The organism is Photobacterium sp. GB-210, assembly GCF_003026075.1.
Taxonomy (GTDB): domain Bacteria; phylum Pseudomonadota; class Gammaproteobacteria; order Enterobacterales; family Vibrionaceae; genus Photobacterium.
Genome location: NZ_PYNU01000019.1, coordinates 1 through 57,671, shown reverse-complemented (window position 1 = coordinate 57,671; position 57,671 = coordinate 1). Strand labels below are relative to the sequence as shown.

The 57,671-nt window shown below is 38.4% G+C and carries 50 protein-coding genes and 1 pseudogene (1 of these 51 running past the window's edge); 20 read left to right on the top strand and 31 right to left on the bottom strand.

Annotated elements, in window-relative coordinates; all coding sequences use genetic code 11:
- From C9J38_RS17160 to pepN, 9 genes are all read right to left on the bottom strand, one after another.
- Positions 1-1,620, bottom strand: partial view of a DUF3466 family protein gene (locus tag C9J38_RS17160; RefSeq protein WP_107208150.1) — the 5' portion only. It extends 375 nt beyond the left edge of the window; 1,620 of the gene's 1,995 nt are visible here — the first part of the coding sequence; the start codon lies at positions 1,618-1,620; the stop codon falls past the left edge of the window.
- Complete coding sequence (locus C9J38_RS17155) at positions 1,620-3,554, bottom strand: ABC transporter ATP-binding protein (protein WP_107208149.1); 1,935 nt, start codon at positions 3,552-3,554, stop codon at positions 1,620-1,622. The genes C9J38_RS17160 and C9J38_RS17155 overlap by 1 nt, the downstream gene beginning before the upstream one ends.
- A 5-nt stretch (positions 3,555-3,559) precedes the next feature.
- Positions 3,560-3,811, bottom strand: a complete 252-nt coding sequence (locus tag C9J38_RS17150) for a glutaredoxin family protein (protein ID WP_006645632.1) — start codon at positions 3,809-3,811, stop codon at positions 3,560-3,562.
- Entirely contained in the window at positions 3,805-5,949 is a 2,145-nt protein-coding gene (gene rlmKL, locus C9J38_RS17145; protein WP_107208148.1) for a bifunctional 23S rRNA (guanine(2069)-N(7))-methyltransferase RlmK/23S rRNA (guanine(2445)-N(2))-methyltransferase RlmL, read from the bottom strand. The genes C9J38_RS17150 and rlmKL overlap by 7 nt, the downstream gene beginning before the upstream one ends.
- Positions 5,950-6,935: 986 nt before the next feature.
- Entirely contained in the window at positions 6,936-7,475 is a 540-nt protein-coding gene (locus C9J38_RS17140) for a cell division protein ZapC (RefSeq protein ID WP_107208147.1), read from the bottom strand.
- A gap of 254 nt (positions 7,476-7,729) precedes the next feature.
- Positions 7,730-8,740: a quinone-dependent dihydroorotate dehydrogenase gene (pyrD, locus tag C9J38_RS17135; protein ID WP_107208146.1), complete on the bottom strand. Its 1,011-nt coding sequence runs from the start codon at positions 8,738-8,740 to the stop codon at positions 7,730-7,732.
- Between the two features lie 347 nt (positions 8,741-9,087).
- On the bottom strand, positions 9,088-13,911 hold the full coding sequence (locus C9J38_RS17130) for an NAD-glutamate dehydrogenase (RefSeq protein ID WP_107208145.1): 4,824 nt from the start codon (positions 13,909-13,911) through the stop codon (positions 9,088-9,090).
- 112 nt (positions 13,912-14,023) lie between these two features.
- Positions 14,024-14,248 (bottom strand): DUF2835 domain-containing protein, encoded by a 225-nt coding sequence (locus C9J38_RS17125; RefSeq protein WP_006645627.1) that lies wholly within the window; start codon positions 14,246-14,248, stop codon positions 14,024-14,026.
- A 126-nt stretch (positions 14,249-14,374) separates the two neighbouring features.
- On the bottom strand, positions 14,375-16,999 hold the full coding sequence (gene pepN / locus C9J38_RS17120) for an aminopeptidase N (RefSeq protein ID WP_107208144.1): 2,625 nt from the start codon (positions 16,997-16,999) through the stop codon (positions 14,375-14,377).
- 673 nt (positions 17,000-17,672) lie between these two features.
- Here pepN and pncB point away from each other — a divergent pair.
- Positions 17,673-18,872, top strand: a complete 1,200-nt coding sequence (gene pncB, locus C9J38_RS17115) for a nicotinate phosphoribosyltransferase (RefSeq protein WP_107208143.1) — start codon at positions 17,673-17,675, stop codon at positions 18,870-18,872.
- Between the two features lie 153 nt (positions 18,873-19,025).
- On the opposite strand, the gene C9J38_RS17110 is transcribed toward pncB, so the two are convergent.
- The 4 genes from C9J38_RS17110 to C9J38_RS17095 form a co-directional block, all read right to left on the bottom strand.
- Positions 19,026-19,691: a lipocalin family protein gene (locus C9J38_RS17110; protein ID WP_107208142.1), complete on the bottom strand. Its 666-nt coding sequence runs from the start codon at positions 19,689-19,691 to the stop codon at positions 19,026-19,028.
- A 200-nt stretch (positions 19,692-19,891) separates the two neighbouring features.
- Complete coding sequence (prc, locus tag C9J38_RS17105) at positions 19,892-21,895, bottom strand: carboxy terminal-processing peptidase (protein WP_107208141.1); 2,004 nt, start codon at positions 21,893-21,895, stop codon at positions 19,892-19,894.
- Between the two features lie 18 nt (positions 21,896-21,913).
- The gene (gene proQ, locus C9J38_RS17100) at positions 21,914-22,546 is read right to left on the bottom strand and encodes an RNA chaperone ProQ (RefSeq protein ID WP_107208140.1); all 633 of its coding nucleotides are present in this window, start codon (positions 22,544-22,546) and stop codon (positions 21,914-21,916) included.
- Positions 22,547-22,655: 109 nt separating this feature from the next.
- Complete coding sequence (locus tag C9J38_RS17095) at positions 22,656-23,114, bottom strand: GAF domain-containing protein (RefSeq protein ID WP_107208139.1); 459 nt, start codon at positions 23,112-23,114, stop codon at positions 22,656-22,658.
- Between the two features lie 84 nt (positions 23,115-23,198).
- On the opposite strand from C9J38_RS17095, the gene C9J38_RS17090 reads away from it, so the two are divergent.
- The 4 genes from C9J38_RS17090 to rsmF all read left to right on the top strand — a co-directional run bounded on the left by C9J38_RS17090 (position 23,199) and on the right by rsmF (position 30,532).
- Positions 23,199-25,031 (top strand): ABC transporter ATP-binding protein, encoded by a 1,833-nt coding sequence (locus C9J38_RS17090; RefSeq protein ID WP_107208138.1) that lies wholly within the window; start codon positions 23,199-23,201, stop codon positions 25,029-25,031.
- Between the two features lie 117 nt (positions 25,032-25,148).
- Entirely contained in the window at positions 25,149-26,345 is a 1,197-nt protein-coding gene (locus C9J38_RS17085) for a paraquat-inducible protein A (RefSeq protein WP_107208137.1), read from the top strand.
- Entirely contained in the window at positions 26,326-28,953 is a 2,628-nt protein-coding gene (locus tag C9J38_RS17080) for an MlaD family protein (protein WP_107208136.1), read from the top strand. Before C9J38_RS17085 ends, C9J38_RS17080 begins: the two co-directional genes overlap by 20 nt.
- Positions 28,954-29,101: 148 nt before the next feature.
- A complete protein-coding gene (gene rsmF / locus C9J38_RS17075; protein WP_107208135.1) occupies positions 29,102-30,532 on the top strand; it encodes a 16S rRNA (cytosine(1407)-C(5))-methyltransferase RsmF in 1,431 nt (476 codons plus the stop codon).
- 357 nt (positions 30,533-30,889) lie between these two features.
- Here the strand turns inward: rsmF and C9J38_RS17070 are convergent, their stop codons facing one another.
- On the bottom strand, positions 30,890-31,198 hold the full coding sequence (locus tag C9J38_RS17070) for a DUF496 family protein (RefSeq protein ID WP_105060198.1): 309 nt from the start codon (positions 31,196-31,198) through the stop codon (positions 30,890-30,892).
- Between the two features lie 518 nt (positions 31,199-31,716).
- On the opposite strand from C9J38_RS17070, the gene C9J38_RS17065 reads away from it, so the two are divergent.
- Positions 31,717-31,926, top strand: coding sequence for a cold-shock protein (locus tag C9J38_RS17065; protein ID WP_005367915.1), 210 nt, complete (start codon positions 31,717-31,719; stop codon positions 31,924-31,926).
- 481 nt (positions 31,927-32,407) lie between these two features.
- Positions 32,408-32,617, top strand: coding sequence for a cold-shock protein (locus C9J38_RS17060; RefSeq protein WP_005367917.1), 210 nt, complete (start codon positions 32,408-32,410; stop codon positions 32,615-32,617).
- A gap of 93 nt (positions 32,618-32,710) precedes the next feature.
- Here the strand turns inward: C9J38_RS17060 and C9J38_RS17055 are convergent, their stop codons facing one another.
- From C9J38_RS17055 to hflX, 3 genes are all read right to left on the bottom strand, one after another.
- Positions 32,711-33,172 carry a GNAT family N-acetyltransferase gene (locus C9J38_RS17055; RefSeq protein WP_107208134.1) on the bottom strand — a complete coding sequence of 154 codons (462 nt, stop codon included), beginning with the start codon at positions 33,170-33,172 and terminating at the stop codon, positions 32,711-32,713.
- 111 nt (positions 33,173-33,283) lie between these two features.
- Positions 33,284-33,856, bottom strand: a complete 573-nt coding sequence (gene yeiP, locus C9J38_RS17050; protein WP_107208133.1) for an elongation factor P-like protein YeiP — start codon at positions 33,854-33,856, stop codon at positions 33,284-33,286.
- A gap of 311 nt (positions 33,857-34,167) precedes the next feature.
- Entirely contained in the window at positions 34,168-35,511 is a 1,344-nt protein-coding gene (gene hflX, locus C9J38_RS17045) for a GTPase HflX (protein ID WP_107208167.1), read from the bottom strand.
- Between the two features lie 478 nt (positions 35,512-35,989).
- Between hflX and C9J38_RS17040 the strand changes: the two genes are divergently transcribed.
- Both C9J38_RS17040 and C9J38_RS17035 read left to right on the top strand, forming a co-directional pair.
- Complete coding sequence (locus C9J38_RS17040) at positions 35,990-37,321, top strand: hypothetical protein (RefSeq protein WP_107208132.1); 1,332 nt, start codon at positions 35,990-35,992, stop codon at positions 37,319-37,321.
- Positions 37,314-37,649: a multidrug efflux SMR transporter gene (locus C9J38_RS17035; RefSeq protein ID WP_107208131.1), complete on the top strand. Its 336-nt coding sequence runs from the start codon at positions 37,314-37,316 to the stop codon at positions 37,647-37,649. The genes C9J38_RS17040 and C9J38_RS17035 overlap by 8 nt, the downstream gene beginning before the upstream one ends.
- A 117-nt stretch (positions 37,650-37,766) precedes the next feature.
- Here C9J38_RS17035 and C9J38_RS17030 read toward each other — a convergent pair whose 3' ends face one another.
- A complete protein-coding gene (locus tag C9J38_RS17030) occupies positions 37,767-38,369 on the bottom strand; it encodes a LysE/ArgO family amino acid transporter (protein ID WP_107208130.1) in 603 nt (200 codons plus the stop codon).
- Between the two features lie 393 nt (positions 38,370-38,762).
- Between C9J38_RS17030 and C9J38_RS17025 the strand changes: the two genes are divergently transcribed.
- Positions 38,763-39,053, top strand: coding sequence for a hypothetical protein (locus C9J38_RS17025; protein ID WP_107208129.1), 291 nt, complete (start codon positions 38,763-38,765; stop codon positions 39,051-39,053).
- A 94-nt stretch (positions 39,054-39,147) separates the two neighbouring features.
- On the opposite strand, the gene C9J38_RS17020 is transcribed toward C9J38_RS17025, so the two are convergent.
- Together C9J38_RS17020 and C9J38_RS17015 are read right to left on the bottom strand one after the other, a co-directional pair.
- Positions 39,148-39,465 (bottom strand): antibiotic biosynthesis monooxygenase, encoded by a 318-nt coding sequence (locus C9J38_RS17020; RefSeq protein ID WP_107208128.1) that lies wholly within the window; start codon positions 39,463-39,465, stop codon positions 39,148-39,150.
- 186 nt (positions 39,466-39,651) lie between these two features.
- The gene (locus tag C9J38_RS17015) at positions 39,652-39,951 is read right to left on the bottom strand and encodes a DUF3088 family protein (protein WP_107208127.1); all 300 of its coding nucleotides are present in this window, start codon (positions 39,949-39,951) and stop codon (positions 39,652-39,654) included.
- 15 nt (positions 39,952-39,966) lie between these two features.
- Between C9J38_RS17015 and C9J38_RS22080 the strand changes: the two are divergent.
- A pseudogene (locus tag C9J38_RS22080) lies at positions 39,967-40,109 on the top strand (phage integrase N-terminal SAM-like domain-containing protein); the annotation flags it as partial.
- Between the two features lie 189 nt (positions 40,110-40,298).
- On the opposite strand, the gene C9J38_RS17010 reads toward C9J38_RS22080, so the two are convergent.
- From C9J38_RS17010 to C9J38_RS16995, 4 genes are all read right to left on the bottom strand, one after another.
- Positions 40,299-40,682 carry a VOC family protein gene (locus C9J38_RS17010; RefSeq protein ID WP_107208126.1) on the bottom strand — a complete coding sequence of 128 codons (384 nt, stop codon included), beginning with the start codon at positions 40,680-40,682 and terminating at the stop codon, positions 40,299-40,301.
- A 52-nt stretch (positions 40,683-40,734) separates the two neighbouring features.
- Positions 40,735-41,541, bottom strand: a complete 807-nt coding sequence (locus C9J38_RS17005; protein ID WP_107208125.1) for a DUF6597 domain-containing transcriptional factor — start codon at positions 41,539-41,541, stop codon at positions 40,735-40,737.
- 504 nt (positions 41,542-42,045) lie between these two features.
- Positions 42,046-43,533, bottom strand: coding sequence for a hypothetical protein (locus C9J38_RS17000; protein ID WP_107208124.1), 1,488 nt, complete (start codon positions 43,531-43,533; stop codon positions 42,046-42,048).
- A 16-nt stretch (positions 43,534-43,549) separates the two neighbouring features.
- The gene (locus tag C9J38_RS16995; protein ID WP_107208123.1) at positions 43,550-44,161 is read right to left on the bottom strand and encodes a hypothetical protein; all 612 of its coding nucleotides are present in this window, start codon (positions 44,159-44,161) and stop codon (positions 43,550-43,552) included.
- Between the two features lie 375 nt (positions 44,162-44,536).
- On the opposite strand from C9J38_RS16995, the gene C9J38_RS16990 reads away from it, so the two are divergent.
- Positions 44,537-45,013, top strand: coding sequence for a peroxiredoxin (locus tag C9J38_RS16990; protein WP_107208122.1), 477 nt, complete (start codon positions 44,537-44,539; stop codon positions 45,011-45,013).
- Positions 45,014-45,190: 177 nt separating this feature from the next.
- Here the strand turns inward: C9J38_RS16990 and C9J38_RS16985 are convergent, their stop codons facing one another.
- Positions 45,191-46,081: a LysR family transcriptional regulator gene (locus tag C9J38_RS16985; RefSeq protein WP_107208121.1), complete on the bottom strand. Its 891-nt coding sequence runs from the start codon at positions 46,079-46,081 to the stop codon at positions 45,191-45,193.
- Between the two features lie 202 nt (positions 46,082-46,283).
- On the opposite strand from C9J38_RS16985, the gene C9J38_RS16980 reads away from it, so the two are divergent.
- Positions 46,284-46,853: a DUF2938 family protein gene (locus C9J38_RS16980; RefSeq protein ID WP_107208120.1), complete on the top strand. Its 570-nt coding sequence runs from the start codon at positions 46,284-46,286 to the stop codon at positions 46,851-46,853.
- Between the two features lie 285 nt (positions 46,854-47,138).
- On the opposite strand, the gene C9J38_RS16975 is transcribed toward C9J38_RS16980, so the two are convergent.
- Entirely contained in the window at positions 47,139-47,570 is a 432-nt protein-coding gene (locus C9J38_RS16975) for a DUF2000 domain-containing protein (protein WP_107208119.1), read from the bottom strand.
- Between the two features lie 59 nt (positions 47,571-47,629).
- Positions 47,630-48,037 carry a GNAT family N-acetyltransferase gene (locus C9J38_RS16970; RefSeq protein WP_107208118.1) on the bottom strand — a complete coding sequence of 136 codons (408 nt, stop codon included), beginning with the start codon at positions 48,035-48,037 and terminating at the stop codon, positions 47,630-47,632.
- A 205-nt stretch (positions 48,038-48,242) separates the two neighbouring features.
- Between C9J38_RS16970 and C9J38_RS16965 the strand changes: the two genes are divergently transcribed.
- The 3 genes from C9J38_RS16965 to C9J38_RS16955 all read left to right on the top strand — a co-directional run bounded on the left by C9J38_RS16965 (position 48,243) and on the right by C9J38_RS16955 (position 50,491).
- Positions 48,243-49,052, top strand: a complete 810-nt coding sequence (locus tag C9J38_RS16965; RefSeq protein ID WP_107208117.1) for a peptidyl-prolyl cis-trans isomerase — start codon at positions 48,243-48,245, stop codon at positions 49,050-49,052.
- On the top strand, positions 49,045-50,079 hold the full coding sequence (locus C9J38_RS16960; RefSeq protein ID WP_107208116.1) for a HupE/UreJ family protein: 1,035 nt from the start codon (positions 49,045-49,047) through the stop codon (positions 50,077-50,079). The genes C9J38_RS16965 and C9J38_RS16960 overlap by 8 nt, the downstream gene beginning before the upstream one ends.
- A 109-nt stretch (positions 50,080-50,188) precedes the next feature.
- Positions 50,189-50,491, top strand: a complete 303-nt coding sequence (locus tag C9J38_RS16955; RefSeq protein WP_008987102.1) for an antibiotic biosynthesis monooxygenase — start codon at positions 50,189-50,191, stop codon at positions 50,489-50,491.
- Between the two features lie 129 nt (positions 50,492-50,620).
- Here C9J38_RS16955 and C9J38_RS16950 read toward each other — a convergent pair whose 3' ends face one another.
- On the bottom strand, positions 50,621-51,373 hold the full coding sequence (locus tag C9J38_RS16950) for an SDR family oxidoreductase (RefSeq protein ID WP_045185155.1): 753 nt from the start codon (positions 51,371-51,373) through the stop codon (positions 50,621-50,623).
- 483 nt (positions 51,374-51,856) lie between these two features.
- The gene (locus tag C9J38_RS16945; protein ID WP_233218520.1) at positions 51,857-52,159 is read right to left on the bottom strand and encodes a hypothetical protein; all 303 of its coding nucleotides are present in this window, start codon (positions 52,157-52,159) and stop codon (positions 51,857-51,859) included.
- Positions 52,160-52,480: 321 nt separating this feature from the next.
- On the opposite strand from C9J38_RS16945, the gene C9J38_RS16940 reads away from it, so the two are divergent.
- Both C9J38_RS16940 and C9J38_RS16935 read left to right on the top strand, forming a co-directional pair.
- Positions 52,481-53,554 carry a sensor domain-containing diguanylate cyclase gene (locus C9J38_RS16940; protein ID WP_158259519.1) on the top strand — a complete coding sequence of 358 codons (1,074 nt, stop codon included), beginning with the start codon at positions 52,481-52,483 and terminating at the stop codon, positions 53,552-53,554.
- A 215-nt stretch (positions 53,555-53,769) separates the two neighbouring features.
- Complete coding sequence (locus C9J38_RS16935; RefSeq protein ID WP_107208113.1) at positions 53,770-54,945, top strand: serine hydrolase; 1,176 nt, start codon at positions 53,770-53,772, stop codon at positions 54,943-54,945.
- A 233-nt stretch (positions 54,946-55,178) separates the two neighbouring features.
- On the opposite strand, the gene C9J38_RS16930 is transcribed toward C9J38_RS16935, so the two are convergent.
- Entirely contained in the window at positions 55,179-56,156 is a 978-nt protein-coding gene (locus tag C9J38_RS16930; protein WP_107208112.1) for a hypothetical protein, read from the bottom strand.
- Positions 56,157-56,477: 321 nt separating this feature from the next.
- Here C9J38_RS16930 and C9J38_RS21800 point away from each other — a divergent pair, with 321 nt between their 5' ends.
- Complete coding sequence (locus C9J38_RS21800; RefSeq protein WP_158259518.1) at positions 56,478-56,645, top strand: hypothetical protein; 168 nt, start codon at positions 56,478-56,480, stop codon at positions 56,643-56,645.
- 23 nt (positions 56,646-56,668) lie between these two features.
- Positions 56,669-56,818, top strand: a complete 150-nt coding sequence (locus C9J38_RS21795) for an AlpA family transcriptional regulator (RefSeq protein WP_158259517.1) — start codon at positions 56,669-56,671, stop codon at positions 56,816-56,818.
- Positions 56,819-56,951: 133 nt separating this feature from the next.
- On the opposite strand, the gene C9J38_RS16920 is transcribed toward C9J38_RS21795, so the two are convergent.
- A complete protein-coding gene (locus C9J38_RS16920; RefSeq protein WP_233218519.1) occupies positions 56,952-57,560 on the bottom strand; it encodes a HEPN domain-containing protein in 609 nt (202 codons plus the stop codon).
- Positions 57,561-57,671 lie beyond the last annotated feature (111 nt).

The following is a 57,671-nucleotide window of genomic DNA, read 5'->3' as shown; positions in this document are numbered from 1 at the left end:
AATGTAGGTAAATGCACGATGACGACGCTCAGAGCCATCAATTTGGTTCTTCGTTTCTGAATCAACCCAACCTACAACCTGATCATTATCATTAATTGCTGTTGCATCACCATTTGAACCACGGAAGAATAATGGGCTTATAGATGTATCAAGGAACTTAGTCTGGTTCGTTGCTTTATCAAAGATAAACATTTTTTGTGGAATCGAACGGTTTTCAGCATTATGACTCTTTGCAATACCAACAACTTTAAAGCTCGAGTTGATGTCGTTAGCCATTGTGTATTGATAATTACGATCATCGCCAGTTGAAATATTTAACCCAGGAACAAAAGTTTGTGTCCATTTCGTTAAATCAGCACTAGGTTCAAAGTATGCGGCTTGCATAACATAAGAATCATTACTATTGGTATCGCGAGATGCATAGCCTACAGCAACAGGAGCGTTATTGACCATAGCAACCGCATTAGCAGATGCTTGTGAAGAAACATCATCATGATCAGGGTCAACAGCTGCTAAATTTGAACTAATAACACCTGATTTAACAAGATTACCTGTATTATCAACAACCCAGAAAGCAGCTGCATTAGCAAAAGTACTAAACTGGCACTCAAACGTACTGTACAGATTGTCAGGGTTAGTTGAACAATCCTTAAATACTTTGTAATCATCATTATCGTTAAAATTTAAACCGATATTGATGTTATCTGTATTAGGTACACGAGAGCCTGGATTTTTTAAAAATGATGGGGAAAAAGAAGAAGAACCTACAACTAGTAAGTTACCATCCGTGATTTCTACTGCTCCATTTGCAGTAGTTTGTCCCATATTTTGAACAAATTTATCAGTAACAGACTCTGGAGGTGAAAGTAATGTACCAGCCTCATCACCAACATTCACAAAACCACGTTTAGCAAAAGCACGAGGATTTACCGAACCATTCTTAAATACGGCTGAAGTTGACGTACCAAAACTGTAATTACCCACGATACCTTCAAGAACGGCATCAGTTGTATTTTCTTGAATACTTCCTAAGCCAGTTTCAGAGTATGCGCTAGCATCATCGGCTTTAGTTGTTACAGCTGCCCCATTTTTAAGTGCAAGAGCATTTGAATGGTAACCATTTAACCATGTCTGTTGAATATGTTGTAGACCACCTAAACCTTGACCGTCTTGAACATCATCAATATTGTAGTCATAACCGTAATACTCATTATCAGCCCAAACATTACAGATGTTGTAGCCTAAGTTATCACGACAGTAACTATATAACCCATTCCAATCATCGATGAACTGACGATTCTCATTATATGCTGTGGTATCAGATAACGGCGTACCTTGAGTACCACGTCGAACGGTTCCCGCAACATCATATGAATCAGCATTACAGTTGTTACCTGTAAAGCAATTGTCGCCTTCAGCAGATGGTTTAATACCCGTAGTAAAAGCTGAAACAGGTGTACTATCTGCATTTGCCTGTGCACTCGGGAAATATGCTTGAGCTGCAAGTTGATCTGATCCTGCAGTTGAAACAGGGACAATATCATAAACAGCAGCGCTAGCTTGAGAGGCACCTGCAACGAGGATTGCAAGTGTTGATAGTTTTAACATCTTATGTGGCATTAGGATTCCTTTTGCATCGCTTCCAATTCTTCCCATCGTTCAAAGGCAACTTCAAACTCTTCTTCAAGCTTAGCTAAACCTGTAAGGATGGCTTGTGTGTCATTTTTCGGATCGGAGAAAAATGCAGGATCATTAATTTGTTCCTGAATTTTCGCGATTTCATTTTCCAAGTCTTCAATTTTTTGCGGCAAGCCAGCTAACTCATGTTGAAGAGTAAAAGATAGCTTCTTACCTGCGCGTTTAGGTGTAACATCTTTTTGCTTTTGTTCTTGAGCAGCTTTCTTGCTCTTCTCTAATTCGATTTTTGCAGCCTGCTCTTTTGCTTGATTGGCATAAGAATTCGCACGCTGAGATTGTGCATCATGGTAACCGCCAACGTATTCGTTAACAACGCCCTCACCTTCAAAAATCCAGCTTGTAGTCACAGTATTATCAACGAATTGACGATCGTGACTCACTAAAAGTAACGTACCTTGATAATTGGCAAGTATATCTTCTAAAAGTTCCAATGTTTCGATATCTAAATCGTTCGTTGGTTCATCAAGAACCAGCAAATTATTTGGTTTTAGGAACAATTTCGCCAACAATAGTCGGTTCTTCTCACCACCAGACAGCGCTTTAACTGGCGTACGAGCACGACGAGGGTGAAATAGGAAATCTTGTAAATAACCTAGCGCATGACGAGTTTTACCGTTAATTGTTACTTCTTGCTTACCATCAGCAAGGTTATCCATTACGGTTTTCTCTGGATCGAGAATTTCACGGTACTGGTCAAAATAAGCCACTTCTAGCTTAGTACCACAGTGGAAGTCACCCTCAGTTGCTTGAAGTTTATCCAGCATCAGTTTAATTAAGGTACTCTTACCACAACCATTAGGACCAATTAAGGCAATACGATCGCCACGCATAACATTAAAGCTAAAATCTTTAACGATTTGCTTATCGCCATAGCTATAACCGATATTCTTCGCTTCAAAGACAATCTTACCTGAACGGTTCGCGTCTTGTAGCTGCATATCCGCTTTACCTACAACATCACGACGCTCTGCACGTTCATTACGCAATGCTTTAAGTGCACGAACGCGACCTTCGTTACGAGTACGACGCGCTTTAATACCTTGCCTTATCCACACTTCTTCTTGTGCTAGTTTTTTGTCAAATAATGCGTTTTGTTCTTCTTCTACACGCAATAACTCAACTTTTGCCTCTAGGTAACCTTCATAGTCACCAGGGAAAGACACTAATTGGCCACGATCTAAATCAACGATACGAGTCGCCATAGAACGAATAAATGCACGGTCGTGCGAAATAAAGATAATTGAACCACGGAAGTCTTTTAGAAAACCTTCTAACCATTCAATCGTTGTTACATCAAGGTGGTTTGTTGGCTCATCAAGTAACAAAATATCAGGATCACACACTAGCGCACGAGCAAGTGCTGCTTTACGTTGCCAACCACCAGACAAATCAGTAAGAAGTGTATTCGGTTCAAGCTTCAAGCTTTCAAGTACTGCTGCAATACGCGTATCTAACTGCCAACCGTTATGGTGATCAACTTGCTCCTGAATACGCGATAGTTTATTAATGTTTGCTTCACTAGGATCGGCGGTGACAAGGTCCAATTGGTGATGGTACTCACGCAGAACACGACCTGCATCAGCAAGACCTTCCGCTACATAATCAAATACAGACCCTTCCGCATTACGCGGTGGATCTTGCTCTAAACGAGAAACCACCAGCTCATTTTGACGTTGAATACTACCGTCATCGAGTAATACGTCACCAGCAATCACTTTCATTAATGTTGATTTACCAGCGCCGTTACGGCCAACAAGACAAACACGCTCATGTGGCTGAAGAAGAAATTCTGCTTTATCGAGTAAAGCATGATCGCCATACGCTAGTTGAGCGTTACTAATTTTTATAAGTGCCATCGTAATTAACCAAGCTTATTTGTTATTAACCATGTTTTTAATGAATCTGTATCAAAGGGCCAGCCCAATTCAGGAACATTGCGATCATGATTTTGAATAGAGAGTACAGGTATAGTTACACCGTAACGAGAAAACAGTGCATCATCAAATGCGATATCAACAATATCTACTTTGTCTTTAAATCCAGCCTCTACGAGCAGACGATATGCCTGCTCGCAAAGGTGGCAGCCTTCCGTGCTATAAAGTGTGATTAACACTCGTCTTCCTTGTGAGTAATAATCCAACAGTTATGGATTTGCTTATTCTTAGCAAAGTCCATTGGCAATGTTTTATTTGAGATATTCTTCGCCTGTAAGCCAAGTTCATTAATCTTATCTAAATCCATCTTGAACTGACGTTTATTGTTTGAGAAAACAATTTGACCATCAGGACGTAGCATGCGCTTTAGGTTTTCCATTAACATGATGTGATCACGTTGAATATCAAACGTCTGCTTCATACGCTTAGAGTTAGAGAACGTTGGTGGATCGATAAAAATTAGATCAAACGTATCATCAACTTCTTGTAGCCACTGTAAACAGTCAGCCTGAACATATTCATGTTGTGGGCCTACCTGATTATTAAGCTCCATATTCTCTTGAGCCCAACGAAGGTAAGTATTCGACATATCAACGGTAGTTGTTGTCTTTGCACCACCGACAGCAGCATGAACAGTTGCAGATCCTGTATAAGAGAACAAGTTAAGGAAATCCTTACCTGTTGCCATTTGGCCAAGCATACGACGCGTAATACGGTGGTCAAGGAACAAACCTGTATCTAAGTAATCATAAAGATTCACTTTAAGTTCAACACCGTACTCTTCAACAATCATGTGGCGCTCTGCACTTGATAGCTTCTGGTATTGGTTCTTACCTTTTTGACGCTCACGGACTTTAAGAATAACTTTATTGCTTTCTACACCCGTTACTTCAATTGTCGCACGCAACACATCCATAATACGACGACGTGCTGTTTCTTCAGAAACAGATTTAGGCGCTGCATATTCTTGGATAATTAAGTAATCTTTGTACTTATCAATCGCGGCATTGTAGTTAGGTAAATCAGCATCGTAGATACGGTAACATTCGATACCTTCACGTTTTGCCCATTTATCTAACTTAGTAATGTTCTTTTTAAGACGGTTCGCGAAATCAGGCGCGACCTCTTCTTGAACGATGACACCCTCAGATTGCCCTTCTTCTTTCTGAACACTACCTGCAGTGATCAAATAAGTTTTAAGTACACAATCTAATGCGCCGTTACGAAGCTTAAATTGCTTGTCTGCACGCATACGCATACAACTTAACAATTCGTTCGAACCTGAATAAATGGCAGCAACAGAACCCGCAAAAGCGAGTTTTAAACGGTTACCAAATTCTTTGTACAATGCAATAAGTTCAGGGGTTGTACCTAAACGTTCACCATATGGAGGGTTACAAAGAATAATGCCTGTTTCGAACCCTTCAGGGCGAACAAGCTGTGTGGCATCGCCATATTCAAAATCAATCAGATCTTTAACACCAGCACGACCCGCATTATCACGAGCAATCGCTAATACACGACGATCCATTTCACGACCAAAGAACTTGGTCGTGACTTTTGCAGGACCACGACGAGATTTAACCGTTGCTTCTGCATGGATCTCTAACCAAGCTTCTTGGTCAAAGTCTTTGATTGATTCAAAGCCCCAACGCTTACGTTTAAGACCTGGTGCAATTTCAGCGGCTATCATCGCAGCTTCAATCACTAAAGTACCTGAACCACACATTGGATCTAACAATGCTTGTTCTGGTGTCCAGCCACTTTTCATAACAAGTGCAGCAGCATGGGTTTCACGCAGTGGTGCTTTACCCGCTTCACTACGGTAACCACGTTGGTGTAAACCGCTACCTGCCATATCAAGACCAAGAATACCTTTCTCACCAGATAGACGCATATGAATACGTAGATCAGGACGCTCACGGTCGATATTAGGACGACGTAAATCCGCTTTTGTAAATCGGTCTACAATCGCATCTTTAATTTTCATTGCACCGTATTGGCTATTACGGATTTCGCGGTTAGTACCATTAAAATCGACCACAATACGTGTATTGCTATCAAAATAGTTCATCCAGTTGATAGCTGTTGCACCTAAGTACAAGTCCATATCATCACGAACGTTAAATTCACTCAGTACTTGAATGATACGTGATGAGATTCGTGTCCATAGACAACAACGGTAAGCTGTTGCTTGTTCTGCTTTGAAACGGACACCGGCATGCACAACTTGAATGTTCTGTGCACCTAATTGTTCTAATTCATCCGCAAGCAAATTTTCAAGGCCGCGGGAAGTAATCGCTAGATATTGATTCATGGAGTTCTTTTCACACTAATATTGCGAGGAATTATAACTGAAATCACAAAAAATGCCTCGTCAAAACCATAATGAAATGGCTCATTTAGGAAAAAAAATTCATTCTTCAATCAGTACGTTCTCAATCAAAGAGGATGTAACAACAAACATCTTCACTTACCTGCAAAACTTGCGACCAATACAACGCTAAAAGTCATATTTAACGATTCTCATCAAACAAAGAACAAATCATTAATCTGGAATAATGAAAACCACCCTCAAAGCAATTTCTCACCCTGAGTGACATTTGATTTATCTTTAACATTCAAGAAATTAAAAGTTTTTTTACGCTAAATACCCCTATTCAATATTATCACCCGCCCCTTGGTGGAATAAATTATTCCAACACTATTACACAACCACTACTTCACTATTAACGCAGGAAAAAGAGGAAGGGATTGTCAATCAAACGTAATGTAACAAAGAAATTAACGTCATAAACCATCAGGTTTTACTTAAATAAAGCAGTAAGAATTGTCTGGCTATATATAAGAATTTTGAGATCTATGACATATTTTTAGTGTAATTTTTAACCAGAAAAATGGTGGATATACCTTGCTGAGTAGCAATGAAGTCAGTTAACGAATACAAATATACGCTCTAACCTATCTTGAATACCTACAAGGAAGCGTAACTATCACGAATTACAGAAACTGATGATGCGGTATGTAGATAACAGTAGTTATGTTGTTATCGTTAGTTACAAAGAAAATGGATATAAAAATGAGAGATTTGGACGATAACTATCTCAATAAAAGGTGATATCTTTCTCACCATCTAATAGAGAAAAGCATGCAAATATACTAAGGGAGGCCGTACTGGACAGCATAAGAAAGATAGCAAATTAGCCTAAATTTAATGGGCTTTTACTACAAAAGATAACAAATACTGCTATCTACCGGGAGACTGATAAGGATATACGACAAAAATATGAGATGAAGAAACGACTAACCGACAAGCGCAAAATGTCGCTGTTCAGTTTCTACAAAACAGGGAGCCATTCGATCATTCATAACTTTAATGGTTTCGCAGAACTCCATGCTTTTAAGGCCATCTAAATCAACAGTAGCAACATCAGCAAGCATACAGAGACTCGCGACCCCACTGTTTTCAATCACAACGTAATGGGCAGTACAAGAAGCCGTCATTAAAGTAATAACTTGTCCCTGTAACGGCTCTACACCTTGTTGAGGTGCGAAATACCAACTTTTTGGCATCATAGGCTTATGGAAACGTCGTGCGGCTGTAGCATTTAATGCTAATTCACATTTTCTAGCTGCAGAAATTGGCAGATGAGCAATCTGCTCTTGGAAGTTTTGATAGGCTTCAATATCATCAACATTAAAAATATCACTTATTTTAGCTTCTGGGGTAAGCAGCTTACTTGGTAACGATACACGGAAAAGCATATCGTCATTCAACTCAAGCATGAGTGAATTCATTTCAGCGTCAAAATACCATTTCCATGAATTATCTGGCTTTAACACGTTCTTACTCCTGAAAGACAGTGATTTATTTTGTATCTGTGATCATATGTTTAAATTTTAGCTTAATTCTACTCGCGTATTCATAAAATAAAAGGGGAAAATAGCGGTTCTATCACGAGTAAATCAGATGTATATTTGATACAAATAGACTAAGTACATAATTAAAAACCCAGCCTAGTATTCACTAAGCTGGGTTTTCGTATGTCAGAAGATATTTAAATTTAATACTTCAGTACGAGAGCGATAGCCAACAGTTAAAGACCGTTTACAATATCTTTAACTAAACGTGGGCCATGATAAATAAAGCCAGAATAAACCTGTACTAGGCTTGCACCAACCATCATCTTCTCGCGAGCAGCCATTGCAGAATCAATACCACCGACACCAATGATTGGTACTGCGCCATTTAATGCTTCTGACATTTTTCGAATAACTTCAGTACTCTTGTTTTGCAAAGGACGACCGCTTAAGCCCCCCGCTTCATCACAATGTTCCATCCCTTGAACCAAAGAGCGATCCAATGTGGTATTTGTTCCAATCACACCATCTATATTATTACGGATCAAAGAATCACATACCTGTTGAATCTCATGATCATCAAGATCGGGAGCGATCTTAAGTGCTAGAGGAACATACTTATCATGTTGTTTCGCTAATTCAGCTTGTTTAGCTTTAAGCTGGGAAAGCAGATCATCTAAAGCTTCACCATATTGTAAGCTACGTAATCCCGGTGTATTCGGTGACGAAATATTTACAGCAATATAACCAGCATATTGATAAACTTTTTCCATACAAATAATGTAATCTTCAACACCCTTTTCTATCGGTGTATCTTTATTTTTACCGATATTAATACCAATGATGCCGTCAAATTTTGCTTTCTTTACATTCTCAACAAGATTATCAACACCAAGGTTATTAAAACCAAAACGGTTGATAATGCCTTCTGCTGGGATCAAACGGAAAAGACGAGGTTTATCATTACCAGGCTGTGGACGAGGTGTCACGGTCCCTACTTCAACAAAGCCGAAACCCATTTCACCAAATGCATCAATACATTCGCCGTTTTTATCAAGGCCAGCCGCTAAGCCAACAGGGTTTTTGAATGTAAGCCCCATAACTTCGACAGGACGTGCCGGAAGATTTTGTCGGTAGAAAAGTTCTAATGGAGTGCCAGTAAAGCGAGAAAAGTTCTCAATAGCGAGGTCGTGTGCTTTTTCAGCATCCAACTGAAAAATAGCAGAACGTGCGATGCGGTATAACATTGTAACTCCAAAATAAGTCCCGAATAAACGGGATGGTATTATTCACAGTTATTCTGTTAACTTCAATCGTTATTTTTTTGATTATTGTCAATAAAACAGTAACTTAGAAATTAAACCTTTGTTTAACAATAAGTTATAGTTTCGTGGTTTCACAATTTATTACACATAAAAGCAATCGTTTTCTTTTTAGCTCTGAAAAAAGTAACGTATTATTTTTATAACCTTATTGTTAACACTTAAATAGTGACAATGTAACATAACAGACATTGGGAAAAGTTACATTGTCACTATATATGTTACACCGTAGCTTATACCATCTTATTAGGCGGTGACTATAAGTACACAGACTACTGTATCGGCCTTGAGTTGAGATTTAAAATGGTTAATTCACGTAAAGCGACAGAGAACTTTGCAAACTCATGCGCATTACCGACTTTAAATTCAGCCAGTACACTCTCCCATCGATCAACCGCTTTTTTATGTTGTTCCATCCATAGTGATATACTTTCTTCTGGCTTAGCAGTACTTGTCATTATAACCGCTGTTGTTAATTGTCTTTGTTGCCAATCTAGATCTTCACGAAATGAAGCTCTTGCTAATGCTTGCCAATTATTCTCAACAGCTTGGTTTTGAATTTGCTTTAAGAACCAATGAAGTGATAGTTGCGCTCCTAGTACAAAGTACACTCTTGCAATATGCGATATGTTAACGTCCATTTCTTTTGCAATTTGCGCTATATCCATGGCTGAATATAAACTGGTTAAGCGTGAAATGTTTTTGGCCAACCGCTCAGGTACCCCTTTGCGGATCATTTCATTCGCTTGCTCTTCATGCTCTACCACTTCTTCAGTTACAAGGTAACTATCTAATTCATTTCGTAACTGCTCAACAAAAGGTTGATAGAACACTATTTGTTGTTCTATACCTAACTTGTGCTCTCTATTGCGTAGGAACCATCGTGTGACCCGACGCAACATACGCCTTGAACGATAAAGCATGTCATATTGCGTTTGTGCTGAAACTTGATTATCTAATGCTCTAATTTCACTAAAAATCTGGTCAAACTTAAAGATCTCACGCCCTATTGAGTAAGAGGCTGAAATTTCATTTATCGTTGCCCCCGTTTCTTCTTGCAGCCGAGTAACAAAATTGCATCCCATTTCATTCGACATCAAATTAGCTAATGATGTTGCGATTAATTCACGTCGTAATGGATGGTTTTCCATTTGTGATCTGTAGTTATCTTGTAAAAATTGAGGGAAGTAAGCAGGTAAAAGACGGGAATGATAAGGATCACTGGCTATATCGTGATTAACGAGTTTTTCTTTTAACACCATTTTACCGTAAGCCACCAGCACAGCAATTTCTGGTCGTGTTAAGCCAATCCCTGCCTTTTCACGCTCTACTAATGTTTCATCATCAGGTAAACATTCCAGGCTTCGATCCAATTTGCCCTGTCGTTCCAGTAAATGAATAAACCGCGTTTGTTCCTTTAATAGTTGTACTTGCTGTTGCTCTGTTACTGAAATAGATTCACTTTGGCGATAGGCATCATCTAATACAATGTCAGCAACCTCATCTTCCATCTTTTCTAAAATACTATTACGCTGTTTAAATGTCAGCTCATCAGCGGTCACTAGGCTATTGAGTAAAATTTTGATGTTCACTTCATTATCTGAGCAATCAACCCCACCAACATTATCGATAAAATCGGTATTCACTCGACCACCAGCTTTCGCAAATTCAACTCGACCTAACTGGGTTAAGCCTAAGTTTCCCCCTTCACCTACAATTTTTGCTGCAAGTTGAGAACCATTAACCCTAACAGCATCATTGGTGCGATCACCAACATCGGTGTGAGTCTCTTTAGTCGATTTTATGTATGTTCCTATACCACCATTCCACAATAAATCGACCTGCATTTGTAATATAAGATGTATCAACTCATTAGGTGTGCAACTTTGCTTACGCGTTTGCAGTAAAGTTTGCACAATAGGTACAAGCTTAATCGCTTTACTTTTACGTGAAAATATCGCCCCACCTTCAGATAAAACTTCACGATCATAATCTTCCCAACTCGATCGTTTAAGTTCAAAAAGACGTTTGCGTTCTAACCAACTTGCGGCAGGATCCGGATCTGGATCAATAAAGATATGCTGATGATTAAAGGCCGCTAATAAACGAATATGTTTTGATAACAACATCCCGTTACCAAACACATCACCCGCCATATCACCAATGCCGACACAGCTAAAATCTGTTGTTTGGCAATCTATACCTATCTCTCTAAAATGCCGCTTAACTGACTCCCAAGCTCCTTTCGCTGTTATTCCCATTTGTTTATGGTCATAACCATTAGATCCGCCAGAAGCAAAGGCATCACCTAGCCAAAAATCATAATCAGCAGCCAATGAATTGGCGATATCTGAAAATGTTGCCGTGCCTTTATCCGCCGCAACCACTAAATAAGGATCATCTTCATCATGACAAACGACATTTGCTGGTGGATACCGTTTACCCTCTAAGATATTGTCTGTTACATCAAGCAGCCCACAGATAAAACGTTGATAACAATGTAATCCCTCTGCAGCTATCTCTTCACGTGTTGTTAATTGAGGCTGCCGTTTGCAAATAAAGCCACCTTTCGCACCAACAGGCACAATTACCGTATTTTTAACCTGTTGTGCTTTGACTAGTCCTAATATTTCTGTGCGGTAATCTTCTTGCCTATCTGACCAACGTAAGCCGCCACGCGCAACTTTTCCCCCACGCAAATGGACACCTTCCACATCGGGGGCATAAACAAAGATTTCGTAACGAGGAATTGGAGCTGGAATTTCAGGGATAGATGATGGATTGAGTTTGAGTGATAGCCATGATTTTGGCTTACCGGTATCTGTTTTTTGATAAAAGTTCGTTCTGAGGGTTGCTAAGATCATATCCATATAACGACGAATGATCCTGTCGTCATCTAAACTCTCGACATTCTCTAATCGCTCTACGATCTTTTTGATCAATAACTGCTCTGCTTTCTCACTATATTTCGCTTTGGGATCAAAGCGTAATTTAAACAACGACACCAAATAACAAGCCAGCTGACAATGATTAGACAGTGTCTCTTCTATATACTGCTGGCTAAATGGAAAGCCAACTTGCCGCATATAGCGAGCATAACTGCGTAATATGGTAATTTCTCTACCAGACAAACCAGAACGCAGCACTAAACGGTTAAAACCATCACTTTCAAGTTCTCCATGCCAAATATCAGAAAAGGCATTTTGAAAACGATCTCTTGCTTCTGATAGGTCAAATCCATTTCTAACATGATGTAACATCGCAAAATCTAAGATCCAATTAACGACACCATCCGCAGTGATCACTTGATATGGTGATTCACCAATGACCCGCAAACCTAGATTTTCAAGCATTGGCATAACATCAGATAAATGAATCGGTTCATTACGGTGAAAAAGCTTCAATTTTACAATCGATGAGTCTGCTGATTCCTCTTGTGGTCGATAAAATAACATGCCTAATTTATTATCTTCATTCAGCCCTTCTAGCTGTAAAACATCTGCTACTGCAGAGCCAGGTAGCATTTGCTCTTTATAAGATCGAGGAAAAGCACGCGCATAATTTTTGGCAATTGGGATCCCTTTGCTTTCGCCAAAGTTAGCCACTAACGACTGGGTTAAACGATCTTCCCACGAGGCAACAGCGACAACTAAATTATGCTCTATCGATTTAACATCCACATCGAAATTATTGTTCTTTACCCTAACGATGTAGTGCGTACGAGCTAATGGACTCACAGAAAAAAAGGTTGTGAACTCAACAGTTTGTGATGAACCAAGATAGTCTTTTAAAACACTTTGGATCTTACGCCTAAGCTCCGTGTCATAACGCTCTTTGGCAACATAGACCATGCAGGAAAAAAAACGCCCAAAAGGATCCCGTCTTACAAACAATCGCAGCATGTCACGATCTTGCATTCGTACTACGCCTACTCCCACCTCAAGCATTTCCTCTTCTTTTGCTTGAATAAGTTCATCTCTGGGATAAGTTTCTAATACATTATTGAGCGCTTTCCAAGAATGCGAGCCTTCCGAATACCCACTGGCGTTGAGTATTCGTTTTACCCGATTACGGATCAATGGAATGTTCATTGCTGTTTGATGGTAAGCCGTCGACGCATATAGACCAATAAAGCGATGTTCACCAATGACATTACCTTTACTGTCAAATCGTTTAATACCGATATAATCAATGTAAGCGGGACGATGAATACGAGATTTAGCATTACTTTTGGTGAGAATAAGCAGATCGGGCTTTTGCGCTTCAATACGCGCTGATTCAGGTAAACTGGATAAATTAAGTGGCCGTGCATGGCGCGGCTTTTTAAGTAGACCAAGCCCGGCCTCTTGCGTTGGTCTCAATTGATAATCACCTTTTATCGGCTTTAGGTCGTAACAGTGATAACCCATAAAGGTAAAATTATGATTGGCAACCCAATCAAGAAATTCAATCGCTTCCTCGCAGTATTGATTTTCAACAGGTAATTTTTCTGTTCTTAGACCTTTGATAATTTGATGCATTTTATCTTGCATCCATTGCCAATCATTCACCACTAATTCAATGTCTTTAAGCACCGCTTCAAGTTCATCTCGCAATATCGCCATTTGATCATTTTTTGTAAGACGATCTACTTCAATATGAAAAAGTGTCTGTAGATCCCCCTTATCACCGCACGCCTTAACGATGTTATTTTTTTTGTCGCGCTCAAAATAATAAGGACCATTCAGCATTAAATGGCTAGTAATATCTAATCGATTTAACGTCATACGTACAGAATCAACCAAAAAGGGTTTATCTGGCATAACAATCTCAACCACGGTGTGGGTAGATTTCCAGCCATGGCGACTTAATGTGGGGTTATACACACGAACGGATATTTGTTGCGGATTATTTTTAACCAGATGATGCCATAGGCTCAGCACAGCACCATATAAATCAGATTCGTTACGTTGTAATAAATCATCTTCAGCCAATTGATTTAATAGGCTTTTAGCAAACACATCAACTAAAGGTTGCTGGGTGTTATCAACTTTGGATTTTATTAAGCCATATACTTTTTCAAGTAATACAGGAACCACATTGTCTGGTGCATTCATAAGAAAATCCCATAACTTTTACTACCTTAGGTAAGTATAGGTATGCAATTTTCTGTCCGAGTTTCAAATAAAATACATGATAACAATTTAGCTATGATAAGAGATGTAAACACTAATCAGACAATTTAGTTAATGTAGTCAGTTTATTATTATCATCGACAGCAACTTGAAAACGCCCTCGTACACCCATTTGCGTTAAATACGGACGTAAACGCACAGCGGGCAATTGAAGTTTTAATCCATTCTCTGTCACCACAACAGCACTACTTGCTGCACCAGAATAGTGTTGTAAGAAAACTTGATAACTAATATTTACTCGAAAAGTAAAGCTTCGCATAATCCCTTTTATCTCGTTATTCGTTCAATAGCCCAATATAGAAAAAGCCAAGTCCCCATTACACACTCCCTCATAGAAAGTGTTTAGTAATAAGGTACTTGGCTCTATTATTTAGCGAATTATGATTTATTGTTCAAGCGCTTTATGCACTTTCTCAAACAGATCTTTTGCTAAGTTATCTAATGCCGCTAACTTCTCAAGCTCGCTACGCATTAATTGCTGACGTGTTTCATCGTATTGGCGATACTTTAAGAACGGTTCAATTAATCGTGAAGCTACTTGTGGATTACTGGTATTTAATGCCGTTAGAATTTCAGTTAAGAACGCATAACCAGAACCATCTTTCGCATGGAAATGCACTGGGTTATTGGCACAGAAACTCGCCACTAAACTGCGCGTGCGGTTAGGGTTTTTCAAGCTAAACGCTGCGTGACTCATAGTATTACGCACATTTTCTAACGCATTATCAGCAGGATTAGTGCCTTGTAGCATGAACCACTTATCCATAACCAAGCCATCGTGAGTCCACTTATCACTAAAGTCTGACATTTGTACTGCGCGACAAGCTAATTGCGCATTATTTGCAGCAGACATAGCAGCCATCGTATCAGTCATGTTGTCAGCAGCTGCATATTGTGCAATCACTAAATCATTACCTAGCGCTGTATGTGCTAGATAAGATAAACACTTGTTACGCAATGCGCGTTTAGCCATAGCATCATGATCAAGACTGTATTCGCCTTGCGCTAAGCTACGATAAATCGCGAGTAATTCATCTTCCATTTCTGTCGCTAAAATTTGAGTTAACGCACCAACAACCTTATTGATTGCATCAACATCAACTTGCTTGTACCAGCCTGCGATTTCATTCTCGCTTGGCAGTGTTAGCATTTCAGCAATAAATGCAGGATCAAGATTTTCATCCAATAATGCGCCACGGAAAGCATCAATAACCGCTTCAGGTAATTGAACTGACTCACCAGCTTGAACAGCTGCCACATTGTTACGAATGTATTTCGCCAATAGCATTTGGCCAGAATCCCAGCGTGCAAACTCGTTACGCGCGTGGATCATCAAGAAGATCAACTCTTGATCTGAGTAATCATATTTTAAGATCACAGGTGCAGAGAATTCACGCAGCATCGACATCACAGGCTGTTCCGCAACATTCTCAAATACGAAAGTTTGCTCTGCTTCTTTTACATCTAACACGTTGTGAACAGGCATACCATTTGATTGAAGTGCAATAACCTCACCTTTGCTATCATATAGTTCGATATCAAACGGAATGTGAAGTGGTAGCTTTTCTTCTTGCCCTGCTGTTGGAGCTGTGTGCTGCTTTATAGTGACGTTGTAACACTTAGTATCTGCATCATATGACGTATCAACTGTAACAACTGGCGTTCCTGCTTGGCTATACCAACGACGGAAGCGAGACAGATCAATACCTGATGCATCTTCCATTGCTTGAACAAAATCATCACAAGTTGCAGCAGTACCATCATGGCGATCAAAGTACAGCTTCATACCTGCTTGGAAATTTGCTTCACCTAGCAAGGTATGCATCATACGGATCACTTCGCTACCCTTTTCATACACTGTTAATGTATAGAAGTTATTCATCTCAATCACTTTTTCAGGACGAATTGGGTGCGACATTGGACCACGATCTTCAGCAAACTGTGGACCACGTACAATACGAACATTGGCAATGCGATTTACTGGACGAGAGCCAAGATCTGATGAGAATTCTTGATCACGGAATACAGTTAAACCTTCTTTTAAGCTTAATTGGAACCAATCACGACAAGTAACACGGTTACCTGTCCAGTTATGGAAGTATTCATGACCGATCACAGCTTCAATACCTTGGTAATCAGTATCCGTTGCTGTTTTAGGGTTTGCGAGAACGAATTTAGAGTTAAAGACATTCAAGCCTTTGTTTTCCATGGCGCCCATGTTGAAGAAATCAACCGCCACAATCATGTAGATATCTAAATCATATTCAAGACCAAAACGCTCTTCATCCCACTTCATTGAGTTTTTCAATGAAGTCATGGCGTAATCTGCGCGATCAAGATTGCCTTTATCAACGAAGATTTCGAGCTCTACGTTACGACCACTCATTGTGGTGTAGTTATCACGTAAAACGTCAAAGTCACCTGCCACTAAAGCAAAGAGGTATGAAGGTTTTGGGAATGGGTCTTGCCATTGTACCCAGTGACGACCATTGTCTAAGTCACCTTCAGCAATACGGTTACCATTACTAAGTAAATAAGGGAATGCTGCTTTATCCGCAATGATCTTAGTTGTGAAACGAGCCAGTACATCTGGACGATCAAGATAATAAGTAATCCGACGGAAACCTTCTGCTTCACATTGAGTACAGAAACCGCCCCCCGACTTATACAGCCCTTCTAATGCAGTATTTGCTTCTGGATTAACGGTTGTAACGATCGTTAAATCAAATTGAGCAGGCAGATCTGATAAAGTTAAGTGGCTGCCTTCTTGAATATATGACGTCCATGTTTTGCCATTGACAGAAATACTCACAATGGCAAGTTCATCACCATCAAGTACAAGTTGGGCATCATCGTTATCACTAATACGAATAACCTTGCTTTGCGCTATCACCGTTGTATTGGTGTCATAAAGGTCAAACGTTAAATCGATATCTGTAATAGTGTAATCCGGTTGACGATAATCGGAACGATATTTAGCAGTAGGTTGTAAAAATGCCTGCTCTGTCATTATTATATTTCCTTTTATAAAGGCTCTACCAAACCTTGCATCAATAGACAGGTGTTAATAGAACGACAAACAATTTTCATAGTTTGATACTATAACGTTCAAACAAGAATTAATATCAAATATATCCGATAGTTTTATCTTTAACGGTCAATTTCTTAGTTTTCGCAATTAAACGATTAAAAATAAATCAAATTTCAATCGACATATCTAACCTCAGCCTTTTCTGGATATAAATTAATCAATTGTTCTATGTAAAGTACAATTTTTAAATAAAGAAATACTGTTTTACTCACTATTAATAATTATTATTTATCCCGGAAAAGTATGAGTAGTTAACTGCCAAACACTAGAAAACTTTTAAAACACTCAGTATTAATGAATAAACTCCCCGTCAAGCTATAGTTTATATATTGCTCGTAACGATAAGAGAATTAAAAACTCATAAATAATGCGTAAGCTATATATTTAGTAAGTAAACTTCATGAGTCTATAAAGCCTAATGAGAATGGTTATACTTGACGAACATCACATCTTAGTTCACAATCAGTCGTAACCTAAGGCATTAATAAATTCTATTTTTTATTTATCTTCAATAATATAACCCATTGAATAATAATAAAATCACGTTACAGATAGATTTATTATCACTTCTAATAAGTATCTACAGCCAGATATGAATAATAACCAACACAATATTGGGGTTATCAACTCCCTGCTTGATACTGATGCGTATAAATTGCATATGCAACAGGCAATTTTTCATCAATACCCAGACGTTGAAGCAGTGGCTGAATTCCACTGCCGAAGCGACGAAGATCTGCGCCCGTACTCTCAAGAGATCAAAGATCAAATCGCAAACATCGCAGCGCTCTCTTTTGCTGACGATGAAATCAATTATCTATCAACATTAACTTTTTTCAGTGCTGACTATCTTAAGTATTTACGAAATTTTCAACTAAATGCAGATGATGTTTGTGTTGATGATTCTGGTGAACAGCTATCTATTATCATTCGTGGTAAATGGTTGGATGTGATCTTATGGGAAGTTCCTCTTCTCGCAATTATTTGTGAAGTGCGCTGTGCACACTTATATCCAAATGCTACGCCCGAAGATGCCATTAAACAATTACAAGAAAAAATTTCACGCTTCTACCACAATGCACAAGATACAGATTTAAGTGAATTTTCGCTGGTAGATTTTGGCACTCGCCGCCGTTTTTCTAAAGCCGTTCATCATAAAGTTGTTGATTACTTAAAAGAAAACATGCCAGAGTTCAAAGGTACTTCGAACTACTATCTTGCATATACTCGTAATTTAACACCGGTTGGAACTCAAGCTCACGAATGGTTCCAAGGCCATCAGCAATTAGCCGGTGAGCTTGCTGATTCTCAACAATTAGCATTAAATCGTTGGCTACAAGAATACCCTAACGATTTAGGTATTGCGCTCACCGACTGTATCAATATGGATGCTTTCTTACGTGACTTTGATAAACGTTTATCTGAACGTTTCATTGGTTTACGCCATGATAGTGGTGATCCTATTTCTTGGGGTGAAAAAGCCATTGCACATTACAAATCATTAGGCATTGACCCAAAAACAAAATCACTGGTTTTTTCTGATAGCCTTACACTTGATAAAGCACTGAACATCTTTAAGCATTTCAACCACCAAATAAACGTAAGTTTTGGCATTGGCACACAGCTAACCTGTGATTTACCAAATGTAAAAACATTGAATGTTGTGTTGAAACTAACTGAATGCGAAGGTCGCCCTGTAGCAAAAATTTCAGACGAACCCGGTAAGAGCATCTGTCGGGATGAAGACTATTTAGATCAGCTTCGTACTGCATTTAATCTCGCTAACGAATAAAACTTCATCTATTTTCAAATTAGAAAGGCGAACAAGTTATCTTGTTCGCCTTTTTGTCTGCACATCATAACCAATGCTATATTTGTTAATATTATAAAAGTTATGGAATGACCTTCCCTTTCACCACTAGCATTGTCGCTACATTAATAAAAATTATTCTCGTTGTAATATCGCTTCCATTCCAAAATGAGTATTCGTTAACGTTAGCGTGTCATTGCTACTTAATTCAAATTCAGAATCGTGTTGCCCATCTTCATATAATAAAACCAGTTGGTTATCTTCAATATAATAAATACCACGATGCTCTTTTGATTTTCCTTGATCATTTGAGACTTCAGCAGAGAATAAAAAATCAGGGCGTAACGTGAGTGAAAGTTCAGAAATACTGTGGTCAACATCAGAACCTGATATCATTGAAGTTTTCCAATTACCTGGTAGATTTTCAGGGGCTAACTTAGTAAATCTTGCACCATCTAACACGAACTGATTATAACTAAGCATATAAGTATGCATTTGATCTTCTTCGCCTTCGGTGACAAAAGTAATATTGGTTTCGTCAATATCATACTCACCTGACCATTGTTCTATTTTTCCATCAATACGAAGTAAACGCATTGCAAATACATAGTCAGATTTAAACATCACATGCATTGCACGATAACTTTCACCCTCACTTTCTACACCGGCTTCTGTTGAGCTAAACCAATACCAATTACCTAATAAAAATGGATAGTCAAACTCCGTAATATCGTCGGCAATGATTGGGCGGCTAAATGCGCTAAAGAAGAATAACACGGTAATAAAGAATAGTTTTTTCATAGGCTTCCCCTGTTACTAGAACAAAGTGCATGTACTTTAAAACTAGTTGGTAAAGCTATTTTGCGATGAAAAATATGCGACAGATCACATTTAAATATGCGACAAGTCTTATTTATGAGATTATTACAGTAACAAAGAGAAATAAAAAAGCGCCCCATGAAGGAGCGCTTATTTATGTGTTGCTGGATACTATCAGAAAACTACGATGATTTTATCTTGGTTAAGTCAGCGGTAATACCAATGGCTTCATCCAAATATGCATCAGGTGCTTCATAATCTTTTGGTACTGCATCTAAATCAGCAAACGGTTTTTTACCGAGTACTTTTTGACGCTTATTTAAACGTACCAATCGATCAGCATCTTGTTTATCTTGCTCAGCTAAACGCATTTTTTCATTTAATGAAATTCTATTGATATCTTTTTCCTTTTTATAGGTTTTGATATCTTCATTAATGAAACCAAACTCCATATCATTCTTAATTCGTGCAAGGTGTTCTTCATTTAACTTAGGAAGAATTGACGAATAATTATGAAGTTGTTGATATTTAGCCGGTTTAATACTATCCCACGGTAATGCATTATCTTCTACACTTTCACCGGTTTCAGACGGATCAATTGCTGTTGGGAAAGAGATATCAGGCACAACACCTAAATTCTGAGTACTACCACCATTAATACGGTAGAACTTTTGAATTGTATATTGTACATGACCCAGCGGCTTATCGAATAAATCATATAAATGGTTTAAAGAACGGTGCTGCTGCACAGTACCTTTACCAAATGATTGTTCACCAAGAACCACTGCTCGACCATAATCTTGCATTGCCGCAGCAAATATTTCAGATGCCGATGCACTATAACGGTTAATTAGAACAGTTAACGGCCCATTAAAGAAAACTTGATTATCTGAATCACTGTTTACTTTTACGCGACCATAACTATCACGAACTTGAACAACAGGCCCGCTTGAAATAAATAAACCACTTAATGCTGTCGCTTCAGTTAATGCACCACCGCCATTGTTACGAAGATCAATAACGACACCATCAACTTTCTGCTCGTTAAGCTTAACCAATTCTTTCTTGGTATCTTCAGATAAACCGACATAGAAACTTGGTACTTCAATCACACCAATTTTCTTGCCTTCAACAGTTTTCACTTCCGATTTAACGGCACGATCTTCTAGACGAATTTTGTCTCGAACAATAGTGACAGTGTAACTCTTGCTGTTCTTACCTTCTGGTAAAACATCAAGAATCACTTTACTGCCTTTCGGACCTTTGATTAATTGGACAACATCATCTAAACGCCAGCCAATAATATCTACAATTTTTTCGCCATCTTGACCAACACCAATGATACGGTCACCCGCAGCCAGCTTTTTAGAGCTCGCAGCAGGTCCACCAGCAACAAGGGATTGAATCGTCGTATAATCATCTTTCACTTGCAGCACTGCTCCAATCCCTTCCAAAGAAAGGTTCATTTCTGATTGGAACTGCTCAGCATTTCGAGGAGATAGATAACTAGTGTGAGGATCAACTTCACGCGAGAAAGCATTCATGTATAACTGGAATACATCTTCACTATGGGTTTGAGTTAAACGTTTAACGGTGTTGTTATAACGTTTACCTAGTGTTTCTTGTATTTCTTTCCAGTTTTTACCTGCCAGCTTTAAATTCAACGCATCGTATTTCACACGCTTACGCCAAATTTCATTTAACTCAGCTTGATTTTCTGGCCACTCAAGTTCAGAGCGATCAATAACAAAGTCTTCATCTTTATCGAATTTAATCTCTGTATCTAATTGCGAGATCGCAAACTGATAACGGTCAAAACGACGTTGAAGGACTTTATTAAAAATATCAAATGCACCCGATGTATCACCAGATTTCAATTGATCATCAAACTGATTTCGCCAGCGTTCAAATTGCTTTACATCAGAAGCAGTTAGAAAGCTTTTATTATAGTCGAGCATTTCGATATAACGATCGAATACCTGACTAGAGAATTTATCATCAAGTGAAAAATGCTTGTAATGAGAGCGGGTAAAGCGTGACGCTACCCTCTTACTCGCAGTTGCGTGCTGCTGCTCTGGTGCAAGTTGCGGCAAATCACTTAATGAATACTTAGCCTCTAAGGCTTGCGCTGAAGCTGCCAGCATCATGCCGGCAGCAATCAGTGAGAAACGGAATCGACAATTCATGCGTCGCGCATTCTCCCTTTATGAACGCAGGTGCTCCGCTTTAACAGCCATTACTAAGCCGTTATTTAAGCGAACACGCACATCGTCCTTGTTAATTTCGACAATAGTTGCCGGCATGTTACCTGAGCCCATATTCACTTGTACGTTCTTACCAACAATAACTTCGTCAGCTTTTAATACAGGTGTAGTCTCAACTGGCTTCTTATTAACTTTAGCCGTTTTTGGCTTAATGTTCTTAGGTTTAGCAGTTTTTGCGCGAGTTTTTTTCGCATCGCCTTCTTTAGCTGCTTTAGCGATAGCCTGCTCTTTACGACGAGTACGTACTTTTGCTTTGCTTTCTTCTAAGGCTTTAAGTGCGTGATCAACGTGTTCTTGCTCAAGTACATCACACTCATTTCCATCAAGATCAACACGACTTACACCTGCTTTAACGCCGTGAAGGTAACGCCAGGAAGATGTGTATTGACGTAATGCTGTACGTAGTTGAGTCTTACTGATTTTTGGATCATCACTTAAGCGCTCAGCAAGATCTTGAAAAATACCGATCTTAAGTGGTTTAGCTTCACCCTCAATAGTAAAACATTTTGGGAAACGCTCAGCAATATATGCAATAACTTCTTTACTGTTCGTTAACTTTTCAGAGTTTTCCATGGACTTTCCTGACATAAACGAGATTTGCTCGTTATTAGTGCTTTGTTCAAAAAGAAATAGTGGGGCTATTATAATTACCTAATAAGGAAAAACCACCGAAAGCATGAAATTAGAGTACTTTTTGTAGCTCTGTAACCAAAGAAACTAGACCTTGTTCATCATTTTGGTCAAATCTTGACAAATCTGGACTATCAATATCCAGTACACCTATACATTTTTCCCCTATATTTAATGGGATAACGATTTCAGATTGACTAACTGCGTCACAAGCAATGTGCCCAGGAAAGGCATGAACATCATCAACACGGATGACTCTGTTATCTTTTACTGCCGTACCGCATACCCCGTTACCAACAGGAATACGAACACAAGCAGGTTTTCCTTGAAATGGACCAAGTACGAGCTCATCATTTTTTAATAAATAAAAGCCAACCCAATTTATGTTCTCTAACTCCATATTCAACAACGCACTAATATTAGAGAGATTGGCAATGAGATCTGATTCACCTTCAACTATCGCTAAAGCTTGAAGTGTCAGACGGTTATAAAAAGAACCTGTATTTTCCATAGCATACGCCTTACATAATCGTTAAAATGGAAACACTTAACAATAATAGGAATCATTATCACTGTGAAGCATTCATTCCCCACTATGATTAATTGGTCTTGGCTTTTTATTCAAGCTAAAAAACATCGTCCCCGCCTTATCACCGCGAATATTATTGCTGTTATTGCCACCTTGATTAGCGTACCAATTCCATTACTTATGCCATTAATGGTCGATGAAGTATTACTCCATAAGCCAGCTGAAGGGATCCAATATTTAAACCACCTTCTTCCCGAACAATGGCAATCACCTACTGGCTATATCTTATTAGTGTTATTTTTAGTTGTCTTAATGCGTACCGTAAGCCAAGCATTGAACATTTTACAAAGCCGCCAATTCACACTGGTATCAAAAGAGATCACCTTTAATTTACGTCAGCATTTATTGGATAAATTAGGGCGTATTAGCATGCGCCAATATGAAGAAAAAGGCAGTGGCGGCATTACTTCGCATCTTGTCACTGATGTTGAGACTATCGATAAGTTTGTCGGAGATACGTTAAGTCGTTTTATTATCGGCTTGCTCACCGTTGTTGGTACTGCTGGCGTTTTATTATGGTTAGATTGGCGACTCGGGCTATTTATTCTCATCATTAACCCTATTGTTGTTTACGCTTCAAAAATGATGGGTAACCGCGTTAAAAACCTCAAGCGTCAAGAAAATCAATCTTATGAAAAATTCCAACAACGTTTAGTCGAAGTATTAGATGGCATATACCAATTGCGCGCATCTAATCGTGAGCGTGAATTTTTAGCTCAACTAAAATCGCACGCAAATGATATACGCCACAGTGCTGATAAGTTTGCATGGCAATCAGAAGCGGCAGGACGCATCTCTTTCTTATTATTCTTGGCGGGTTTTGAAGTATTTCGCGCCGCTGCAATGTTAATGGTGCTTTTCAGTGGCTTATCTATCGGTGAAATGCTGGCTGTCTTTAGTTACTTATGGTTCATGCTTGGGCCTGTACAAGAGTTATTGGGGATTCAATTTTCTTGGTACAGTGCATCTGCGGCCATGCAGCGTTTAAATACGCTGTTAGATTTAGAAGAAGAAGTTCGCCCTACCGCTACCGTTTATCCCTTTAATCACAATGAAGCACTGGATATTAAAGTAAGAAATGTCCGTTTTTCTTATGACAACGATAAACAAGTGCTGCGAGGTTTAAATATTGATATCCCTGCAGGAAAACGTGTTGCTCTTGTAGGTGCATCAGGCGGCGGTAAATCAACCTTAATTCAATTACTGCTTGGCATTTACCAAAAGCAATCAGGTGATATTTTTATTAATGGTCACCCGATTGAGGCGGTCAGTTATGAATCTCTTCGCGAACGTATGGCTGTTGTGCTCCAGCAGCCCGTCTTATTCAACGATACATTACGTCATAACTTAACATTAGGTGGTGAATATACTGATGATGAACTCTGGAATGCATTAGACATTGCTCAACTTACAGACATGACAGAGCGGTTAACGCATGGCCTAGACACTGAAATTGGTCGGCAAGGTATTCGTTTATCCGGTGGTCAGCGTCAACGTTTAGCGATTGCCCGTATGATCTTATCTAACCCTGACTTTGTTATTTTAGATGAAGCAACATCAGCGTTAGATACTTCAACAGAAGCTGCACTTCATAAAGCGCTGAATGGTTTTTTAAAAGATAAAACCACCTTAATTGTTGCCCACCGTTTATCTGCCGTTAAACAAGCTGATTTAATCTATGTCTTAGAAGATGGATTAGTCAGTCAATCAGGTACACATACTGAGTTAGTGAGTCAACATGGGTTATATCGAACACTTTACGGTTCAATTCAATCACCTAATAATGATGTTGAACAAACAGATCAACAACTTCCAGTAGCAAGAATCGGTACAAAATAATATAGTACCCATCCTTGACGCTCATGGGCTATCATTCACTATGTTTTTACAAACGTGTGAATTTTTATTTCGTGAGCGTTTTTATATCTCGCTCTTTTGCAAAGGAAACAACGTACTATGTCAACGGCCAGACGCTGCCCCGGTTGCAATTTACTCGTGCTCCCTGAGGTGGCTCAACAAGGACACAGTGCTTACTGTCCCCGTTGCCAAACACGTTTATATCGTGGGGGAACAGCAAGATTTAATGCAGAACTGGCGATTGCCGCAGCGGGTTTAATCCTTTTTATTCCAACCATTACTTTACCGTTAATCACAATACGATTATTCGGACAGATGATCCCTGCGACACTTCCATCTGGCGCCATCACACTTTCAGAAAATTTTCCTGGCGTTGCCGCATTAATCTTATTTTGTAGCGTTATTGCCCCGCTATTAGTCATAGGGGCGGTTTTTAGCGCCCAATTTTCCCTTAAATTTCGTCACTTTACTCTATTTAAAGCATCAACATGGGTTCTTCACCATTTAAAGCAATGGGTGATGCTCGATGTTTTTTTAGTTAGTCTCGCCATTGCTTGTTTTAAAGTCCAAGAAGTCGCAGAGATTAATATCGGTCTTGGGCTGTACTGTCTCATTACCTTACAGATATTATTTCTCGTGTTACTGACTCGTATCAGTGTTCGTCGTTATTGGGATGCGTGGCAACCTGAAAATGAACATATTAGTGATGACTTAGACACACTTTGTACGACCTGTCATTTAACGCAAGAACACCTGACCCATTGCCGCCGCTGTAATAGTCCATTACACGATCGCATTCCACATTCTATTCAAAAAACATGGGCATATTTAATTTCAGCAAGTATTTTTATCTTGCCTGCTAACCTTTATCCCATTTCAATTTTCATGAATAACGGTAAGCGTATTGAAGATACTATCTTTTCAGGTGTTGCTGAACTCGTCAGAACGGGAATGACAGGTATCGCAGCAATCATCTTTATTGCCAGTATTGTTGTCCCTGTCGCGAAAATTCTAAGTTTGGCTTATATCCTTTTAGCCGTACAGTTCAAACGAAAAACACACCACCTATTACGTATGCGACTATTTCGTGCCGTACACTGGATAGGTAAATGGTCGGTAATGGATCTTTTTGTTATCGCCATCATGGTCACATTAATCGACCGTGGGCAAGTTCTTGATTTCACGCCGGGACCTGGGGCAATTGCCTTTGCCGTCGTGGTAGTATTAACAATGTTAGCAGCAGAAAGTTTAGATTCTCGCCTGATATGGGACAATTATGAACAACGATCCAAATAACGAACAACCCAAAAAGGTGAAAATTCGCCGTGATCGGGGGTTATCACCGCTGTGGCTGTTGCCGCTATTAGCATTAATACTTGCTGGTTGGTTACTGTATAAATCAGTTAACGAAGCCGGTGAACGTATTCAAATCCACTTTAACGATGCCGTGGGTTTAGTCGCTGGAAGAACGACTATTCGTTATCAAGGCCTTGAAGTGGGTATTGTACGTGATATCAGCCTATCAAAAGATCTTAAGAGTATTTACGTTACTGCCGACATTTATCCTGAAGCGGTAAACATTCTTCGTAAAAATACCCGATTCTGGCTAGTCAAACCTAAGGCATCTATAACGGGTATATCAGGCTTAGATACTCTTGTTTCTGGTAACTACATTGCGTTATTACCCGGTGATGGTCCTGAAGCAACAAAATTTACAGCATTAGAAAACCAACCTGCAGATACTCCATTAGAAGATGGCTTAAAGCTGCAATTAAAAGCACCGAATCTTGGATCAATCAGTATTGGTTCGCAAATTTTCTATAAGAAGATCCCTGTCGGTGAGGTGTTCAATTACACCCTTAGTGATAACAAAAAAGAAGTGATTATTGATGCACTAATCAAACCTAAGTATGCCAACCTTGTTACTGATAAAAGCCGTTTCTGGAATGTCAGTGGCATGCGTGCTGATATCGGTTTCAACGGTGTTGATGTGCAGTTTGAAAGCCTGTCAGCACTAATTGCGGGTGCTATCGCATTTGATTCGCCAGATAAAGGTAAAGCCATTGAAGCAAATCACCAGTTTAAACTCTACCCCGATATCAATACAGCGGGTCGTGGTATTGCTATCACAATAACCTTGCCAGATAACAATGATATTAGCGATTCAGGTTCACCTATTATGTACCGGGGTTTGCAGATCGGTAAAATCACCGATGTAAGCCTTGATGAAAAAACCAATAAAATTATCGCACATGCTGCGATTGAACCTAGCATGCGTGAATACTTAAATAGCGGCTCTCGTTTATTACTCGAAGAAGCTGAAGTATCACTAAACGGTGTTAAAAATATCGGCAATCTGGTACGAGGCAATTTCTTACGTTTAATACCGGGTAAAGGCGAAACTTCACGTCAATTTACAGCTATTACCCGTGACACATTAGAAGAGCAACAACCCGGTGTAGCAACCTTCAAGCTGTATGCTGATAAAAGCTTTGGTATTAAACGTGGCACCAAATTACGCTTTAAGGGATTAGATGTCGGGCGAATCACTAACGTTGAATTAACCGGTGAGCGTGTAAGCTTTGATGTCTTAGTTCAACCTGAGTACACCCATTTGATCAGAAGTGGTAGTCGATTCTTCGTTGATGGTGGTGTCGATGCCAGCATTTCGAGCAAAGGTATTGATGTTTCTATTCCGCCAGCCGATCAATTAATCAGCAGTGCGATTAGCTTCACTTCTATCGGTAGCAAAAAAATAAACAAAAGCTACACCCTATTTAAAAACCGAAGTCTTGCCAATCTTGCGGATGAAAAACTGAAAGGCTATAGCAGCATTAGTTTATTTGCTGAAAAGTTACCCCCCGTATCTGAAGGTAGTCCAGTACTTTACCGTAACTTACAAGTAGGTGAAGTGAGTGACTTTGCTTTGAAAGATAACGGTGTGAGCATTAAATTAAATATCGAGAAAAAATACCGTCATTTGATCACTAACCACACCGTATTCTGGAACCGTTCAGGTATCGAAGTAGAAGCAGGATTAAATGGTATTAAATTAGTGACCGATCCCCTATCCACGCTTATCAAAGGTGGGATTGCTTTTGATAACATGAAGCAAGTGACTAACCGTATCGGTTCTAAATACAAGCTTTACCCAAGCTTAAGTTCAGCGCAACATTTTGGACAGCTGATAACTTTAACAGCCGATGATGCACGATCTGTCTCTAACAATACTGAGATCAAGTTCCAAGGCGTAACCATTGGTAAAATCATTAACATCGAACCCGATTTTCATACAAACAACGTGAAAATACAGGCTCGTTTATATCCGAAATACGCTCAAAAAATCGCAAAGTCAGATAGCTACTTTTGGGTGGTTAAACCAAAGATCAGCTTAAGTGGTAGTGAAAACTTGGATTCGTTGCTGAGCTCTTACATTGCTGTTCAACCTGGGAAAGGCTATTTTGCTGATACTTTTAAGCTTGGTTCGGCAGAGTTGTTTGATTCCCGCGTCACGATAGTATTAGAAAGTGAAGAGCGTGATTCAATTAGCGAAGGTACACCATTGCTCTACCGTGATATTCAAGTTGGACAAGTGGTTAACGTTTCACTCGGTGACTTAGCCGACCGTGTCATCATAAAAGCCCAACTTGAAAAACAATACCGCCATTTAGTGCGAAAAAACACTGTATTTTGGAACACCTCAGGTGTGAATGTTGATATCGGTATTACAGGTGCCAAAATAAAAGCAGGTACATTTGATAGCCTATTACGTGGCGGAATTGCCTTTGCAACCCCCGAAAAGCAACCACTTGAACCACAAGTTAAAGCAGGAACACACTTCTTACTACATAAAGAAGCAAACCCTAAATGGTTAGCATGGCGTACTGCAATTCCTGAGAGTTAACAGCTAAAATCAAACAAAATAAAGAGCACTTCGGTGCTCTTTTTTATTCAGAAAAAACCTTTATTACGCTTTGTATTAGCAAAAACTGCAATTCATACCAATCTGTTATAAAATCAGCCTCATTAGCTAGTTAATAGAGATCCTTCCTTTGCATCCGAATATTCACATCCCTGACGCATTTATCGATTTAATCAAGCAAACCATGCCTGAGCATTTAGATATCGATGAATTTATTGCTTGTTGTAAAACACCTCTTCGTCGCAGCATTCGCGTCAATACACTTAAAATTAGTGTTGAGGATTTCTTAGCGCGTGTTGCAAATCGTGGTTGGACATTAACGCCGGTTCCTTGGTGTGATACTGGCTTTTGGATTGAACGAGAAGACGAAGATACTGTTTCTCTTGGTAATACCGCAGAGCACATGGCAGGACTTTTCTATATTCAAGAAGCCAGTTCGATGATGCCAGTAACCGCATTGCTTAAAGATAACGACGCATTAGACTGTGTATTAGATATGGCATCAGCGCCAGGTTCTAAAACCACCCAAATTGCATCTGCAATGCAAAACCGTGGCGCACTGGTTGCCAACGAGTTAGCCGCGAGCCGAATTAAAGTACTCCATTCAAACTTACAACGTTGTGGTGTTCACAATGCAGCACTGACCCATTTTGATGGCTGTGTATTTGGCACATGGGCACCAGAATCTTTTGATTCGATCTTATTGGATGCGCCATGTTCTGGTGAGGGTGCAATTCGTAAAGATGAAGATGCTATGGCTAATTGGAGCCTAGCTTCTATTGATGAAATTGCCGAAGTACAACGCAACCTTATTGTAAGTGCATTCCAAGCTCTGAAAACTGGCGGGGTTATGGTGTATTCAACATGCACATTAAACCAAAGTGAAAACCAAGACGTTTGTCATTTCCTAAAAGAAAAATTTGGTGATGCTGTTCAATTTGAATCGCTAAACGATCTGTTCGATGGTGCAGAAAAGTCACTCACAGAAGATGGCTTCCTACACGTTTACCCTCAGATCTTTGATAGCGAAGGTTTCTTTGTCGCACGTATTCGTAAGCTGGCACCTGTTGAAACCGATAGCGTAAAAAAGCGGATGGGGAAATTCCCGTTTGCTCAGCTTAAAGACAAAGAGCAACAAGAGATAGCCCAACAGTTAAAACAAGATTTAGATATTACCTTACCTGAGCAACATGATGTCTGGTTACGTGATAAAGAAGTTTGGCTTTTCCCTTCTCAGCTACGTACTTTAATTGGTGAAATCCGTTTCCAACGTATTGGTATTAAGCTCGCAGAACAGCACAAGAAAGGCTATCGCTGGCAACATGAAGCGGTAATGACACTGGCAACAGGCAAAGAATCTATCGCTATTGAACTTAATGTTGAACAAGCTAAAGAGTGGTTCATGGGACGCGATATTCGCCCAGGAATACCAGCAGGCAAAGGTGAAGTGATTGTTACTTACCGTGATTACCCTATTGGTATTGGTAAATGGGTGAGCAACCGTATCAAAAATGGCTTACCTCGTGAATTAGTTCGTGATACTAACCTATTTGATATTTAAGGTAAAAATATCGTTAGCATCAAAAAGTATAGTTAATGATGACTTTATTAAATGCAATAACTGGAAAATAAACATTATTCAACTAACATTGAAAGTGTAATCATACTCCATTTACTAACCAGTTAGCGCAAGGCTCTTACGAGAGCCATTCCCCTAAGCCCGAAACAGGAATCGTTTCGGGCTATTTTTTGCCTCAAGTAATATATCCAATCAGCGCTAAAACTTAAAAGCCCAGCGCTATAGATATTGTTATTACTTACGATAGATATAAAAAAACCGAGCATTACGCTCGGTTTAATTTAACTAATATAAGCATGCTATGTCTTTTGCACACTCTCAACTTTCTAGTGCTGAGAATTAGTGTTTATGTGCAATTTCAGCTTTTTTCAGCTCTTTTACTGCTTTGCTTACTTCACGACGCTCTTTCGAAAGCTCTGCACTGATGATGATATGATCATCAACACGATCTTCGTAGTCACCTTTCATGTTTTCAACAATTTCAACGATTTGATCGTGGCTCATATCGGCCTTAATGTAATCCATCAAGTTCTCTAACAACTCAACACGCTTACGGTTATCACGAATTTTACGATCGTTGTCTAGGATTTCGCGTTTAAGTTTGTTTTTACGACGTGTTTGACGAACGAGTTCAAGGATGTTGTTCATGTGTAGTCCTTAGTCTGAAAATAAAACCTTGTGAAACTGATTTAATGCAAGGGATAGAAATAATGCACTTCCTAGTACATAACCGTCGAGTCTCAGTTTATTACTGAAATCGTTATATCAGAAAGTCATTCGTAAACTCAAGCAATACTCATGATTAAATGCTCAATGATGATTCTATGAGCATCAACTTATGTTTCTCGCTTAAATATCACACAAAAAGCTCAACAAATTTTTGATATATCACAATAAATACCCCTATTTTAATTAATAATTATGACAATTAGACAATATATGTAATCTGTAATAACAAAATGGTATCTTTTGTGAAATCCACCACAAAAAAAGCCTTCCTGTATTTGCAAATGGCATATCAGCACCTACTCTTGAAATAGACCAGTACTCGTTTACAACAATGCAATCTGGACAAGGATAGCTTCCTCGAAGTGTTCAAGCTCAAATAGCGTAGTAACCCGATATTGGCGACACAGTGTTTGATGTAAAGTTTATCAGGAGAAAACATGTCAAAAGCAACAGGTACCGTTAAGTGGTTTAACGAAGAGAAAGGTTTTGGTTTTATCACTCAGGATAACGGCGGTGCTGACGTATTTGTACACTTCCGTGCGATTACTGGCGATGGCTTCAAAACCCTAACTGAAGGACAAAAAGTTTCTTACGAAACAGAGCAAGGTCCTAAAGGTCTACAAGCTGCAAATGTTGAAAAAGCATAATTATTTGCTTATCTAACGTTACGTTAGTTCACATAGCACTTGATAAAAGGGTCGTCACGGCCCTTTTTTTATCCATAATTAATATTCCCACCCTACCGCCTCACATTCACAATCGACTGCATAAAAGTGATTTACCAGTTAAAAATGCAAGATTAGAGCACACTTATAGATATTGATAGACCTGTTATTATTAAAATTCCTGATAAGAATTAACCAGCCTGATTAATAAGACACCTATTTCATAATATTCTTTGCTTTTTTTTTGTAATGCGGCTCACATTATAACGCGATAAATAAGTAACTCACTTGCTCTTTAAAATCGAAAATGGCTTAATATCAGCGTCCTATATAACAGGGCTATTTATGAAACAAAGTGAAAGAAAAACTTCGTTACACTGTTCAAACGTACACAGTTGTCCTGAAGCGCTTCAATATTCTTTTGTACATAAGTAACACATTAATTTATTTCAGGAGACATCACATGTCTAAAGCAACTGGTATCGTTAAGTGGTTCAACGATGAGAAAGGTTTCGGTTTCATCACTCAAGATAATGGCGGCGCTGACGTATTCGTTCACTTCCGTGCTATCGCTGGTGAAGGCTTCAAATCTCTAGCAGAAGGTCAAAAAGTTTCTTTTGACGTTGAGCAAGGCCAAAAAGGTCCTCAAGCTGCTAACGTTGAGCGCATCTAATCTACAACGAACAGTTGAAGAAGTAAGGGTATCTTTGGATGCCCTTTTTTATTTCCGTAGAAAATGATATCAAGCGACTTAAACAATATATGCCTACTCTTTACGATTTAAGCACATCTTAATTCTTGGTGAGCCACAACCAAAATAATCGTCTTCTTGCCCTATCTCTACAAAGCCTAGTCTCTGATATAGCTTTATTGCCGTGTTCTTCGGATGCACAGTCAATAAAATTCGATTGTAATCAGCTAGCAGCGCTAATGCCTTATTCAACAACGCTTTTCCAACACCTTTCCCTTGCACCTTATTCGCAACCGCAATACCTAATACCCACGCATCGCTCTGCGTTTCTGTTTGTCTATTAAAGCTTGGGCTTGCGAGTACATAGCCTACTACATGTTCACATTCTGAAATGGCAACCAATAATCCACTTGGCCAACAATCATATGCCTGACGAAATAAAAAATCAGGATAACAATGCTTGCCAAATAGCTCACGCTCTAATTGGTATATCGCGGCAAGATCTGATTTTTCTGCTTGTCGTATTTGATATAGCACTATCCATTGCTCCGTGACGTCATGCAGCCAATAAAAAACCAGCCCATCGGCTTAACAAAAAGCTAGCAAGATGAAGGCTGGTTTTATCCAGTATAGATTATAAGTAACCTATTACTTGTCAGCGCGGCTCATGAAATTTTGCTCAGCCGTGTTAACTTTAATTTTTTCGCCATTCGCGATGTATTCTGGAACTTGAACCACTAGACCAGTTGAAAGTGTCGCTGGCTTAGTACGAGCACTTGCAGAAGCACCTTTGATTGATGGATCAGTTTCAACGATAGTTAGTTCAACTGTCGCTGGAAGTTCGATAGCAACAGGCGCGCCATCAACAGTAAGAACTTCGATACCTTTCGTATCTTCAGTGATGAATAGTAGTTCTTCTGCGATTGCTTCTTTGTTGAATGTGTATGGTGTGTAATCTTCATCATCCATAAACACATACTCTTCACCATCGATGTAAGAGAATGATGCTTTTGTACGACGGAAATCAGCTAAGTTAACCATTTCATCAGCTTTGAAGCTTACGTCTGATTTAGTACCAGTAGCTACATCATAAATACGCATTCTGTAAAGACTTGCGCCAGCACGACCACTAGGCGTTAGCTTACTAATTTCTTTAACAAGACCTACTTTACCGTTGATTTCAACAGCAGCAAATTTTTTAATGTCACTAGCCTTTGGCATGATCATAATTCCAAATAAAAATAGTGGTGAGAAATTACACCAAGATACAGATTTATAGCAAGTGTTATAGTAGTACAAACACTAATTTTTTGCGTTTACTCCCTAAGCTTGTTCAAAGCTTAAACAACCATAAACACTTTGCATAAAAAACCACGGTTTATCTGCTTTTGATATCCCATCCAACATTTGTGACAAAGGCTCAACCAACTGATTTCAAACATCAATCTAGAACTTTAATCCATCGTTATAAACAAGCAAACACACACAGCTATTTGCTCACTCAATAAAGTTTCTATATAAAGCTACATATGTCACTTTTGATATTCAGACATCCGTTTTTTCAAGCGTGCGAGTTCAATCTCATTAGAGCGAACAGTCAGCTTAATATGGTCATATTCATATTCTTCTTTCGTTACACTCATCACCGAACGAATATCCCCCATCAGCCCTTTTGCGGTATAAGGCACAATGATTTCTTCTTCTATCATCTCGTGTTGAGCTACATCGACAACGTATTGATGAAGTTTGGTAATATCTAGTGGATTACGGGTTGACGTCATCATAGCATCAGGAAATTCAGCCATTAATGCCTGTTGCTGATCAACACTTAATTGATCTGATTTATTCAGCACTAATAGTTTTTTTATACCATCAACACCCACTTCTTTTAGCACTTCATGAACAACGTCTAATTGAGAACGGAATGACACATCAGATGCATCAACCACATACAATAATAGGGAAGCGTCATGAGCTTCAGCCAAGGTTGAATGGAAAGATGCCACCAAATCGTGCGGTAATTTTTTAATAAAACCAACCGTATCTGATACTAAAATACGCGGTTGTGTTTCTGGTTTTAAGGCGCGAACAGTGGTATCTAGCGTAGCAAATAATTTATTTTCGCCTTCAACATCACTACCTGTTAATGCTCGCATCATAGACGACTTACCCGCATTGGTATAGCCAACTAACGCCACACAAAAAAGCTCTGAACGTTGAGTTCGACGCCCTTTCATTTCATCTTGAACGCTGACTAATTCACGGCGCAATTCCGCCAATTGATCGCGAATTTTACGACGATCAAGCTCTAGCGTTGTTTCACCCGCACCTTTACCCATTTGTCGCTCTTTATTACCGCTGGTGGATTCGCGTAAACGCGGCGCTAGATAATTAAGACGAGCAATTTCAACCTGTAGTCGTGCCGTTCGTGTACGAGCATGACGGCTAAATATCTCAATAATGATGCCTGTGCGATCAAACACTTCAACGCCTAATTGATTTTCCACATTACGTAATTGAGATGGGCTTAAATCACAGTCAAACACCACAACATCGGCAAGTACGCTGGGTAAATCATCGAGTGACACATCTATAAAATCAATGTCATCAAGAGGATCATCTTCACCATCGTCTTCAATAACACCAAGGTTTCCAGTTAACTGCGCGATCTCAGCCATTTTACCAGAACCAAGTACACTCATTTTTTTTGTTGAGCTTAGTTTTTGAGACTGTGTGCCAACAACTTTAAAGCCTAATGTCGTCACTAGGCGTGCTAATTCTTCTAATGAACTTTTTGCTTCATCGCCTTTAAATTGCGGCGTTTGGATTGAAATTAGTAATGCGTTGTTTTTTAACGGTTTTTGTGTTAATTGCATACTGAATGCTAATGCACTAACGTGCACCCTATCTTTATAATTACCTTCATCCTACGCTCTTATAGTCAGGCTTTATACAAGAAAAGATATTATTATTTAACATTCTTTCTATTTATTATTACGATAATAAAGATGTTGTTCTCTGTTTAAAGGTTCTAACGATTTATTTTAAATACCACCACGATATGTCATCGCATTTACCTAAGAATCCAGAATAAATTTAAATGATATATTGATGAATTATAAAAATATTATTTAAATACAACGTGACTTATTATGTAACAACTCACAATATTAGATTATATTATTGAATCACATAAGTAATATAAAACAATACCTTGATTAACATTCAACCATGTAATAATATCCTCGCCTTCGTTTTGAATATATCAATTAGTTTTAGAAAGTATCTTACTTTTAGCTTTATCTAATAGTTCTATTAGAACGCTAGATCACAAATAAAAAATTACGGTTCTTCATGTTACAAATAGCGATGCTACTTTTCGGTGCACCTTTCGTAAAAAGTAAAATATTTCATCTGTTAGGATTCAGCACCCTTTGGGGATTTGCTGGCCTTCTCATCTTCATTGATGGCCTTGACGGAAAAGTATTTGATTCCTTCAGTTACTTTCTTTTACTTGAAAGCTTAACAACTTTAATCGTAGCGCCTAGCGGATTGGGGTTGCACCGTAACATCCTTATTTTCAAAGGATTAATATTCTTTTGTTGCGCAATTGCGGCACTCGTAAATATCAAATTTAGCAATATTTTATTATCTGCGACTTTTGGTTTAACTTATATTTCTGTTGGTATTTTTAATATTGCATCCGCTTGGGTTGTTCGTTTTGCTCATTGGAAAAGAGCTATCGTGTGGGGATGTATTCAAATCTTTTATTCTATTTTCCTATTACAAAATTATAATTATGTTATTTCTTACTTTCTTGGGTTTATTATGATCACAGGAAGTATTCGAAGTATCATTGTTCTAATGAAGGTTAGTTCATTAAAATACAACAGCCCTATTTTTCAATTATTAAATAATAGTGGAAATGAATATATATCCACAACTGACAGCGTATATTCGATAAATAGCACAGAAAATAGAAATAATACGCAACCGTTAACAATACATATATGGACACCAGAGGGGTCAGCAGAAAACCCACATGTTCCTCGCCCCATTATTAATCGTTACATTGCAGCTACAGATGTAAACGGGGTTATTTCTACCGGTCATGCCGCATTAGAAGCAGGATTTGAGTGTTATATTAGTTTATATCCATCAGAAGATATTGATCGCTCACCTTCTGAGTTTATTCGCACTCTAAAAGCGACTCCTGAAAATAATGTGCTTGGCCGTTACCTACCGGATTACAAAACCGAAGCCGCTGAATGGTGTGAATCAAATGTTAAAATAGAATTTATTCAATATAACGCACTAACATTAAAGCAATTCTGGCATCATTGTTATAAAAATCCTATTTATAATTTAACCTCCAATAACTGTTCAAGTAATACCGCTTATGCACTAGAAGCGGCATTAGACGGTGTCTTGTATAAAAAAAGCAGCAGTATATTCACACTTTTAAAACTGTTGTGCAGCCCTGAGTTATGGCTTGCAGCTCAAATTCGACATCGTGCAATGATGATGGCATGGACACCTGGTTTAACGATGGATTATAGCCGCGTGTTACACAGCATTGTTCAACCGGCTTCATTGCCTTGGTATCAACGGTTATCACTTAAATATTCTTTGCAGCAAGCAATCAGACGCACACAAAACAATTTAGCGAGTAATTTTTATGACTAATGTATACCTGATACTCTTTATTTCTATAATTGCTGAAACGCTTGCAACAACCATGATGAAAGCATCTGAAGGCTTTACCCGACTCGCTCCCAGCCTTGTTGTACTAGTTGGTTACGCGATCTCATTTTATGGGCTTTCTCAAGTCGTTAAAATCATGAATGTCGGCATCGCTTATGCACTTTGGGCAGGGATCGGTATCTTTTTAGTCTCTACACTGTCTTATTTTGTATATCAGCAAAAGCTCGATTTTCCAGCCTTGCTTGGGTTAATCCTTATTGCCGCAGGCATCATCACGATTCAACTTTTTTCAAAATCTGTCATGCATTAATAAACACATAAGCCATCAGTTCTGCAGCCATAACAAGTGTGGGCTGATATGGATCGTTGATACCCGACCATTATTCCCATTGCTGTTCTCGGTGTAATTTGAATCACTCTAACCGACTCAAATACCGAGAACCAACGATGCTGCAATAGATAACATAATTACCCCTACCAGTATTTCTAACACCTTCCATGCTTTAGGCTGCTGAAATAATGGAGCTAATAAACGCGATCCATAGCCCAGTGAAAAGAAAAACACAAAAGATGCCGTGATAGCCCCCAGCGCGAATTGCCACTCATAAGGTTGATATTGGGTAGAAATAGATCCAAGTAGCACGACTGTATCTAAATACACATGTGGGTTTAACCACGTAAAAGCCAAACAAGTCAGTATCGTTTTTAATAATGAACCTGATGTTCTTTGATCAATAAGCAAAGCATGATCCGTCATCAATGCCGATTTAAAACTCAACAGCCCATAAACCGTTAAGAAAATTGCGCCACCGTAACGCGCCACAGTTTCAATATCTGGATACTTACTGACAATAACGCCAAAGCCTGCGACACCAAAGCTAATCAATAATGCATCTGACAACGCACAAACAATACAGATGATAAACACGTATTGATTCTTAAGTCCTTGTTTCAATACAAACGCATTTTGAGAGCCAATTGCCAGTATTAAAGATAAGCCAAGCGAAAAGCCAGCAAGAAAGATAGTCATTACAGCACATCCATGTAAAAAGTGACGAGTATTAGGTTAATACTATTTATCTACGTAAGTTACAAAGTAGTTAATAATTCAGCAATGAATGACCACTTTACTCATAATTAACAGCGATAATCACCTTTCAATTATACCCAAAAAGAAAGATGTATACTTTTCATACAGAAATACATGCAAAAACACGCCTCTCTGGTTTTGTTCTTCAAAAACTCTAATTCACTATTTATTGATAATAATCAAGATATTAGTTAATCCCGTAATAATCCATAACAAACTTAACAACAATTAATTATCGTTTTACGATAATTTTTTATTTATTTAGTTTTGTTTTATAGCTATATTAGCAACCGAACCAACGCACAATATTCATTAAATTATTAGAGGTATATAATGAAAAAAGTATTACTATTACTAGCACTTAGCTCTGTTTCTGTTTTCGCACATGCAGCTCCAGCTAAACATTCTGAGCAAATGCTGGCACAAGTAGATAGCATTACCATTTATTCGGGTGACAATGTTGATAGCCAAAAACAAGCGGTTAAAACAATCAATAAAGCACTTGTACCAAACTTTGAAAAATGTGCAGTTTACTTACCGAAAGGTGCCTCAAAAGCAAGTACAACTATCACCCTAACTCGCGATGCTAATGGTAAAATGTCGCTTGATTGTGCTGGCCAATAAACCTGATACAAATAAAATACCGACCTGATGTAGGTCGGTATTTTTACTACCTAATAAATGATTAGGTGAATTGGCTGAATTGATAACTCATTTGTCATATGCCATAGTCTCGTTCTACTTTTGAAATTCGAACCTTAAATGACTCGTACCATAACTTACGACCGTATTTTTGAGCCTCTTGGTGCTCAGTATTCGCCTTCCAGTTTTTAATAGACTCCAAATCAAGCCAGTAAGAAACTGTAATACCTAGATCTTCTCTTGCTGACTCTGCACCTAAATAGCCTGGTTGCTGTACAGCAAGCTCAATCATCCTATTTGCAATTTCGCCATAACCATTATCACCCGCAGTACGAACTGAAGTAAAAATAACAGCATAGTATGGTGGTTTTGGGGTATTCACTAAAAGAGTCATCAATTATCCTTGGCATATAACGTCTTGTTAGTTGCTTATTTCAATAAATAATGGTTACTTTCCCAGACACCATTATCTAAAAGTTATCCTGACTTAAAATTGTTAGCTAAAATATTCGACGAAGGAACCAAAATTTAACTGTTTTAAGTCCTTTTTTATTTTCTAGTTAAGCTTACTTTACCCTCACTATAGGTGTACCGCAGCCCCACTAAATTCTCTTGCTAAATAATTAATAATTTCTGTTGGTTCAGTGATCGTCTTATTATTTTCAAGTATGAGTACAGGAAGCCATTGGTTTTCTTCACCCAATATATCCACTACTTCCTTTCTTGGTTTTGGAAACGCTATACGGCGAACTTCCACCATATCTTCCCAGTGCGTATTTACTGATAATGCACCTTCAATAAGTGCACAGTGTGAACAGATCCACATTTTCCCGGGACCATCTTCAAATGGCATGTTTAAAATAAATAATTTCGGCTTCATCAATGACTACTCTATGTTTTTGAACAATACCTTACTCATCTCACCTTGCAAGGTAAACGCCCCGCTACGATTGAAACTTATAGTCGTGCTCTACGTCGCATTAACATCAACTGGGTAAATAGCCAGACACCTTAACTACCGACGATCTGAAACGATATTTACACAACAGATCAAAACACATTCATGAAGTACCCATGATAATTGTTCGAAATGGCATCCACGCTTCAGAATTAAAAAAGGTTTTATTATAAATTAGAGTGCTACAATCACTGATTCACACCAAGGAGAGGTGTCGGCTATCGGTACATATCTCTTATTTGTTCTATTTTTAACGCATTATCTGTAGGTTACAAATGTTGAACGACGTCAATACTTAAACCTGCAGGATCTTGAATCATAAAATGTACTTGCCCCCATTCTTCTTCTTTTAAAGCCATTATAAGGTTGAGATCCATTTGCTTAGCTTCGGCATACGCAAAGGTAGCATCCTTGACTTCAAGCGAAATAACATACCCCTTAGAAGACATTATAGGATGAAGAAATTCAGGTTGGCTTGCGACGTTTGGTAATAGAAAACCAAGCTGGATATTATTATTAGGCGAGACCAAATGAAGGTAAAAATTTGAATCATAGAATACGGCGTTAAATCCAAAAACGGTCTCATAAAACTGCTTTACTGCCTCTAAATCACTCGTCACCATTACGGGGAACATAGCATCAACGTCTATCATTTTATTTACTCCTGAGATTAGATTATTAAAACAATATTATTATTCATTTAATTCAATCTGCCTTGTACAAAGCGGACATAGTCCTAAACTCGCTGGGAGTAACACCAGATATATTTTTAAATTCTCGATTAAAGTGCGGTTGGTCATAATAATAATACGCCCATACATCGACGAAACTCTCCATATTCATCGCACGTAATATTTTCTGAAAACGAAAAACCTTAGTGAATTCTCTAGGCGAAAGTCCTAAATATTGTGAAGTTAATCGACGAAGGTGCCGAGCTGATACACCAAATTCAGAACACTGTTTATTAGACAAATCAATACTAGATGTAATGCTTCGATCACAATACAAAATAAAGCGTATTAATCTACGATCAACTTCGCTAGAACCTATATTACCAAGTAATATTTGAGAAATAATTTCGCAACGTCTTTGAAATGACATTGCCTGATAAGCGTTATTGTATAAAGCACTTAATAAATGTTTGGGTAATAGGTCACTGATGATTGTTACATTCTCGTCATTACTCCATTGACTCAAAGGAGCCTGGATTATTCCTTGATGCCCTAATATACGAAACCGAATACCAAAATATGAAACAGGCCCTGTCATCTCAAATACTTTAGCCGAGCAGAATGGTGTTACAACAAAGGCGTCTTCAGGAAAAGTAAGATTAATTATGATGTCGACACAATTATCAGGGAGACTACGATAAAAATACTGACCATCAGGTACATTAAGTTGCCAAAACTCCTGCACCCAATTACTTAACGGTGGTATTGGTTTGAAAGTAATATAATAATTTGGATTATTTACACGACCTTGCAAGGAGTCATCATTAATGTTTATCAGCATAATTGAATATCCGCCTCTCAGAGAGTATAGGAAAAATATAGCGCGCTCATAACGGGCATCTTTAACAGCTAACCCACTGATTTATATAGATTAGTTCAACCTATAACTTTTAGTTCCTTTTCAGGGTTAAATCAGCTAAAAATTTAGTAAAGCCAACACAAAACACGCTATAGTTTTTAGCATGTAAAACTGTGGCCAGTATTTGTTGACCACTACAATTGAAGGTTCAATAACCTGATTAAGTATAGAAGCTCGATATAAGTTTAAACTGCGATTACTTAGCTTCACATTGAAACAAGTTATATTCGGATATTTGCTGCTCAGCAATACTTCTTAAGTTTTCAGGTAAGAAACTTAAGCAAAGATGGAGATACTCTTGTTCATAAAGTGTTGATTGAACACAAAGAAAGTAAGAAATGTATGTATTCTTATTAATACAAATTGAATATAAAAGCCACAAGCTTTCCATGAAAGCCTGTAGCTTTAATTCATTCTTTTATCACGCTAATAACTCAAGCCTAGCTCTTTAATGATAGTTTCTGAACGCTCGATACTGACAGTAATGCGAGATTCTAAACGTCCCATAATAAACTCATGGCGTTCTGCTTCATTAACACCAAACATGTCTAGTTTATCTAACATAAACACGACAAAAAGAGAGCCTAAACCAGAAAGTAATCCTGTCAATACCATACTGATAGTGCCAGCAAACGGAATCGTCCCTAATGCAGTAGCAATGGCTTCCCCTGCCATAATACCGCCAGTGATCACTAAACCCGTGGCTAAGATTTTAGTTGCTTCATGGGCTGCTTGTTTTGCTGTCATTCCTTCGGGTGGAAATATTAATGTTTTTAACGCTTTGGTTAATGACATAAAGCCTTCACGGATAATACGCACCATGTTTTTTCCTGTGCGTACAAACATGTTCAGTAATGCGGTAATGATTGAACTTAAAAAGCCTGACAACGCCCCTGCTGTAAACGCTTGAGCCACATTCTTCCATTTTGAAAGCAGTTTGTTTTTGATGTTATTAAGCCGAGAGATCAATGCATCCACCCACGACATTTCCAGTGCGTTACCTTTGAAACCATTATTAAATATATCTTTTACTTCTATGAAGGTGGCAGAAATAAACTCAGATAACAAAGCACCTAATGCTTGTTGTAAACCTTGTTGGCTACCCGCTTTTACACCATCTACCGCACCACGTTTAGCAACAAAAACGGTTTTACCAACAGGATTTGACGGTACATATTTCTCCGCGGCTTTTTCTGCTCTTGTATGTGCAGCGTTAGTGCGTCTTTTATCGGCTTGTTCATTGGTTTCTGAGAACTCTTTAAGATCCTTTTCACCTTTAGATCGGTTTAAACTGTTATGGGTAAATTCATGATTATCAGGATCAGCTGCAAATTGGCGTTTCTCAACATCTGATAACATATATGCCCCAGTTTCATGAAAGGCTTTTAGCGATTTAACATGGTCTAAGTCCATCTCAGATGCATCGTGATATTGACCTGTATACGTGTCTTTAATCTGCCCCTGCTCGTTAGTCGATTGCAGCTTTAGTTTTTTCCGTTGTGTATCAAACGATACACCTTCACCACCAGAACTCTTTGGTGATTTGGTGTAATCATCACGATTGTATTCAAAATTACGATCGACATTTTCTAAGTCAGCACGACTTAAATTAAGTGGGCTTAGCAGTTGATTGATCAAAACGTCTTTACTTGATTCAAACAACACATCGTATTTTTCTTTATTAAAATCACTATCTAGCATCTTTAATGATGCTTTTACTTCTGCTTCAGAGACATTAAGATCGTAGATCGGCGCTTTTTCTAACAGCGCATTATCAATAAACTCTTGATCAACCTGACGGGCTAACATCTGTTGCGATACTTCAGAATTTGCCAGTTCTTTAATATGGCTTTTCTCGGCATAATTACTGCGAAGTTGCTGTCTTTTCTTAAAGCGTTCCGATCTACTACTCATTTGTTACTGCCCTGTCTTACGCTGCTTTTACCAATGTATTCCATGCTTGTTCGAACGCTTTTTCATTCTCATGAACACGACCATCAGCATGCATCACCACTTCGATGATTTCGTTGTAAAGTTCAAATGAATTCAAGCCCACCTTTTGTGCTAGTGCAAACGCAGTATTAACATTTGGTGGGTTCTTAGCCATATCTTCGATTTTACGCTTCACGTGACTTGGTAATTCACTTGAAGACACACCCGCAATAAATTCATCAATCTCTTGGCGTTCTTCTAATGAAATTTCACCATCACAATTAGCACACGCAAGGCCAACTGCTTCCATTGCGATCAGTAAATTAAAATAATTTTCAGTTTCGTCTAAACGATTTTTTGCGTCTTCAAACGCAGCCGTTAATTTACTGTATTTAAGTTCCTGTTCAGCATTAGCTCGACGCTCACCACGGCGTTCTGCCTCTTCTTCACCGTCGTCCATTGCTGCGGCAACACCACCGGCGGCAGCACCAACACCACCCGCAATCGCTGCACCTGCTGCAGTAATTGCACCTACTGGTCCTGCAATTGGTAATGCCACTACACATGCAATCCCAGCGGCTGCGCCACCAATAACTTTCCAAAAGCTCATGTATTAACCCTTTTCAATATCAAGATATATGTTCAAATTGAGTCTCTATATTTAACAACCACCAGCATTTCATAACCATACAATATAAGGCCAAAGAATTTAGGGATCAGCCATTCCACTACAGCCAGCCAAATATGAAGCATTAAATTTTATTTATAATTTATAGGGTTTTATAAATAGTGAGTCTGTGAAGTAATGCGCATTCCATTACAGTCGCGATATTTTGCTTATTTTCTTTGTTCAATTCGCTACTGAGACAACAAATTTCAAATATCTGAATATGACATTGACAATGATTTCTCCACCAGCAAAATTAGCCGTGAGATAAAATCCTCGCTACACTGTTTCAAACTAATACAACAAGGAAAGTAAACCATGATCGAAAAAGGCCAAACATTACCAGCCGCAGTGCTCAGTGAACTCACACATGACGGTATGGTTAAACACGATACCGCAGAGCTTTTTGCCAACAAACGTGTTGTGCTGTTTGCTGTACCAGGAGCATTTACTCCTACTTGCTCTGAAGCCCATTTACCGGGTTATGTCGTGCTAGCAGATGAGATCAAAGCAACAGGTGTCGACATTATTGCTTGTGTATCTGTTAATGATGCCTTTGTTATGCAAGCTTGGGGCGAAGCGCAAAACGCATCTGAAATTATGATGTTGGGCGATGGCGATGGAAGCTTTACTAAAGCATTAGGGCTTGAAATGGACACTGCTAACTTTGGTGGTATTCGTTCTCAACGTTATGCAATGGTTGTTGATAATGGCGTGGTAACTCAGCTCAACGTTGAAGAGCCAAAACAATTTGAAGCGAGTAAAGCGGAAACGATTTTAGCAAGCTTGAAGTAACCGCAATAAGACTTTAAACATCAATAATATGGTTCAGTGTGTGATCATTGAACCATATTTATACTTACCCAACTCTGAAAGCGTCAACCAGCTCACGAGTGGCTGTATCTTCGGTCATTATGGACGTCTTCATACATTTGCTAGTAATAAGAAACGCTCACTAAATTAGTGACAATGTCACAATATTTCGCTGAGTTTATTTCTCAACCATTGGTTAGCTGAGTTATGTTCATCACGCTTATGCCACATCATAATGTGTTTGAAAGGTTTGGAAGAAAATGGCAATGGCAGTATTTGTAAGTTAAATAATGAGGCATATTTTTCAGCCATGAGTCGGCTAACTGGCGCAACGGCGTTGCTCTCTGACACTAATGCTAAGATTGAAACAATAGATGCGGTTTCACAGTCTAAATCTCTTGGCAGAAAGCGTTCATCAGAGAAATAATTCATTTCAAGTAAGTCTATTCGCCTTTTCTGCATGAAGATTATTTTTTCAGCATAAAACTGCGCTTGCGTGATTGTCTGTTGGATATTGGGATGATCTTTCCGACAGACTACGACAATTTCATCATCGATAAATGATTGATAGAAAAAAGACGGATTACTGCGTAAACCAATATCAATGGCTAAATCTGCTTTCTGTAAACTTAACTGAGATAGCAACTCTTCTTCTGTATTAGGCGTCATATAGAGGTTTATTTTGCAATTCCCCATCGTTGGGTCGAGCTCAATTTTATTTCTAATCGTGTGCATAACCACCTCATTTACATAAACCGTAAACGCGTGATGATTTTGAACATCAAACCCCGCGATATTACCTAACGCACTTTGTACTGTCGTTAGCGCTGGCTCTATCTCATTCGCTAATTTAATTGCGGCATGTGTTGGGCTAATTCCACGCCCTTCTCTTACAAAAAGAGGCGTCCCTAACTGGGATTGTAATCGCTTTAATACGCCACTTACCCCAGGTTGTGTTAAACCTAATGATTCTGATGCTAATGTGATGGAACGAAGCCGATACACTTCTAAAAATACCACCAGCAAATTCAAATCTAAATTTGGTTTCATCCTTGATCCCATACATAACCATTCGTAATGCTTTGCATAAAGCATACTTTATATATCCCAATTTTTCATTGCCTTAGACTATAAACATCAACAAATCATTGAACTTATAAAAGCCATTGCCACGGTGTTAATAAACCACACCTGACTATGACAAGCTCTTTTCATTATCACAATGAAAGCGTAATTAATCAGGAGATGCTCTATGTTCTATTATCCCCATCACCAACGTTCATCCTACCTCCTTCACCTTCTGTTTATTAGTGTAGTTAGTGGTCTTTGCTTAGATTTAGGCAGCAACTTATATCTATTATTCAGTGATCACCCACTAAATAATTTTGCGAGTTTAGGCCGTTATTTGGTTTATATCACTCAAGGGCATCCACTGGTTGAAGCTATACAGCAGGTGCCAGCCGTTCCCCATGATGTTCTCATCGGTTGGATTATGCACTTTAGCGTTAGTTTAGTTTATACCGTGATTTATATTAGCTTTGTAGAGAAAGGATTGTTTCTAAAACCAAGTCTTAAAAAATCGCTTGTTTATGCATGGTCATTGTTATTTTTTCCATTAGTTGTGGTGAGTTATGCCTTTGGTGAAGGCTTTTTCCACGTGAATAGTCCCAATATGATCCACGCGATTTTGTTCTCTATTTTTTGTCATTCTTGCTACGGTATTGGTTTGTATATCACTACGAAAGTGCTTTACGCTAGTCGATTAGAGATTTTCAAAGAAGCGAAAGAACATCATGCAATAATCGTCAACAATGCGACATAACATTAAGAAAAGGTACTTTAATCATTGCGTTGTTCGATTAAATGCATTGCCAATCACGCGATATATTTTATATAGCATCGCGTGATTTGTTATTTATCTGAAAAGCAAACATCAGCAGCTAAAGTAAGAAGTTTGAGTGCTTCATGCGACTGCTTGTTTGCTGTTATATATTCGGTTGGAAATAACAACGTTTTTAGTTCGTTAATACCATAAAATGTTAAAATGGTTTTGAAACAAAAGTAGCTCACAATATGCGTCAGCTTGACCAATTTTTAATACAACACACTACTTATACAAACTGAACTTTTTAGTAAATTCTCGTAATGTTTCAGTATCACCAAACAAACAAACTCCCAAGTACTCCAAATCAGCTTCTTTTGTTTCTTTCGTCCTCAGCTGCTGTTCTGTTGATCCCCCATCTATCATAGTACTTGTAAAATCAGTGAATTTAATACCACGGCTCAAAGCCTCTTCTCTTACTTTACGTAATTTATTTGAATTATCAGCTTTTAACACAATGAATGGATAATGCGATAAACTCGGATGCACATTGCCATCCAAATCAACATAATCTAGATAAGCACCTTCATCTTCAGACAGTTGTTTAGACAAACCAACACTCAAATGCCCAAGTACATTTAAGGTACGCCCTAAATCCATTTTTTTACTTAAAACTGAAATATACCTTTTCTGATTTTCATCAGGTAAATCAACCATAATATCCCCTTATAAACTGAACGTTCATATTAGCTGTATAAAAGCGCTTACGTAAAATATTAATGCTCTGTGCCTTCATACACCCACATTGATTCTGTTTTACCTGCTCGTTCAAAGCCAAGCGCTTGATAAAACGCAATGGCTTCACCATCAGCAGTCAACATTTGTTGGTGAAATCCACTGTATACAGACAACATTGCTTCCATCATTTTACGACCAATGCCCTTACCCTGATGTAAAGGGTGAACAAGCATATGGGGATAATACACAACAAGATAACCGTCTGTGATAGCGTTCCCCACTCCAACTAACTTACCGTTAGCACGAGCAGTAACCAAAGTATGAGAATTACGTAATGCAGCTAAGAGTTGTTTGGGCTTATCTGCTGAAGACCATTCATTCGCACGGTACAATGCGATAACTTCGGCTTCTTCAATCTCGCCGTTAAGTTCAACGTTAATATCCATATAAACGGTACTCCCATATCATCATGCCGAATGTTTTAATCATATACTTAATAAAAATGCGACTTTTAAAACATTCTTATCTTATTGATAAATAACGTAGCATCGCAAAAAGTAAAAATCTACATGCAGTCAACATTCAACACTCATACAGTTAGCATGGGTATTCTTATAGGGCATTATTTAATATAAGAAAAGATCACGTAACATGTTAAAAAAAGTCTGCTATTGGCTTAAGCGATTCATTCAAGATCCATTTTCGCATTTCCTTATCGCGGGTGCTGTGCTGTTTATTGGTTATTCACAGTATTACTCGTCTACTTCTGTAAACACCATTTCAGTGACACCGTCACAAGTTGAGCAACAAAAAAAAGACGATACGCTTTATTTTGGTTCCCCCCCGTCGAGCACAGAACTAAACAAAGACATTAACCATGTAGTGTTAAAACAGATGCTATCTCAACAGGCATTAAAATTAGGCTTGGAGAAAGGCGATCCAAACTTAAATGAAATGTTGATGCAACGTTACCTGTCCTATGTTTCACAGTTAGCTAAGATCAATGCCACCAACACAACCTTATTACATCAATACTATTTAACGCATCAAGCGCGTTATAAGCATCCCGATATGTACTCATTGTGCTATCACTTTTTAACGCCACAAGAAGTGCAACACCCTATTGCTACGATGGATTCTCAACAATGTTTAAGTGATGTGAGTAAGCAGGCATTATTGGCAAAGCTGGGTACAAAAACAGTAGACGCATTAGCCGCACTAGCACCAAACCAATGGTCAACACCGATTGATACTCCCTTTGGCGCGATAGCAGTAAAGGTACTCGATTATCAAAAAGCAGGCGTTCTCAGTTTTAAGCAGGCCAAGCAACAATTAGCACAAGATTTTGCCCGTGATGATGTTAATAAAAAAATAGCTGCCGTTATTAAGCAATATCACATTGCACTACCCGCAGGTTCAGATTTTACCGTTAACACAAAGACACTATTAAACAATGTATAAGCACATCTCTTATTTTATGTGGCGCTTAGTTGTTGGCACAGTCGTTGGCGCCCTGCTTTCGGTAGTAATGGCACCACTGGCAATGGCGCATCCTTATCAGCCCTCAGTGGGTTTGATCACACAGTTAGATAATCAACAATATAAGTTGGCGTTAAAACTACCGGTAATTGCAGGTGAACATACACAAATAACACCCACCTTAACTAATGGCGGCACGGTACGTTTATTGTCATCACAGCGAAGTGACAATGGTTTCGGAATGGATGAACAAGATTATTTGCTGCAACTTAAAGCGAATACATCATCACCGACTCTGGTATTTAACGGACTAAAAACAGGCCAGCTACTCACGCAGTTAACGCAAAAAGATGGGAAAGTGAGTACGCTTGCGCTGTATAAAGGGCATAACAGCCTACACTTAACCGATAAGATCTCGATTTGGACAACAATAAAGCTATTTGTCACCTTAGGTATCACCCATATATTAACGGGGATTGATCACCTAATGTTTGTGGCGGGCTTATTGTTATTTACGCGCGATTTTAAAACCTTCTTAAAGGCCATTACCTGTTTTACCTTAGCCCACAGTATTACGTTAAGTTTATCTGCGCTTAATCTGGTACACATTCCAGAACCCCCAGTAGAAACGGGAATTGCACTGAGTATTTTGTTTTTGTGTTATGAGCTTACTCGCCCTTATGACAAAGAACATCCAACATTAAGCCGAAAATTTCCGTGGATAATTTCGTTTTCCTTTGGTCTGTTACATGGATTGGGGTTTGCCAGCGCATTAAAAGAAGTCGGATTAAGCCAAACCAGCATTCCGTTAGCCCTCGCCTGTTTTAATATTGGTGTTGAGATCGGGCAATTGATCTTCTTATCGTTTCTTATCGTGCTATTGAAATTGTGCGCTAAAGTGCCTGTATTTCATCATAAGTTTTTTCAAAAAGTGCCTTTATATACCATGGGGATCATGGCGTCTTTTTGGTTTATTCAACGGGCGTACATTATGTTCCATGTTTTATAGTGGAAGTTACAGAGAACATATATTGTATTTTTGCTGCTAGCTTGCATTAGCCAATACTGTAATAGTGGCAGGACAAAAATAAAAACTGAAGTTAGTAAAGGAAGTCATCATGTATATAGCAATGAACCGTTTTAAAATCCGTTTAGGCTCTGAGCAAGAATTTATCGATATCTGGAAGAACCGCGATACCTACCTAGATACCGTACCGGGTTTTCAATCATTCAACTTGCTTCAAGGTACATCAAACGATGAGTACACCCTGTTTGCATCGCACTCAGTATGGGATTCTCGCCAAGCGTTCGAAGACTGGACACAATCAGAAGCATTCCGTAAAGCTCATGCTAATGCTCGCGGTAATAAAGACATTTATTTAGGCGCACCAAACTTTGAAGGGTTTGAAAGCTGCCTGTAATAGGTAATAAATAGCTTAACCTTCCACAATTAATACTTTATAACCCAAACACTTAGATACAAGTGTTTGGGTTTTTATCATCCGACACACTTAAATAACAGCCAGATAAATCATCTCTAACCGCTGATGTTATAACCCGCCTGATAGATCAAGGTAGTTTCCGGTAGAGAATGATGATTTCTCGGATGCTAACCAGTAAATAGCTTCTGCGACTTCTTCAGGCTCTCCACCTCTTTGCAGAGGGATTTTACTCTTCAACCTTTCTATACGTTCTGGCTCACCACCATCAGCATGCATATCGGTATGAATTAACCCCGGACGTACACAGTTTACACGGATCCCTTCGGCTGCTACTTCTAATGATAACCCTTTAGTTAAGGTATCAATTGCCCCTTTTGATGCTGCGTAATCAATATATTCATTTGGTGATCCGGTACGTGCCGCACCAGAAGATACATTAACAATTACGCCGCCATTACCACCATGACGAGTAGACATACGCTTCACAGCTTCTCTACTACAAATAAAATAACTAGTAACGTTGTTGAACAGTATTTCGTTAATTCGATCTGCCGTCATCTCTTCTAATCGTGATTGTTGCTTTAATATTCCAGCATTATTAACAAGAACCGATATCGCGCCTAATTCCTTATCAACAGTCGAGAACATACGAATAACGTCAGCTTCGTTAGAAACATCTGCTTGAACCGTAATACACCGACCACCTTCAGCAATGATCCCTTGGGCAAGTGTATTGGCTGCCTCTGAGTTCGATTTATAATTGATACAAACGGCATAGCCTTCTTTGGCAAATAACTTGGCTGCTGCAGCGCCAATTCCTCTACCACCACCTGTAATAACAACTACTTTTTGAGCGCGCATTGATCTTCCTTTCTTTATATTTGCCATACACTTCTACGCACATAAGATGAAAAATAGAGCCATTCATTTATCTCATGTCTGTTTCTGTACTGACTTTACTTCTTAATACAAATATCTGCTTCTGATCTCACGATGCTTTATCTCAACTAAACGCATCGCTTTTAAGAGCAGATAATCCACCCTACAATGCCTCATTTCACACGTAACATGTTTGTTATAATTTTATTTCCCATTATGAAGCAAGTTAACATTTTGTAACTTTATTTCATAATTAGATCAATGATGAACACATTAATTCCCTATAAGTATGCAAATAAACGCTCTTGGTAACTAAAGGATTCATTGAGGGGATATTATTGAAAGTTTATAAGCAAAGAAGGTAGGTATTTTCAAGACAATCACAGTTAATACAAGCGTAGCTTAAGCATGATTTAGGCTCTATTTCATACTTTCACCTGTATGTATTGATCTATTGAGTACCACCTAGATACTGAAGAGATCTTTAAACATCACAAGATAAAACACCACCGCGATCACGCCTAATAGCCAAGCTAATACAGTAAAAACGATGCCAAAATACATCACTTTCTCGCTAACGAACTTAGAGATCAGCTTAACAGAAAGATAAGATAAAACGATAAAACCAGAAGCGACTATAAGCAAAACAACATTGATGAGAGGATGGCTAAGACTCTCACCATGAAGCAACATATAAATACCAATCGTACCCGCAAAAGACAGTACGGGGATCAGATATATAATCAGAAATATCGCTGCAGTACTCACATTTACTCCATCTTGGTGTAGGTGCAAAGACAAGTTGCCTGCCATTTAACTTTAAAACAGCACCTTACGCACCTAGCCTTGCAAGGTAAACGTGCCACAACGATATATACACATAGTCGTGCGTTGTATCACATTACACATAAGTAAAGAAATGAGCAGATACATTAACTATCACACCACTTTTATTGAAAATTAAGTCACTTCTCTAACAACCACTTGTTATCACTAAAAAACAATTAATAGCTTTTAAATTAAAAGACTTAAGTGCAATTGTTAACAAGCAAAATAGATAGTGTATCCATGCCTCATAATGTTAATAAAATGCTAAAATTAGAAAAATTTAATAAAAAAGATATGCCTATTGTGAAGAAAGAATCGATGCTTTTATCTGCACATCGCAAATTCAATTTATTATTGAGAGACCTTGTTCTGAGCTCAAAAATTGAACCTTTCCTAGAGCGAATGGTTGATATGGTAGAAAGTTTTTTACCAGGCAGCAAAGTCTCCATTCTCACTTTAAATCAACAACAAGGTACTTTACATACAGGGATAAAAAACAACCTTCCTGATTTTTATAATGAAGCTGTTAATGGTATCAAAATCGGAAAAAATGTAGGAAGTTGTGGTGCGGCAGCCTTTCTTAACAAAACAATCATTGCTAGCAATATCAATGAACACCCAAACTGGCAGCCGTTTTTAGCCATTACACAAAAAGCAAATCTACACTCTTGCTGGTCTGTACCTTATACCGATTCAAACTCAAATGTATTAGGCACATTCGCCATTTACCATAGTGAACCTAAATCACCTTCGGACATTGAAGAAGAAATCGTTAATGTCGCTGCACTCATTATATCAGTCGCTTACGAGAAATTAATACTCGAAGAACAGCTACGCTTTAGCGCAACACATGATGAATTAACCAAGCTTCATAATCGTACTTATTTAAATGAAGTCGCAACTAAATTTTTATCACTGTGCCTACGAAAAAATTTAAAAAGCTCACTGTTATTTATCGATCTAGATAAATTTAAATTAGTGAATGATAATTTGGGTCACAAAGTTGGTGATGATCTACTTGTTTTAGTTTCAGACGTTATATCTCAACAAGTACGTGACTGTGATATTGCATCCCGTTTTGGTGGCGATGAGTTTATTATCGTAATGGAAAACACCCATACAAGAGATGGTACTCAAGTCGCAAACCGACTTCACGACGCTATTATGGCCAAAGTACCAGCCAATATATTAGATCTGGGGTTTGGTGTAAGCATTGGTGTCGCAACGTCAACAGAAGAAAATCAAGCCTTAGATCAACTCATTCAGAAAGCAGACCAAGCAATGTATCATGCAAAGCAGCACCGTTTAGGTGTTTATAGCGATACGTCACTTTAACTAAAGCAGCATATTTTTGAGTAAACTTTCTCACTGCACTGCAAATAATCTTGTGCTTACTCCCGTTATCTTTCATCCAAAATGTAATTATTTCACATTATAAATTAAATCAATTCCAACACGTAAATTAAGAACCATTAGATTGATTTTCAACCTACCGACATGTTAATAAATTGTTTAATTTATTTTAAGTGAACAAATTTTAAGCAGCCAAGATGAAACGTATTATCAAAATCGGATTATTATTATCACCTGCTATTTTTATCTTATGGATGATAACCTTTCCTCCTAAAACTGACATGAGTGATTTTAATTGGACTCAAACGTCTGAACAAAATGATTGGAAAGTTAGCTCCCCCAAAGCAGAAGGTTTTAACCCAGATAAGCTAATTGAACTTCACCAACAAGTAACCTTACGTAAGTCAAAAAAGGTGCAGTCATTGCTGATAACACGGAATGATAAATTAATTTTTGAACAATATTACCCTGTTAGGCACTCTGGAGATGGCACCCCAATGCCAGATTTTTTTCCACCTTCACCCGATACGTATCACAATATAAAATCAGTTACCAAGACGGTCACATCAACATTAATTGGCCATCTTTTATATAAAAAAGAAATAGCCAATACTGATATCTCGCTGTTTGATTATTTTAATAAAAAAGATATCCCCAATTTTGAAAAGAAAAGGCAAATTAAACTTCGACATGCTTTAGATTTCAATAGTGGTCTTGATTGGGCAGAATGGCATGAAAGACATAGCGATGCGATGTCCATGTGGTTATCCGATGACCCTTATCAATATATTTTCCAAAAAGGTATTGAAGATCAGCCCGGTAAAACATTTGTCTATCAAGGAGCTATGAGTGTATTACTAGGTGGAGTAATAGAAAAAATCACAAAGATGAACCTTAAAGAATATACCAATCAAGCACTATTCCAACCACTAGGTATCACTCATTATGATTGGTTTGCTCATGAAGTGACCGGTGATTATTTAGGTTCATCAGGTTTATATTTACGTCCAAGAGATCTTGCGAAGTTAGGACAACTTTATATAAACCAAGGGGTATGGAAGGGTCAGCGTATTTTTTCAAAACAATGGGCACAAGAGTCTTTAAAACCTAAAGGTAAATTTTGGCCTAATAAGTCTATTGCTTACGGCCATAACTGGTGGTTTCCAACAATAAAAAAAGAGGGTAAAAAAATAGATATAGCAGGAATGAGAGGTACAGGTGGTCAAGAAGTTTTTATCATTCCACAGCTCCAACTGACGATTGTTATCACATCAGGTGCGTATATGGATCAAGATGATACTTACCCTTTTAAGCTGATCGTCGATTATATTCTGCCGTCACTTGGGATCGACGAAGCCGAATATATAACATAATGTATTTATACGAGTACCGTTAGTTATGTAAGCTTAAGGTACTAATAATTTTCTGTATTTGGCTCCCTTTTTATTTGAATGCATTTTCTCTTTTTTATAACGTTACGCATCACGCTCTCCCCTTCACCACCGAGGTCTTATTCACCCACCTCGGTGGTGGTTTACAGAAAAATTTTATTCTCCTGAGAGCATGAGCTGTTAGCGCAATTTGCTCTTTCGGAAGAACCGAGATATTAATTTCTATCCAAACCAATAAACCCAGCAGCAATATCTTTAAGTAAGCTTTCTAACTGCTCTGCAAATAAAATAGTGACGCCATCGGTATTCTGGAAGTCCTCAGGATGATCGTCTTTTGAACATTGGGTCACAATTACGTATTTATCAATAATCGTGAAATTCTCATTATTCCAAGAGTCCGCTTTTTGAATCTGCTTTATCGCCCCATCACTCATTAACCCACGATAATCTTTTACCTGAATGGCAATGCCATAACTTTTACCGAGCAAACCGGGCAATGTAATAAGAATATCAGTTCCATGCTCTTTCTCTAAAATTCCACCCGTACGCTCTACTAAAATCGGTTCAGGCAAAATTTTTCGGATACCCTGAACCAATGCATATTCCCATTCTTCATTAGAGAATTGCTCATTCATTTGTCGGTAGAAATTTGTATAGAAGTCCGTTTGTTCTAACGATTGACTGATATTGTCGGTGAGAAGATTATTAAAGCGGTTAGAGAAACCAATAGAATCGACCAGCAACTCATCATGGTTGATCAACTTTTCGATACTGTCTTTGCAATGACTCATATTCCAAAAGCGATTGACCTGTTTTAAGCTGGCTCTTAGATCCCCCAACACGTTGGCATTTTTTCTATTAAAACTTTTAATCAAACGTGCAGGAAAAATATGACCAAAATCGCCTAACTTAGGATCGATAGAGAAATCATAGCCCTCAGAGAAGTCTTGGGTTGCTTCTACAATCGCCACTTCATTCCACGTTGGTAAGCGAGGTACTAATAAGATGTCACCTTTCTTTACCTTACGAAAAATAGGTAGATTGCGACGAGCGCCACTGTCCATAGTGAGCTGCCTTAAGTTCTGCTCATCATCCCATCCCCAACCTTGTCTTAACCTTCCTTCTTTTAGTTCCTGACGAAAGAAATCAATTTTTGTCTTATCAATTCGGTAACCCCAAAACTTTCTAGACATCTAACACACCTAAGATTAATAAATAGGTATGCAGTTTAATCTTACTTAATATTAAACAAAGAGATATACAACAAAACTCACACTTCAGTCACAATAATTTACTTACCTTATTAATGTGTTTGAGCTTTATAGAGCAAGTTATAAACGCAGTAGATATGATGGAAAAATAGAGGGTAGCAAACATTTGGTGAGTTATTTCCCAAAAGGTGTACAAAATTAAAGTGGAAGGATTATTTAAAGGTGATACCCGTTGTTGAGATACCATGAATCGGGTTCGTCTTTCTGATTTTATTAGTACAAAATGCGAATAAGGAATCAAACATGTTCGATTACAACAGCTACCCTACTGTAAACATCTCATATACCACTGAAAACAGCATGAACATGACACTGTCACACCGTAGGAATCAACAAGAAAAGCAACTACCTGATTCACCGCCACCAGCAAAAACTTATGCTGAACTTAATGAGCAATCACACATCTTTTGATTAGTTACGTTGAAGTATTAGAGATGTTTCAAATCACAAGTCGAGCAACGATTTATAAGTGGCGACAAACACGCGGCTTCCCTGAGCCAATTACATTGATGCCCTTACGTTGGTTACGTTCTGCAGTTGAAGAATGGAAAGATAATACCAGTCGGTTTGGAAAACGGTTTTAGAAAGCAAAGCGATCTTGATTAGAGATCGCTTTGTTTGAGCTAACCAAGATAGGTTGCTCTACTTATGGTGGTAAGTGGTAAGTATAATAAAAAGTAACACCTCAATCAGAGGTAACAAAATAATCGGTTGAAATTATCCTTCCTGGTTTTTATCTTCACAAAGCAATTTTACCTCTTCTTGAATTACTCTTCGGCACATCCATTGCAACTTATACTTAAGAGCTTGTTCAACAGAATTCAGCCTGCTTTTACCACCATGAACTATTTTAGATCTAACATCATATATCTTTTGAAAATCATCTAATATTTCGTCCCGTTGACTCTGACTAGTTCCTATTAAATAGGCACAACGATTTCGCAATAATGTACCTAAACCAACTTGTTCAGATGAGGCCTTATCTCCCAACAAAATTTCAATTACTACAGTAGTTTGAACAAAAGAAAGTAATTCATTTTTACCACTAAAACTTTCAAATAACCATTGACAGGCCAGTAACAATTTGTGTGTTTTAGATATATCTCCATATGAAAAGACAGCGTTCATTTCATTCAGTCTGTGGCTTACCCAAGAAACTTGTTTATCTTGCGTATCAAGCTCCCCATCTAAATCATGAATTACCAGATCGTGAAATGTGTCCGAAATATCATAATCTAGCTCATGCTTTCCTTGTACCACCCAACTATGATTTTCTAGTTTATGAATAAAAAATTTTGCTTTTGTTGGGGTTGTGTAGTGGTACATTAAATTTGGCCACCTACTCAGAGGTGATATCATCACCTCTTAACATGGATAGGTGACATCATGACAAAACGAACAAGACGATTATTTAGTGCTGAATTTAAATTAGAGGCA

Coding starts and splice junctions, on each gene's coding strand:
- C9J38_RS17035 (WP_107208131.1), top strand. CDS start 37,314: ATGACTAATGTATACCTGATACTCTTTATTTCTATAATTGCTGAAACG.
- C9J38_RS16950 (WP_045185155.1), bottom strand. CDS start 51,373: ATGCGCGCTCAAAAAGTAGTTGTTATTACAGGTGGTGGTAGAGGAATT.
- C9J38_RS16995 (WP_107208123.1), bottom strand. CDS start 44,161: ATGAGCTTTTGGAAAGTTATTGGTGGCGCAGCCGCTGGGATTGCATGT.
- yeiP (WP_107208133.1), bottom strand. CDS start 33,856: ATGCCAAAGGCTAGTGACATTAAAAAATTTGCTGCTGTTGAAATCAAC.
- pncB (WP_107208143.1), top strand. CDS start 17,673: ATGAATAATAACCAACACAATATTGGGGTTATCAACTCCCTGCTTGAT.
- C9J38_RS17040 (WP_107208132.1), top strand. CDS start 35,990: ATGTTACAAATAGCGATGCTACTTTTCGGTGCACCTTTCGTAAAAAGT.
- C9J38_RS17095 (WP_107208139.1), bottom strand. CDS start 23,114: ATGGAAAATACAGGTTCTTTTTATAACCGTCTGACACTTCAAGCTTTA.
- rlmKL (WP_107208148.1), bottom strand. CDS start 5,949: ATGAATCAATATCTAGCGATTACTTCCCGCGGCCTTGAAAATTTGCTT.
- C9J38_RS16965 (WP_107208117.1), top strand. CDS start 48,243: ATGTTAAAAAAAGTCTGCTATTGGCTTAAGCGATTCATTCAAGATCCA.
- C9J38_RS16960 (WP_107208116.1), top strand. CDS start 49,045: ATGTATAAGCACATCTCTTATTTTATGTGGCGCTTAGTTGTTGGCACA.
- C9J38_RS17010 (WP_107208126.1), bottom strand. CDS start 40,682: ATGATAGACGTTGATGCTATGTTCCCCGTAATGGTGACGAGTGATTTA.
- C9J38_RS17130 (WP_107208145.1), bottom strand. CDS start 13,911: ATGAATGCACCAGACAATGTGGTTCCTGTATTACTTGAAAAAGTATAT.
- C9J38_RS17085 (WP_107208137.1), top strand. CDS start 25,149: ATGTCAACGGCCAGACGCTGCCCCGGTTGCAATTTACTCGTGCTCCCT.
- C9J38_RS16920 (WP_233218519.1), bottom strand. CDS start 57,560: ATGTACCACTACACAACCCCAACAAAAGCAAAATTTTTTATTCATAAA.
- C9J38_RS17070 (WP_105060198.1), bottom strand. CDS start 31,198: ATGAACAACATCCTTGAACTCGTTCGTCAAACACGTCGTAAAAACAAA.
- C9J38_RS16970 (WP_107208118.1), bottom strand. CDS start 48,037: ATGGATATTAACGTTGAACTTAACGGCGAGATTGAAGAAGCCGAAGTT.
- C9J38_RS17025 (WP_107208129.1), top strand. CDS start 38,763: ATGAAAAAAGTATTACTATTACTAGCACTTAGCTCTGTTTCTGTTTTC.
- C9J38_RS17005 (WP_107208125.1), bottom strand. CDS start 41,541: ATGCTGATAAACATTAATGATGACTCCTTGCAAGGTCGTGTAAATAAT.
- pyrD (WP_107208146.1), bottom strand. CDS start 8,740: ATGTTATACCGCATCGCACGTTCTGCTATTTTTCAGTTGGATGCTGAA.
- C9J38_RS16955 (WP_008987102.1), top strand. CDS start 50,189: ATGTATATAGCAATGAACCGTTTTAAAATCCGTTTAGGCTCTGAGCAA.
- C9J38_RS17060 (WP_005367917.1), top strand. CDS start 32,408: ATGTCTAAAGCAACTGGTATCGTTAAGTGGTTCAACGATGAGAAAGGT.
- C9J38_RS17155 (WP_107208149.1), bottom strand. CDS start 3,554: ATGGCACTTATAAAAATTAGTAACGCTCAACTAGCGTATGGCGATCAT.
- C9J38_RS16930 (WP_107208112.1), bottom strand. CDS start 56,156: ATGTCTAGAAAGTTTTGGGGTTACCGAATTGATAAGACAAAAATTGAT.
- C9J38_RS17000 (WP_107208124.1), bottom strand. CDS start 43,533: ATGAGTAGTAGATCGGAACGCTTTAAGAAAAGACAGCAACTTCGCAGT.
- hflX (WP_107208167.1), bottom strand. CDS start 35,511: ATGCAATTAACACAAAAACCGTTAAAAAACAACGCATTACTAATTTCA.
- C9J38_RS16935 (WP_107208113.1), top strand. CDS start 53,770: ATGAAACGTATTATCAAAATCGGATTATTATTATCACCTGCTATTTTT.
- C9J38_RS17030 (WP_107208130.1), bottom strand. CDS start 38,369: ATGACTATCTTTCTTGCTGGCTTTTCGCTTGGCTTATCTTTAATACTG.
- C9J38_RS17015 (WP_107208127.1), bottom strand. CDS start 39,951: ATGAAGCCGAAATTATTTATTTTAAACATGCCATTTGAAGATGGTCCC.
- C9J38_RS17090 (WP_107208138.1), top strand. CDS start 23,199: ATGATTAATTGGTCTTGGCTTTTTATTCAAGCTAAAAAACATCGTCCC.
- C9J38_RS17065 (WP_005367915.1), top strand. CDS start 31,717: ATGTCAAAAGCAACAGGTACCGTTAAGTGGTTTAACGAAGAGAAAGGT.
- C9J38_RS16980 (WP_107208120.1), top strand. CDS start 46,284: ATGTTCTATTATCCCCATCACCAACGTTCATCCTACCTCCTTCACCTT.
- prc (WP_107208141.1), bottom strand. CDS start 21,895: ATGAATTGTCGATTCCGTTTCTCACTGATTGCTGCCGGCATGATGCTG.
- C9J38_RS17080 (WP_107208136.1), top strand. CDS start 26,326: ATGAACAACGATCCAAATAACGAACAACCCAAAAAGGTGAAAATTCGC.
- C9J38_RS21795 (WP_158259517.1), top strand. CDS start 56,669: ATGTTTCAAATCACAAGTCGAGCAACGATTTATAAGTGGCGACAAACA.
- proQ (WP_107208140.1), bottom strand. CDS start 22,546: ATGGAAAACTCTGAAAAGTTAACGAACAGTAAAGAAGTTATTGCATAT.
- C9J38_RS17020 (WP_107208128.1), bottom strand. CDS start 39,465: ATGACTCTTTTAGTGAATACCCCAAAACCACCATACTATGCTGTTATT.
- pepN (WP_107208144.1), bottom strand. CDS start 16,999: ATGACAGAGCAGGCATTTTTACAACCTACTGCTAAATATCGTTCCGAT.
- C9J38_RS16975 (WP_107208119.1), bottom strand. CDS start 47,570: ATGGTTGATTTACCTGATGAAAATCAGAAAAGGTATATTTCAGTTTTA.
- C9J38_RS16990 (WP_107208122.1), top strand. CDS start 44,537: ATGATCGAAAAAGGCCAAACATTACCAGCCGCAGTGCTCAGTGAACTC.
- C9J38_RS21800 (WP_158259518.1), top strand. CDS start 56,478: ATGTTCGATTACAACAGCTACCCTACTGTAAACATCTCATATACCACT.
- C9J38_RS16940 (WP_158259519.1), top strand. CDS start 52,481: ATGCTAAAATTAGAAAAATTTAATAAAAAAGATATGCCTATTGTGAAG.
- C9J38_RS16985 (WP_107208121.1), bottom strand. CDS start 46,081: ATGAAACCAAATTTAGATTTGAATTTGCTGGTGGTATTTTTAGAAGTG.
- C9J38_RS17110 (WP_107208142.1), bottom strand. CDS start 19,691: ATGAAAAAACTATTCTTTATTACCGTGTTATTCTTCTTTAGCGCATTT.
- C9J38_RS17125 (WP_006645627.1), bottom strand. CDS start 14,248: ATGCGAAGCTTTACTTTTCGAGTAAATATTAGTTATCAAGTTTTCTTA.